This window comes from Nocardia anaemiae NBRC 100462 (assembly GCF_001612725.1).
GTDB classification, from domain to species: Bacteria; Actinomycetota; Actinomycetes; order Mycobacteriales; family Mycobacteriaceae; genus Nocardia; species Nocardia anaemiae.
The window spans coordinates 57,672-115,342 of the sequence record NZ_BDAZ01000034.1; the positions used below are offsets into that span (position 1 = coordinate 57,672).

General features: G+C 66.5%; 47 protein-coding genes (1 of these 47 only partly in view). 16 read left to right on the top strand and 31 right to left on the bottom strand.

Annotation, left to right across the window (positions count from 1 at the left end):
• Nucleotides 1-446 carry the 3' portion of a TetR/AcrR family transcriptional regulator gene (locus NA5_RS21030; RefSeq protein WP_062988639.1) on the top strand. Its footprint begins 127 nt before the window's first position, so 446 of the gene's 573 nt are visible here — the last part of the coding sequence; the start codon falls outside the window, past its left edge; its stop codon occupies nucleotides 444-446.
• Nucleotides 447-635: 189 nt separating this feature from the next.
• Complete coding sequence (locus tag NA5_RS21035; RefSeq protein WP_062988641.1) at nucleotides 636-1,844, top strand: Cmx/CmrA family chloramphenicol efflux MFS transporter; 1,209 nt, start codon at nucleotides 636-638, stop codon at nucleotides 1,842-1,844.
• Here NA5_RS21035 and dnaE read toward each other — a convergent pair.
• Nucleotides 1,841-5,392, bottom strand: coding sequence for a DNA polymerase III subunit alpha (gene dnaE / locus NA5_RS21040; protein WP_084484301.1), 3,552 nt, complete (start codon nucleotides 5,390-5,392; stop codon nucleotides 1,841-1,843). The two genes, NA5_RS21035 and dnaE, sit on opposite strands and share 4 nt — an antisense overlap.
• A 309-nt stretch (nucleotides 5,393-5,701) precedes the next feature.
• On the opposite strand from dnaE, the gene NA5_RS21045 reads away from it, so the two are divergent.
• The 8 genes from NA5_RS21045 to NA5_RS21080 all read left to right on the top strand — a co-directional run bounded on the left by NA5_RS21045 (nucleotide 5,702) and on the right by NA5_RS21080 (nucleotide 14,736).
• Entirely contained in the window at nucleotides 5,702-6,901 is a 1,200-nt protein-coding gene (locus NA5_RS21045) for a sensor histidine kinase (RefSeq protein ID WP_062988643.1), read from the top strand.
• 118 nt (nucleotides 6,902-7,019) lie between these two features.
• A complete protein-coding gene (locus NA5_RS21050; RefSeq protein ID WP_062988645.1) occupies nucleotides 7,020-7,817 on the top strand; it encodes a LytR/AlgR family response regulator transcription factor in 798 nt (265 codons plus the stop codon).
• The gene (locus NA5_RS21055) at nucleotides 7,814-8,179 is read left to right on the top strand and encodes a hypothetical protein (RefSeq protein ID WP_157110548.1); all 366 of its coding nucleotides are present in this window, start codon (nucleotides 7,814-7,816) and stop codon (nucleotides 8,177-8,179) included. The genes NA5_RS21050 and NA5_RS21055 overlap by 4 nt, the downstream gene beginning before the upstream one ends.
• 47 nt (nucleotides 8,180-8,226) lie before the next feature.
• Nucleotides 8,227-9,984, top strand: coding sequence for a sodium/solute symporter (locus NA5_RS21060; protein WP_062988649.1), 1,758 nt, complete (start codon nucleotides 8,227-8,229; stop codon nucleotides 9,982-9,984).
• A 138-nt stretch (nucleotides 9,985-10,122) separates the two neighbouring features.
• The gene (locus NA5_RS21065) at nucleotides 10,123-10,485 is read left to right on the top strand and encodes a DUF485 domain-containing protein (RefSeq protein WP_062988651.1); all 363 of its coding nucleotides are present in this window, start codon (nucleotides 10,123-10,125) and stop codon (nucleotides 10,483-10,485) included.
• Nucleotides 10,482-12,119, top strand: coding sequence for a monocarboxylic acid transporter (locus NA5_RS21070; protein WP_062988653.1), 1,638 nt, complete (start codon nucleotides 10,482-10,484; stop codon nucleotides 12,117-12,119). The genes NA5_RS21065 and NA5_RS21070 overlap by 4 nt, the downstream gene beginning before the upstream one ends.
• Before the next feature lie 47 nt (nucleotides 12,120-12,166).
• Nucleotides 12,167-14,095, top strand: a complete 1,929-nt coding sequence (acs, locus tag NA5_RS21075; protein ID WP_062988655.1) for an acetate--CoA ligase — start codon at nucleotides 12,167-12,169, stop codon at nucleotides 14,093-14,095.
• A 209-nt stretch (nucleotides 14,096-14,304) separates the two neighbouring features.
• Complete coding sequence (locus NA5_RS21080; RefSeq protein ID WP_062988657.1) at nucleotides 14,305-14,736, top strand: Rieske (2Fe-2S) protein; 432 nt, start codon at nucleotides 14,305-14,307, stop codon at nucleotides 14,734-14,736.
• Nucleotides 14,737-14,791: 55 nt separating this feature from the next.
• Here the strand turns inward: NA5_RS21080 and NA5_RS21085 are convergent, their stop codons facing one another.
• Nucleotides 14,792-15,259 (bottom strand): VOC family protein, encoded by a 468-nt coding sequence (locus NA5_RS21085; RefSeq protein WP_062988659.1) that lies wholly within the window; start codon nucleotides 15,257-15,259, stop codon nucleotides 14,792-14,794.
• Between the two features lie 92 nt (nucleotides 15,260-15,351).
• Nucleotides 15,352-16,305 carry a hypothetical protein gene (locus tag NA5_RS21090; RefSeq protein WP_084484302.1) on the bottom strand — a complete coding sequence of 318 codons (954 nt, stop codon included), beginning with the start codon at nucleotides 16,303-16,305 and terminating at the stop codon, nucleotides 15,352-15,354.
• 88 nt (nucleotides 16,306-16,393) lie between these two features.
• Between NA5_RS21090 and lspA the strand changes: the two genes are divergently transcribed.
• The 3 genes from lspA (at nucleotide 16,394) to NA5_RS21105 (ending at nucleotide 18,735) form a co-directional block, all read left to right on the top strand.
• On the top strand, nucleotides 16,394-17,083 hold the full coding sequence (lspA, locus tag NA5_RS21095; protein ID WP_062988661.1) for a signal peptidase II: 690 nt from the start codon (nucleotides 16,394-16,396) through the stop codon (nucleotides 17,081-17,083).
• A 73-nt stretch (nucleotides 17,084-17,156) separates the two neighbouring features.
• On the top strand, nucleotides 17,157-18,083 hold the full coding sequence (locus NA5_RS21100; RefSeq protein ID WP_062988663.1) for an RluA family pseudouridine synthase: 927 nt from the start codon (nucleotides 17,157-17,159) through the stop codon (nucleotides 18,081-18,083).
• A complete protein-coding gene (locus tag NA5_RS21105; protein ID WP_062988665.1) occupies nucleotides 18,076-18,735 on the top strand; it encodes a hypothetical protein in 660 nt (219 codons plus the stop codon). Before NA5_RS21100 ends, NA5_RS21105 begins: the two co-directional genes overlap by 8 nt.
• Here the strand turns inward: NA5_RS21105 and NA5_RS21110 are convergent.
• Both NA5_RS21110 and NA5_RS21115 read right to left on the bottom strand, forming a co-directional pair.
• On the bottom strand, nucleotides 18,729-19,562 hold the full coding sequence (locus NA5_RS21110) for a PhzF family phenazine biosynthesis protein (protein WP_062988667.1): 834 nt from the start codon (nucleotides 19,560-19,562) through the stop codon (nucleotides 18,729-18,731). The genes NA5_RS21105 and NA5_RS21110 overlap by 7 nt on opposite strands.
• 79 nt (nucleotides 19,563-19,641) lie before the next feature.
• On the bottom strand, nucleotides 19,642-22,065 hold the full coding sequence (locus NA5_RS21115) for an HAD-IC family P-type ATPase (RefSeq protein WP_062988669.1): 2,424 nt from the start codon (nucleotides 22,063-22,065) through the stop codon (nucleotides 19,642-19,644).
• On the opposite strand from NA5_RS21115, the gene rarD reads away from it, so the two are divergent.
• Both rarD and NA5_RS21125 read left to right on the top strand, forming a co-directional pair.
• Nucleotides 22,064-23,020 carry an EamA family transporter RarD gene (gene rarD, locus NA5_RS21120; protein ID WP_062988671.1) on the top strand — a complete coding sequence of 319 codons (957 nt, stop codon included), beginning with the start codon at nucleotides 22,064-22,066 and terminating at the stop codon, nucleotides 23,018-23,020. The genes NA5_RS21115 and rarD overlap by 2 nt on opposite strands.
• Before the next feature lie 133 nt (nucleotides 23,021-23,153).
• The gene (locus NA5_RS21125) at nucleotides 23,154-24,074 is read left to right on the top strand and encodes an ADP-ribosylglycohydrolase family protein (protein WP_062988673.1); all 921 of its coding nucleotides are present in this window, start codon (nucleotides 23,154-23,156) and stop codon (nucleotides 24,072-24,074) included.
• A 164-nt stretch (nucleotides 24,075-24,238) separates the two neighbouring features.
• On the opposite strand, the gene NA5_RS21130 is transcribed toward NA5_RS21125, so the two are convergent.
• From NA5_RS21130 to NA5_RS21140, 3 genes are all read right to left on the bottom strand, one after another.
• Nucleotides 24,239-27,481, bottom strand: coding sequence for an arabinosyltransferase domain-containing protein (locus NA5_RS21130; RefSeq protein ID WP_084484322.1), 3,243 nt, complete (start codon nucleotides 27,479-27,481; stop codon nucleotides 24,239-24,241).
• A gap of 167 nt (nucleotides 27,482-27,648) precedes the next feature.
• Nucleotides 27,649-28,146 (bottom strand): WKL family lipoprotein, encoded by a 498-nt coding sequence (locus NA5_RS21135; RefSeq protein ID WP_062988677.1) that lies wholly within the window; start codon nucleotides 28,144-28,146, stop codon nucleotides 27,649-27,651.
• A gap of 96 nt (nucleotides 28,147-28,242) precedes the next feature.
• On the bottom strand, nucleotides 28,243-29,697 hold the full coding sequence (locus tag NA5_RS21140; RefSeq protein ID WP_062988803.1) for a DNA polymerase IV: 1,455 nt from the start codon (nucleotides 29,695-29,697) through the stop codon (nucleotides 28,243-28,245).
• Nucleotides 29,698-30,061: 364 nt separating this feature from the next.
• On the opposite strand from NA5_RS21140, the gene NA5_RS21145 reads away from it, so the two are divergent.
• Entirely contained in the window at nucleotides 30,062-30,937 is an 876-nt protein-coding gene (locus tag NA5_RS21145; protein WP_062988804.1) for a UTP--glucose-1-phosphate uridylyltransferase, read from the top strand.
• Between the two features lie 113 nt (nucleotides 30,938-31,050).
• Here NA5_RS21145 and NA5_RS21150 read toward each other — a convergent pair whose 3' ends face one another.
• The 23 genes from NA5_RS21150 to NA5_RS21260 form a co-directional block, all read right to left on the bottom strand.
• A complete protein-coding gene (locus NA5_RS21150) occupies nucleotides 31,051-31,584 on the bottom strand; it encodes an NlpC/P60 family protein (RefSeq protein WP_062988679.1) in 534 nt (177 codons plus the stop codon).
• Between the two features lie 330 nt (nucleotides 31,585-31,914).
• Nucleotides 31,915-35,046, bottom strand: a complete 3,132-nt coding sequence (gene ileS, locus NA5_RS21155) for an isoleucine--tRNA ligase (RefSeq protein ID WP_062988682.1) — start codon at nucleotides 35,044-35,046, stop codon at nucleotides 31,915-31,917.
• Nucleotides 35,047-35,339: 293 nt separating this feature from the next.
• Nucleotides 35,340-35,540, bottom strand: coding sequence for a hypothetical protein (locus tag NA5_RS21160; RefSeq protein ID WP_062988683.1), 201 nt, complete (start codon nucleotides 35,538-35,540; stop codon nucleotides 35,340-35,342).
• A gap of 87 nt (nucleotides 35,541-35,627) precedes the next feature.
• On the bottom strand, nucleotides 35,628-36,491 hold the full coding sequence (gene wag31 / locus NA5_RS21165; RefSeq protein ID WP_062988685.1) for a DivIVA-like cell division protein Wag31: 864 nt from the start codon (nucleotides 36,489-36,491) through the stop codon (nucleotides 35,628-35,630).
• Between the two features lie 80 nt (nucleotides 36,492-36,571).
• On the bottom strand, nucleotides 36,572-36,862 hold the full coding sequence (locus NA5_RS21170) for a YggT family protein (RefSeq protein WP_040688811.1): 291 nt from the start codon (nucleotides 36,860-36,862) through the stop codon (nucleotides 36,572-36,574).
• A gap of 89 nt (nucleotides 36,863-36,951) precedes the next feature.
• Nucleotides 36,952-37,728 (bottom strand): cell division protein SepF, encoded by a 777-nt coding sequence (locus NA5_RS21175; protein ID WP_062988687.1) that lies wholly within the window; start codon nucleotides 37,726-37,728, stop codon nucleotides 36,952-36,954.
• Nucleotides 37,729-37,833: 105 nt separating this feature from the next.
• Entirely contained in the window at nucleotides 37,834-38,583 is a 750-nt protein-coding gene (locus NA5_RS21180) for a YggS family pyridoxal phosphate-dependent enzyme (RefSeq protein WP_245672322.1), read from the bottom strand.
• On the bottom strand, nucleotides 38,580-39,290 hold the full coding sequence (gene pgeF, locus NA5_RS21185; RefSeq protein WP_062988806.1) for a peptidoglycan editing factor PgeF: 711 nt from the start codon (nucleotides 39,288-39,290) through the stop codon (nucleotides 38,580-38,582). The genes NA5_RS21180 and pgeF overlap by 4 nt, the downstream gene beginning before the upstream one ends.
• A gap of 315 nt (nucleotides 39,291-39,605) precedes the next feature.
• Nucleotides 39,606-40,844 (bottom strand): cell division protein FtsZ, encoded by a 1,239-nt coding sequence (gene ftsZ, locus NA5_RS21190; protein ID WP_062988689.1) that lies wholly within the window; start codon nucleotides 40,842-40,844, stop codon nucleotides 39,606-39,608.
• A 323-nt stretch (nucleotides 40,845-41,167) separates the two neighbouring features.
• The gene (locus NA5_RS21195) at nucleotides 41,168-41,860 is read right to left on the bottom strand and encodes a cell division protein FtsQ/DivIB (protein WP_084484304.1); all 693 of its coding nucleotides are present in this window, start codon (nucleotides 41,858-41,860) and stop codon (nucleotides 41,168-41,170) included.
• 6 nt (nucleotides 41,861-41,866) lie between these two features.
• Nucleotides 41,867-43,306, bottom strand: coding sequence for a UDP-N-acetylmuramate--L-alanine ligase (gene murC / locus NA5_RS21200; RefSeq protein ID WP_062988811.1), 1,440 nt, complete (start codon nucleotides 43,304-43,306; stop codon nucleotides 41,867-41,869).
• 77 nt (nucleotides 43,307-43,383) lie between these two features.
• The gene (gene murG / locus NA5_RS21205; protein WP_062988691.1) at nucleotides 43,384-44,511 is read right to left on the bottom strand and encodes an undecaprenyldiphospho-muramoylpentapeptide beta-N-acetylglucosaminyltransferase; all 1,128 of its coding nucleotides are present in this window, start codon (nucleotides 44,509-44,511) and stop codon (nucleotides 43,384-43,386) included.
• Entirely contained in the window at nucleotides 44,508-45,986 is a 1,479-nt protein-coding gene (gene ftsW, locus NA5_RS21210) for a putative lipid II flippase FtsW (protein ID WP_062988693.1), read from the bottom strand. The genes murG and ftsW overlap by 4 nt, the downstream gene beginning before the upstream one ends.
• A complete protein-coding gene (murD, locus tag NA5_RS21215; protein WP_062988695.1) occupies nucleotides 45,983-47,422 on the bottom strand; it encodes a UDP-N-acetylmuramoyl-L-alanine--D-glutamate ligase in 1,440 nt (479 codons plus the stop codon). Before murD ends, ftsW begins: the two co-directional genes overlap by 4 nt.
• A gap of 49 nt (nucleotides 47,423-47,471) precedes the next feature.
• Nucleotides 47,472-48,548, bottom strand: coding sequence for a phospho-N-acetylmuramoyl-pentapeptide-transferase (gene mraY / locus NA5_RS21220; protein WP_062988697.1), 1,077 nt, complete (start codon nucleotides 48,546-48,548; stop codon nucleotides 47,472-47,474).
• Nucleotides 48,545-50,059, bottom strand: coding sequence for a UDP-N-acetylmuramoyl-tripeptide--D-alanyl-D-alanine ligase (locus NA5_RS21225; RefSeq protein WP_062988699.1), 1,515 nt, complete (start codon nucleotides 50,057-50,059; stop codon nucleotides 48,545-48,547). The genes mraY and NA5_RS21225 overlap by 4 nt, the downstream gene beginning before the upstream one ends.
• Nucleotides 50,056-51,696 carry a UDP-N-acetylmuramoyl-L-alanyl-D-glutamate--2,6-diaminopimelate ligase gene (locus NA5_RS21230; RefSeq protein ID WP_084484306.1) on the bottom strand — a complete coding sequence of 547 codons (1,641 nt, stop codon included), beginning with the start codon at nucleotides 51,694-51,696 and terminating at the stop codon, nucleotides 50,056-50,058. The genes NA5_RS21225 and NA5_RS21230 overlap by 4 nt, the downstream gene beginning before the upstream one ends.
• 66 nt (nucleotides 51,697-51,762) lie before the next feature.
• On the bottom strand, nucleotides 51,763-53,688 hold the full coding sequence (locus tag NA5_RS21235; protein ID WP_084484307.1) for a peptidoglycan D,D-transpeptidase FtsI family protein: 1,926 nt from the start codon (nucleotides 53,686-53,688) through the stop codon (nucleotides 51,763-51,765).
• Nucleotides 53,689-53,690: 2 nt separating this feature from the next.
• Nucleotides 53,691-54,488 carry a cell division protein FtsL gene (gene ftsL / locus NA5_RS21240; protein ID WP_062988703.1) on the bottom strand — a complete coding sequence of 266 codons (798 nt, stop codon included), beginning with the start codon at nucleotides 54,486-54,488 and terminating at the stop codon, nucleotides 53,691-53,693.
• Nucleotides 54,485-55,462 carry a 16S rRNA (cytosine(1402)-N(4))-methyltransferase RsmH gene (gene rsmH, locus NA5_RS21245; protein WP_062988813.1) on the bottom strand — a complete coding sequence of 326 codons (978 nt, stop codon included), beginning with the start codon at nucleotides 55,460-55,462 and terminating at the stop codon, nucleotides 54,485-54,487. Before rsmH ends, ftsL begins: the two co-directional genes overlap by 4 nt.
• 208 nt (nucleotides 55,463-55,670) lie before the next feature.
• Nucleotides 55,671-56,102, bottom strand: coding sequence for a division/cell wall cluster transcriptional repressor MraZ (gene mraZ / locus NA5_RS21250; RefSeq protein ID WP_036535307.1), 432 nt, complete (start codon nucleotides 56,100-56,102; stop codon nucleotides 55,671-55,673).
• Nucleotides 56,103-56,550: 448 nt separating this feature from the next.
• Nucleotides 56,551-56,973 (bottom strand): SCO2097 family morphological protein, encoded by a 423-nt coding sequence (locus NA5_RS21255; RefSeq protein WP_062988705.1) that lies wholly within the window; start codon nucleotides 56,971-56,973, stop codon nucleotides 56,551-56,553.
• 122 nt (nucleotides 56,974-57,095) lie between these two features.
• Nucleotides 57,096-57,536, bottom strand: a complete 441-nt coding sequence (locus NA5_RS21260; RefSeq protein WP_062988817.1) for an SAV_6107 family HEPN domain-containing protein — start codon at nucleotides 57,534-57,536, stop codon at nucleotides 57,096-57,098.
• Between the last annotated feature and the right edge of the window lie 135 nt (nucleotides 57,537-57,671).

Genomic DNA, 57,671 nt, shown 5'->3' on the forward strand with positions numbered 1-57,671 from the left:
GTATCTACAACACCTTCACGAGTAAGCACGAGCTGTTCGATCGGGCACTGCGGCGATACATGAGCAGCAAGAACGCCTCGATCTTCGAAGTGCTCGACAGCGACCTCCCCGCGCGAGCGAAAATCCGCACGCTATTGCGCCAGACCATCGACGCACCGGCCGACGATCCCATCGGCTGCCTGGTCGTCAACTCGACAGTCGAGTTGGCACCGCGTGATCCGGATGTGGCGGCGACATTGCGCACCGATCTGGAGCGCAGGCTCGACGCATTGACCGCGGTTATCCGGGCGGGTCAGCGGTCCGGCGAGATCGATGCGAGCAAAGAGGCCCGCACGCTGGCGCAGTTCGTGGTCACCATGATCAGCGGTATGCGCGTCGCGGCGCGCGGTGGAGCCGATAAGGGCACGCTGGAGGCGATCGCGACGACAGCATTGAGCGTGCTCTGACGCCGACCTCGGCTACCACGAAGGCCGAATCAGCGGCGCAATAGCCGGAACCAGATCACCGGCGCGTCATCGACTCATCCAGCACAGCATTCGACACGTGCCGCGCTGCCCGACTGCTCGGGCTGCTGCGGGTAAAGCGGTTTTGCCTTAGTTTTGAACTGATCAATCTAAAATCAGAAGGGGCTCCCAATGCCATTCGCCGTCTACATACTCGGGCTATCCATCTTCGCCCAGGGCACCTCGGAGCTCATGCTCTCCGGCTTGCTCACCCAGATGGCCACAGACCTGGGCGTCTCCATCCCCCAAGCGGGCCTGCTGATTTCGGCATTCGCACTGGGCATGCTGGTAGGCGCGCCCGCATTGGCCGTGCTCACCCTGCGCTGGCCGCACCGCACCGCACTGCTGGCTTTCCTCGGGGTGTTCATCGCCGCGCATGTGGTAGCCGCGTTGACACCGGGCTACTGGGTACTGTTCGGGACCAGGGTGGTCGGCGCATTCGTCTACGCCGGATTCTGGGCGGTCGCGGCGACCACGGCGCTGAGTCTGGTGCCCGAGAACGCGCGCGGTCGGGCGATGAGCATTGTCGCGGGCGGGATTACTGTGGCCAGCATCGTCGGGCTCCCGGCGGGTACGGTGATCGGCCAGCATCTGGGCTGGCAGGCCGCGTTCTGGGCGGTCGCCATCCTGTCCGCGCTGGCCATGGCCGGGGTGGCGGCCAAGATTCCGGGCGGACGCCCCGCCGAGGTGCCGAACCTGCGCAGCGAACTACGCACCATGGCCAACCCGCGCCTCTGGCTGTCCTACAGCACAACCGCGCTCTCCATCGGCGCGCTAATGGTCATCTTCGCCTACCTCGGCGCACTCCTGGCCCGCACCACCGGAATCGCCGAGAGCTGGATTCCCTTGGTGCTCACGCTGTACGGCATCGGCGCACTGATCGGCATCACGCTCGGCGGTCGCGCTGCCGATGCCCATCCCTTCCGCGTACTGACGATCGGCATGATCGGGGTTATCATCAGCTCGGCAGTGCTGGCGCTGACCGCGACCATGCCCGCACCGGTTGTAGTCCTCGTATTCCTCTTGGGCGCCTTCGGATTCGCCACGAATCCGGCACTGAACACTCGGGTATTCGCACTGGCCGGGGCCGCACCAACCCTCGCGACCGCAGTGAACTTCTCCGCATTCAATGTCGGCATCACCGTCGGCCCGTGGCTCGGCGGCCTGGCCATCGACGGCGGTCTCGGCTACCCGTCGATCGCCTGGATCGGCGTGATCCTCGGCTTCGCGGCACTCACCACCGTCGCCTGGGCAGCCGCACTACACCGTCGGGCACAGCAAGTCGATGCGGTCAGCCCAGCGGATCGGGCACGGGCAGTTGGCACTTCGCCCCGTCCCTAATTCGCGAGGCAACCTGGACCGAGCAGAGCCTTCAGGTCTCCCATCAGGGCCGAGGACGGTGAAACCCGCAGGCTGTCATCCAATTTCCACAGTGACGTATTGTCGCGTGCGCCCACATGGCGGACGTGCACGTCCGCGGTGCCCGGATGTCTGGACAGGATGCGCTTGAGTTCGCCGATCTTGTCCGGCGTGCACAGCCGCGTCGGCATGACGACCGCCAGCGGCTTGGCCACACCGATGGAGGAGAGATCGGGGACGGCGAGATCATTGGCGATCAAGGAGATCCGGTCATCACGCACCGACACCCTTGCCTTCACCAGCACGACCGCGTCCTCCACCACATCCGCGCCGTACACCGAATACGCCTGCGGGAAGAACAAGACCTCGATACCACCGGTCAGATCCTCGATCTGCGCCGAGGCCCAGGCCAGTCCGTTCTTATTGATGCGGCGGTTGACCGAGGCGAGGATGCCGCCGATGGTCACCTGGGTGCCGTCCTTGATATCGCCCTCGAGAATGGCCGGAATCGCCGTATCCGCCTGTGCCGCAAGCACATGCTCTACGCCGTTGAGCGGATGGCCGGACACGTACAGGCCGAGCATTTCCCGCTCGAGCGCCAGCTTGTGCTTGGTCTCCCACTCTTCGTCGGGCACCTTCACATTGAAGACCGAGGCCACCGATTCGTCACCGTCGTCCAGCCCGCCGAACAGATCGAACTGGCCGATCGCCTCGGCCTTCTTGGTGGACATCACCGCATCGATGGCATCGGAGTGCACCAGCAGCAGACCCTTGCGCGGATGTCCGAGGGAATCGAATCCGCCTGCCTTGATAAGGGATTCGGTGACCTTCTTGGTGCAGGCGATGGCGTCGATCTTGTTCAGATAGTCCGAGAAATCGGTGAACTTCGACTTCTCCTTGCGCGCCTGGATGATCGAGGAGACGACATTGGCGCCGACATTGCGCACCGCGCCGAGGCCGAAGCGGATGTCCTTGCCCACCGAGGCGAAGTTCATCTCGGATTCGTTGACATCCGGCGGCAGCACGGTGATGCCGAGGCGGCGGCAATCGGACAGGTAGACCGCTGCCTTGTCCTTATCGTCGCCGACGGAGGTGAGCAGAGCCGCCATATATTCGGCGGGATAGTTCGCCTTGAGATATGCGGTCCAATAGGAGATCAGGCCGTAGGCGGCGGCGTGTGATTTGTTGAACGCGTAACCGGCGAACGGAAGGATGGTGTCCCACAGCGCCTTGATGGCCGCCTTGGAATATCCATTGGCCTGCATGCCCGCCTCGAAGCCCTCGAACTCCGCGGCAAGCACCTCGGCCTTCTTCTTACCCATCGCGCGGCGCAGAATATCTGCTCGACCGAGCGAGTACCCGGCCACTTTCTGCGCGACGTGCATGATCTGCTCTTGGTAGACGATCAGGCCGTAGGTCTCGCCGAGAATCTCCTTGAGCGGTTCCTCCAGCTCCGGGTGGATCGGCTTGACTTCCTGCCGGTCGTTCTTGCGGTCGGCGTAGTCGTTGTGCGCGTTCATGCCCATCGGGCCTGGGCGGTACAGCGCGCCGACGGCCACGATGTCCTCGAACGCGGTCGGCTGCATGCGGCGCAGCAGATCGCGCATGGGCCCACCATCGAGCTGGAATACGCCGAGAGTGTCACCGCGGGAAAGCAATTCGTAGGTGCGCGAATCGTCGAGCGGCAACCGATCCATATCCAGGTCGATGCCGCGGTTGGCCTGGATATTCTCCAGCGCGTCGCCGATCACGGTCAGGTTGCGCAGACCGAGGAAGTCCATCTTCAGCAGGCCGATGGCCTCACACGACGGATAGTCCCAGCCGGTGATGAGCGCACCGTCCTGTGGTCGCTTCCAGACCGGGATCGCATCGGTGAGCGGATCACAGGACATGATGACCGCGCAGGCGTGTACACCCGCGTTGCGGATCAGCCCCTCGAGACCGCGCGCCGTTTCGTAGATCTTGGCGACATCCGGATTGCTCGCGATGAGTTCGCGAACCTCGGCGGCCTCCTTGTACCGCTCGTGCTCCGGATCGGTGATACCGGATACCGAGATGTCCTTGGCCATGATCGGCGGCGGCAGCGCCTTGGTGATCTGGTCGGCGATGGCGAAACCGGGCTGACCGAACAGCACGCGCGCCGAGTCCTTGATGGCCGCCTTGGTCTTGATGGTGCCGAAGGTGATGACCTGGGCGACCCGGTCGGCGCCCCACTTCTCACTCGCGTAGCGGACCATCTCACCGCGACGGCGATCGTCGAAGTCGATATCGATATCGGGCATCGATACGCGCTCGGGATTGAGGAACCGTTCGAAGAGCAGACCGTGCGGAATCGGGTCGATATTGGTGATGCCGAGCGCGTAGGCGACCAGCGAACCGGCCGCCGAACCACGGCCGGGACCGACTCGGATGCCGACCTCGCGAGCATGGTTGATCAGGTCGCCGACGACGAGGAAGTAGGCCGGGAAGCCCATCTCCAGGATGACGCCGATCTCGTACTGGGCGCGGTCCAGATATTCCTGCGGCGCGCCGTCCGGGAAGCGGCGGCGCAGTCCGAGGTCGACCTCATGGCGCAGCCAGCTGGCCTGGTCGTGGCCATCGGGCACCGGGAAGATCGGCATCCGGTCGCGGTGCTGCCACACCTCGTCGTAGGACTGCACCCGCTCGGCGATCAACAGGGTGGAATCGCAGGCGCCGGGCACTTCCATATCCCAGATCGCCCGCATCTCCTCCGCGGACTTCAGGTAGTAGCCATCGCCGTCGAACTTGAAACGCGTTGGGTCGCTGAGGGTTTTACCGGTCTGGATGCACAGCAGCGCCTCGTGATTGGTCGAGGCGTCCTTGGTGACGTAATGGCAGTCGTTGGTGGCCAGCGGCCGGATTCCGAGCTTCTTGCCGATCTCGAGCAGGCCCTCGCGGACCCGGCGCTCGATGGACAGGCCGTGGTCCATGATCTCGAGGAAGAAATTGTCCGGTCCGAAGATCTCCTGCCATTTGGCCGCGGCCTCCAGGGCCTCGCGGTCGTGGCCGAGACGCAGCCGGGTCTGCACCTCACCCGACGGGCAGCCGGTGGTGGCGATGATGCCCGCGGCGTGCTCGGCGATGATCTCCTCGTCCATGCGCGCCCACTTGCCGAGCTGACCTTCCAGCGAGGCGAGCGAGGACAGCTTGAACAGGTTGTGCAGACCGGTCGCGTTCTCCGCGACCATGGTCATATGCGTGTAGGCGCCGGAACCGGAGACGTCGTCGCCCTTCTGGCTGGGATCACCCCACTGCACGCGCTTGGTGTCGAACCGGGAACCCGGTGCGATGTAGGCCTCGATGCCGATGATCGGCTTGATATCGGCCTTCTTGGCGGAGTTGTAGAACTCCGAGGCCCCGTACATATTGCCGTGGTCGGTCATCCCGACCGCGTTCATGCCCAGCCGCTTTGCCTCGGCGAAGAGCGGAGAGATTTTGGCCGCACCATCGAGCATGGAGTACTCGGTGTGGTTGTGCAGGTGAACGAACGATCCGGACGAGGCGGCCAAGACGGTCCTTCCTCCCAAGGTCTCGACGGGGGTTGGTGTAGCGATTCTAGGGGCCCCCACCGACTAGTTCGGCCTGCCACACCGGGCTCACGCAGGTGCTCGGCGTGTCGGTGGTGAAGATCACCGGCGCGTCTCGCGAACCACTATTGCGGCTGTCCGATTTCCGCGACAGTGGGGTGTTCCGCGGATCGCTCGACACTACGCGAGCCCGCGCTCGAGCGCGGTTGCATCGGTGCTGTCGGGCGCGGATTCGGTCGGCCGCCGCGATAATCGGGCGATGAGGTGGCTGAGACGTTCGGAGGGTGGGCGATGACGACCGCCGGTGTCGCGGTCGTCGCGGGGGCGGTATTGATCGTCGGTGCGCTGCTGGTCTGGTCGCGGACGCGGCGGGTGGTGACCACTCCGGCCGAGCGGGCGGTGTACAGCGCACTGCATACGGCGTCGCTGGCCGCGCGACCGTTGCGGCAGGGGTTGAACGATCGATCCGCCCAAGAGGCCGCGCCGCATCTGCGCACACTCACCGGAGCCGACGCGTTGGGCGTCGCCGATCCCGATGGCACATTGCTGGCTTGGGACGGGCCGCATTCGGATCTGGCCGAACCCTTCGCCGATGCGGCCAGGCGGGCGGTGGCGACCGAGCGGCCGGTGCTGGTGTCGGGGCCGGGTCGCAGTGAACATGCCGGGCGGACGCTGATCGCACAGCCACTGCTCATCGAAAATGCCGGGGTGGCAGGGGCTTTGGGCGTGGTGACCACTGGGAAGCCGGAGCCTGGGCGGCTGGGTGCGGTCGCCGAGGTGGCCCGATATGCCTGTGGGCAGCTGGAATTGGCGGAATTGGACGCCTCGCGGGCCAGGCTCGATCGCGCCGAGGTGCGCGCGCTGCGGGCCCAGATCAGCCCACATTTCATCTACAACGCGCTCAATACCGTCGCGTCCTTTGTGCGTACCGACCCGGATCGGGCGCGCGAGCTGATCCTGGAATTCGCGGACTTCACCCGATATTCCTTCCGTGCCGCGGGCGAATTCACACTGCTGTCCGACGAACTGCGCAATATCGAGCGATATCTGGCGCTGGAGCGCGCCCGATTCGGTGATGCGTTGCAGGTACGGTTGCAGATCGCACCGGAGGTACTCGGCGTCGTACTGCCGTTCCTGGCGCTGCAACCGTTGGTGGAGAACGCGGTTCGGCACGGTTTGGCCGGGGCGACGCGCGGCGGCACGGTCACGATTGTCGCGACGGATGCGGGCACCGACTGCGTGATCAGCGTCGAGGACGACGGCATCGGGATGGATCCGGATCTGCTGCGCTCCGGCGCCCTCGATGCCATCGAAACCGGAACCGGGCCAGCGGGTTCCGGCGAATCGGCCCATGTGGGTCTGGCCAATGTCGATGACCGGCTGCGGGCGGCCTTCGGCAATGACTACGGCCTGATCGTGGAGACGGCCCCCGGCGCGGGCACGAAGGTGAGTCTGCGCGTCCCGAAGTTCCGCGCTGGCATCCAGGCTTGACCCACCCGCATGCACGGTGCGGTTGCCCGGGTCGAAGCGGGCGAAGCCAGCCCCGATTCGCACCCGGTGTCGACATCGGACTCAGCGGTGAACAGGGTCCGCTTACGATGGAACGACTGTGACCCGGACCACCGACCAGTCCGCCGCCGCACTGCGTGTGCTCGCCGTGGACGACGAGAAGCCCGCTCTGGACGAGCTGGTGTATTTGCTGCGCACGCAGCCGGGGGTCGGTGACATCCACAGCGCGAACGATGCGACCAGCGCATTGCGGCTGATGCGGGCACATCCGATCGACGCGGTATTCCTCGATATCAATATGCCCGGGCTGGACGGTATGGAACTGGCTGGCATCCTGTCCGAGTTCGCGAACCCGCCCGCCGTGGTTTTCGTGACCGCCCACGACGATCAGGCGATCGCGGCCTTCGATCTGGGGGCGGTGGACTATCTGCTCAAACCGCTGCGCGAGGCGCGGTTGGCGGAGGCGGTGCGCCGGATCGTCACGGCACGCGCGACACCGGCCCCGGCCGTCGCGGCACCGCGCGGCGATCCCAATGAGGTGATCCCGGTCGAGTTGGGTGGGGTCACCACCTTGGTGCACCGGTCGAGCGTGAGCTGGGTGGAAGCGGAGGGGGACTACGCGCGATTGCACACCAGCGGCGGCTCGCATCTGGTGCGAATCCCGTTGTCGGCGTTGGAATCCCGCTGGGAGAACGCCGGATTCCTGCGGGTGCATCGGTCCTATCTGGTGGCGCTTCGGCTGGTGACCGGGCTGCGCACGGTCGGCACCGGAACCGTGGTCCGGCTGCGGGCCGACGGGAATGCCGCGGCGGTGGAGTTGCCGGTCAGCCGTCGACAGGTGCGGGAGCTGAAGCAGCGGCTGGTGCACGGGCCGCGACAGCAGTGGACGAACCCGTGACCACACCGCAGCGTCCGACCAGACAGCGCGTCGTGCTCGCCGAACGCCGTGGCGCGCGACGCGTGCGGACCCGCACGGAGGTGGTCGAACAGACCGAGATCGGCGAAGCACTGATCGGCGGGCTGATTCGGGCGCAGTTGGGGTTGGCGGTGCGGGTCGGATTGGTCATGGTGCTCGTATTGTGTTCGCTCCCGGTGCTTTTCCGACTCGGGTCGGCGGGATCGTTTGTTCTGCTCGGCGTGCGGCTACCGTGGTTGCTGCTCGGTATTGCGGTGTATCCGGTGCTCTACGGCGTCGGGCGGCTGTATGTCCGACTCGCCGAACGCAATGAGCAGGACTTCCTGGATTTGGCCGAGGACTGACAGATGCGACTGAGCCGACCGGATCCCGGAACGGATCGAAGCGTGCCATGAACACGGCGACGGCCCCCGCGCTGACGGTTTTCGCATTGCTGTTCGCCGCCCTCGCCACGATCGCGATCGGCGTCTACGGTGTTCGGTTGGCGCGCACCACCTCCGACTTCCTGGTCGCCTCACGCAGCGTCGGGCCGCGCTGGAATGCCGCGGCGATCTCCGGCGAATACCTCTCGGCCGCTTCATTTCTCGGTGTCGCGGGACTGATCGCGAAATACGGCGCGGACGCGCTCTGGTATCCGGTCGGGTTCACCGCGGGATATCTCGGACTACTGCTGTTCGTGGCCGCGCCGCTGCGGCGGTCCGGCGCGTATACGGTGCCCGATTTCGCGGAATTCCGGCTCGGCTCGCTGCGGCTGCGCAGGCTGGCCGCGGTCGTTGTGGTGCTGGTCTGCGGGGTGTATCTCATTCCGCAGTTCCAGGGCGCGGGGCTCACGCTGCATATCCTGCTGAATGTGCCGAAATGGGTCGGCGCGGTGGCGGTTGGCGCGATCATCATCGCGAATGTGGCCGGTGGCGGTATGCGGTCGATCACGCTGGTGCAGGCCTTCCAGTACTGGCTGAAGCTGACCGCCGTGGCGATTCCCGCACTGGTGCTGCTCGGACATTTCCTGGCCGAGGATCGGGAACTCGGCACACCGGCTCCCCCGGTGGTCACCGAGCGCACCACGGTTGATGTCAGCACCGGCGTGCTGGTGCGGATCGGTGCGCCGCAACAGGTTTCGATCACCGGCACGCTCGACGGGCGCGCGGTGGACGGTCCGGTCCTGCTCACACCCGGCGCACACGAACTGGCGGCGGGCACCGAGCTGACCCTGGAGGCGGGCTCGGCCGTGCCGGTGGTGGCCGGAGCGCCGACCGACGGTGCCGCCTGGCTGGCACCCGGCGGCGGATTCGGCGGCACCCATCCCACCTACCAGGTGTATTCGCTGATCATCGCCACTTTCCTGGGCACGATGGGACTTCCGCACGTGCTGGTGCGGTTCTATACGAATCCCGATGGACGCGCGGCGCGTACGACCGCGCTAGCGGTGATCGGTCTGGTCGGAGTGTTCTACCTCTTCCCCATTCTGCTGGGGGTTTTCGCGCGGCTGTACGTGCCACAGTTGCTGATCACCGGCACCTCCGATGCCGCCGTGGTGCTGCTGCCCGGGTCGGTGCTGGCGGGCCTGCCGGGACAACTCCTTGCGGCACTGGCCGCGGCGGGTGCCATCGCGGCGTTCCTTTCGACTTCGTCCGGTCTGCTGGTCAGCATCGCGGGAGTGCTCAGTACGGATATGCTGCGCGGACGGATTCGCGATTTCCGGGCCGCGGCGGTATTCGCCGGTGCTGTGCCGCTCGCGGTTTCGGTCATGGTGGTCTCGCTGGATCTGTCCCGCACTGTCGCCCTTGCCTTTTCGGTCGCCGCCTCGACACTGTGTCCACTGCTGGTGCTCGGCATCTGGTGGCGTGGTCTGACGGCCAAGGGCGCGGCCACCGGACTGATCGCGGGCGGTCTGGCGGCGGGCGGCGCGACGGCGGTTTCGGTGACCGGCGGCATCTCCGACGAGCTGGCGAACGGCTGGCTCGCGGCCGTTCTCGGCTATCCGGCCGCGCTCAGCGTACCGCTGGCATTCGCGGCGATGATCCTGGTCAGCGTGCTGACGCGGGGTCAGGGTCCGCGCACGGTTGGGCGCATCTTCGTCCGGATGCACGCGCCCGAGCGGCTCGGTATGGGCGCGGACCGCGAGCGCGCCATCGGGCTGAGCCGCTGACCGTTCGTCGCGGCCAGTCGACCGTTCACCGCACAAACCGGCGCCTTCACAGAGTGATCCACGCCACATCATGAATCCTTCACGGGCGTCCCCTTATGGTCGGCGGACAGTAAGTCACGTCACACGCTAGGACCCGCGATGACCAGTATCGACCTCGACAAAGACGGCACGCCACCGCGGCGCACGCCGACGGCGCAGGATTTCGCCGCCGTCCAGTCGAGTCCCCAGTTCCAGGAATTGCGAAGCCGGTTGCGCCGCTTCATCTTTCCGATGACCGCGCTGTTCCTGGTCTGGTACCTGAGCTATGTGCTGCTCGGCGCCTACGCGCACGACTTCATGGCCACCCAGGTCATCGGCGATATCAACCTCGGTCTACTGCTCGGCCTCGGGCAATTCGTCTCGACGTTCGTGATCACCTGGCTGTATGTCCGGTTCGCCAATAAGGAACTCGATCCGCGCGCCGCGTCGATCCGCAACTACCTCGAGGGAGACCAGGCGTGAGGACCCAATACCTGTCGGCCGCGGAGACGGTCGGCAATCCCGCCGCGAATATCGGCATTTTCGGCCTGTTCGTGGCGATCACGATGGTCGTGGTGATCCGGGCCAGCCGCAATAACCGCACCGCCGCCGACTACTTCACCGGCGGCCGCGGCTTCTCCGGCCCGCAGAACGGCATCGCCATCGCGGGCGATTACCTTTCCGCCGCAAGCTTTCTCGGCATCGCGGGTGCCATCGCAGTCTACGGCTACGACGGGTTCCTGTACTCGATCGGGTTCCTGGTGGCCTGGTTGGTCGCACTGCTGCTGGTCGCCGAAATGCTCAGGAACACCGGCAAATTCACCATGGCGGATGTGCTGAGCTTCCGGCTGAAGGAAGGTCCGGTCCGCACCGCGGCCGCACTGACCACGCTCGCGGTTTCACTGTTCTATCTGCTTGCGCAGATGGCGGGCGCCGGCGGTCTGGTCGCGCTGCTGCTCGACATCTCGGATAAGACCGGACAGAGCATCGTCATTGCCGTCGTCGGCGTGCTGATGATCGTGTACGTGCTGGTCGGCGGCATGAAGGGCACCACATGGGTGCAGATCATCAAGGCGGTGCTGCTCATTACCGGCGCGGCGCTGATGACGATGATGGTGTTCGCCAAGTTCGGCTTCAACTTCTCCGACATCCTCGGCTCGGCCCAGGATGCGGTGCACGGCTCGAAGTCCAAGGGCGTGGCCGCCCGTGACGTGCTCGCTCCCGGCGCGCAGTACGGCGGCAGCGCGACCTCCAAGCTGAACTTCGTCTCGCTCGGTCTGGCGCTGGTGCTCGGCACCGCGGGTCTGCCGCATGTGCTGATGCGCTTCTACACCGTGCCGACCGCGAAAGAGGCGCGGCGCTCGGTGGTTTGGGCGATCGGCCTGATCGGCGCGTTCTACCTGTTCACCCTGGTGCTCGGTTACGGTGCGGCCGCCATTGTCGGACCGGATCGCATTCTCGCCGCGGCGGGCGGGCAGAATTCGGCGGCGCCGCTGCTGGCGTTCGAACTCGGCGGCGTAATCCTGCTCGGCGTTATTTCCGCCGTCGCCTTCGCCACCATCCTCGCGGTCGTCGCTGGCCTGACCATCACCGCGTCGGCGTCGTTCGCACACGATATCTACGCGAGTGTGATCAAGAAGGGGCAGGTCGACGAGAACAAGCAGGTCCGGGTTTCCCGGATCACCGCGGTAGTGATCGGTGCGCTGGCCATCGGCCTCGGCATCCTGGCCAACGGTCAGAACATCGCCTTCCTGGTGGCGCTGGCCTTCGCGGTCGCGGCGGCGGCGAATTTGCCGACCATTGTGTTCTCGCTGTTCTGGAAGCGGTTCAATACCACCGGCGCGCTGTTCAGCATGTACGGCGGCCTGATCTCGACCATTGTGCTGATCGTGTTCTCCCCCGCGGTATCCGGGACGAAGACCTCGATGATTCCGGGTTCGGATTTCGATTGGTTCCCGCTGTCGAACCCGGGGATCGTCTCCATCCCACTGGCTTTCGTACTCGGTGTGGTCGGCACGTTCCTCGGCGGGCGCAAGTCGGAGGATCCGGCGAAGCAGGCCGAGATGGAGGTTCGCTCGCTCACCGGTGTCGGCGCGGAAAAGGCGGTCGTGCACTGACCGAATCCGCCTGCTGCCCTTAGTTGTTTCGAGAGGATTGATCGACGTTGACCAGTGCAACCACCGACCCGACCACCTACCCGCCGGATGCGGCATTCGCAGCGAGCGCCAATGCCGATGCGGCACTGTACGATCGAGCCGCCGCCGACCGGCTGGAGTTCTGGGCCGAACAGGCTCGGCGGTTGCACTGGCATCAACCGTGGACGCAGGTCCTCGACTGGAGCGACGCGCCCGTCGCGAAATGGTTCGTCGACGGCAGACTCAACGTCGCCTACAACTGCGTGGACCGGCACGTACTCGACGGATACGGCGAGCAGGTGGCCATCCATTGGGAGGGCGAGCCGGGCGACTCTCGCGATATCACCTATGCCGAGTTGCTCGCCGAAGTATCAAGGGCGGCAAACTATTTCACCGCGCTCGGGCTGCGGACCGGCGATCGGGTCGCCATCTATATGCCGATGGTGCCGGAGGCGATCGTCGCCATGCTGGCCTGCGCCCGGCTCGGGTTAACCCATTCGGTGGTATTCGCCGGATTCTCGCCGACCGCGCTGCGCCAGCGGGTCGACGATGCCGGGGCGCGATTGGTGATCACCACCGACGGACAGTGGCGGCGCGGTACCGCCGCACCGCTGAAGGCCGCCGTCGACGAGGCACTGGCCGATGGCACGCACACCGTCGAGCACGTACTCGTGGTGCGCCGCACCAATATCGAGGTGCCGTGGACCGAGGGCCGCGATCTGTGGTGGCACGACACCGTCACCGACGCGTCACCCGATCACCAGGCGCAAGCCTTCGACGCCGAACATCCGCTGTTCATCCTCTACACCTCCGGCACCACCGGAAAGCCGAAGGGCATCCTGCACACCACCGGAGGCTATCTGACCCAGGCCGCCTACACCCACCACAACGTCTTCGATCACCGAGCGGGACAGGACGTCTACTGGTGCACCGCCGATATCGGCTGGGTGACCGGACACAGCTATATCGTCTACGGTCCGCTCGCCAACCGCGCGACCCAGGTCGTCTACGAGGGCACCCCCAACTCCCCCGATGAGCACCGGCATTTCGACATCATCGAAAAGTACGGCGTCACCATCTATTACACCGCCCCCACGCTGGTGCGGACCTTCATGAAGTGGGGCCGCGAGATCCCCGACGCGCACGACCTGACCTCACTGCGACTGCTCGGCAGCGTCGGCGAGCCGATCAATCCGGAAGCCTGGCGCTGGTACCGAGAGGTGTTGGGCGGCAATCGGACTCCCATTGTGGACACCTGGTGGCAGACCGAGACCGGTGCCATCATGATCTCCCCGCTACCCGGTGTGACGGCTACCAAACCGGGTGCGGCCATGGCCCCGCTGCCCGGCATCTCCGCCGAGATCGTCGACGACGACGGCGCCGAACTCGCCCGCGGCCGCTCCGGGCTGCTGGTGCTCGATCAGCCGTGGCCATCGATGCTGCGCGGTATCTGGGGTGATATGGACCGGTTCCGCGAGACGTACTGGGACCGATTCGCCGACCGCGGTTGGTATTTCGCTGGTGACGGCGCCAAGCTCGACGACGACGGCGACCTCTGGGTGCTCGGCCGGGTCGACGATGTCATGAACGTCTCCGGCCACCGCATCTCCACCGCCGAGGTCGAATCCGCCCTCGTCGGACATGCCGCGGTCGCGGAGGCGGCCGTGGTCGGCGCGAATGATGCGACCACCGGACAGGCCATCGTCGCCTTCATCATTCTCACCGCGGGCGCACACAATTCCGGCGACGAGCTGATCGGTGCGCTGAAAGCCGCTGTCGCCCAGGAGATCAGCCCCATTGCCCGACCGAGGGAGATCCATATCGTCCCGGAACTCCCGAAAACCCGCAGCGGCAAGATCATGCGCCGCCTACTCCGCGATGTCGCAGAGGGTCGAGAACTCGGCGATACGTCGACCCTCGTCGATCCGTTGGTCTTCGAGGCCATCGCCCGCGGATAGGCGCCGCCCCCAGCGGCGGACCCGGCCACCACGACGATGAGGGGGACCGGGTCCGCCGCTTCACGTCACGGACCGACACGCTGCTGCGGAGGTCGCGTTGAACCGCTCGCCTGGTCTGCCACGTAGACAGAGCGAACAGCGGTGCTGGCGGCCGCGCGCCGAATGCGACGGCGATCGTCAACGGCATCACCTTTTGATCGGAGTCCGTTATGACCAATGATGATCTCGTCCTCGACCGCCGCCGCGTGGTAATCGCGGGCGCCGGTGCGGCGGCCGCCCTGGCCGCGCTGACCGCGTGCAGCACGGCAGAACCCCCCAAGGCCGCCGCCGGATCGACCGGTCCGAATATGGCCGCCGGACAGCCGAATGCCATTGCCTCGACCGCCGAGGTGCCGGTCGGCGGCGGTGTGATCAAGGGCGATGTGGTGGTGACCCAACCGAAGGCCGGATCCTTCGTCGGCTTGTCCTCGACCTGCACACATGCGGGCTGCAAGGTCGCGACGGTTTCCGGCGGCACCATCAACTGCGCCTGCCACGGCAGCAAATTCGGTCTCGACGGGTCGGTGGTCAACGGCCCGGCCACCCAGCCGCTCGCCCCGAAATCCGTTCACGTCGAGGGTGACTCGATCGTCGCGGGGTAACCAGCACGCTATCCGCCGCGCGGCACACCCACCGCGCGGCGGATCGCACGAACGCTCATCCCTCGCCGAACAATTCGGCCATCCGCCGGTCCATCTCATCCGGCGGCACATCCTCGACGTGCGTTGCCACCGTCCACCGGTGGCCCCACGGATCCTCGAACGCACCACTGCGATCGCCGTAGAACTGGGTGGTCATGGGGGTGAGTTCCTTGGCGCCCGCGGCGAGGGCGGCGCTGAAGGCGGCATCGGCGTCCTCGACATAGACGTAGAGATTGACCGGCGTCCCGCCGACCGTCTTCGGGTCGAGGAAATCCATATCCGGGGCCGGATCGCCGACCATGATGAGTGAATTGCCGAAGGTGAGTTCGCAGTGCGCGATCTTGCCGTTCGGTCCAGGCATGCGCATCCGCTCCGATGCGCCGAAAATATTCTTGTAGAAGTCGATGGCGGCAGCGGCCCCATCGATCGCCAATCCCGGCGAGACCACCGGATAGCCCTCGGGGATCGGTTTCACATCGGACATGAGTTACCTCCGATCGAGGCGTTTGTCGGACAGGTGCGAGCCTATTCCTCACCCGCGCACGACATGCCTGATCGGCGCAAACAGCTACGGACTCATTCGTTCCAGGTGACCTGCGTATTGATCGTCTGCTGGAGCATGCTGGCGCTGCGCGGATCGCGGTAGGCCTGATGTCCGCCGACGGTGATCGAGCCCGCGACCGGCAGCGGCAGCCCCAGGTCGACGGTGATCGTGCCCGAGCCCTGCATGACGTAGTCCTTGATGTCGAGGGTGCCCGCGTTGTTCGGCAGCGACCACACCGGCGACTTCGGTTTCTGGGTCACCTCGAGTTCGATGGTCAGCCGGTCGCCATCCCGCTTGGTCAGCGTCGCGGTGGTCACCTGATCGAGTGCGACACCGCCGTCGACCTCCTGACGCACCGTCCACACCGCACCCTCGCCGACCGGTTGGTCCGGAAAGGTGATCGAACGGTAAACCGCCTGGTAGAAAGCCTGTTCCAAGGCGGCGCGGGCGTTATTCGAGGTATCCGGCGCCGGGGCCAGCCGCAGCGCGGTGATCGCGCCGAGTTCGCTCATATCTAATCCGGCGTGCGAACCATCGGCGGCCGTGAGCGCCTTGGCCAGCGACGGATCCGGGGAGGAAATGGTGCCGAGCGTCAGCTCGACACCGTCGCTATCTGTCTGCGCCGTCATCGGAATGGTCAGCGCGGGCGAGGAGAAATCACTCGGCGGCTGATCATTGATCTGCTGCTCGATATGGTGATCGGTGCGCAGTGTCACCTGCTGCACCGTGCCCGCCGGATAGTCGGGACGCAGCAGCGATCGCGGCTCCTCGCCCGCGGACACAACGGTGGCGACCGCCGCCGAAATCGGCACGGTCACTTCCTTGCCGATGCCGACCGGCTCGGTGCTGTCGGACTCGACGCGCGACTCGGCACCGTCACTACAGCCGACACCGAACGCGGACAATCCGACCGCGAGCACCATCAGCAGCACACCCGAGCGCGCGATTCGGGGTACGTGGGGGGAAGACAACACCGTCACGAGCATCAGAGTACGACCGCTTCCTGAGTGTCAGCTGGGACATGCAGGTGACCGCGTGCGTAGGGCAAATCGTTACTCGAGAGATGATGGTCGCGTGAGTGACGACCGGCCGCCCGAGGACAACTCCGCCGATAAGGCGGTACCACCCGGCGACGACACAGAAATTCCGACCCCGACCGCCGATCCTGCCAAGCCCGCCGCACCGCTGCGGCTACGCACGCTGCTGATCATCGCCGCGGTATTGCTCGGCTTGGACCTGCTCACCAAGACCATTGTCGTGGCCGAGCTGACCCCGGGCGATCCGGTGCCGATCATCGGCGATTTCGCGCGGTTGTCGCTGGTACGCAATCCGGGCGCGGCGTTCTCGATGGCCACCGGCATGACCTGGCTGCTGACCCTGGTCGCCGCGGCCGTGGTGATCGGGGTGATCCGGATCGGGCGCACGCTGCGCTCGCTGTGGTGGGCGATCGGGCTCGGCATGGTGCTCGGCGGCGCGCTCGGCAATCTGGTCGACCGGTTGTTCCGTGCGCCCGGACCGCTGCAGGGACATGTGGTGGACTTCATCGCCGTCGGCTGGTGGCCGGTATTCAATCTGGCCGATTCCTCGATCGTGTGCGGTGCGATCCTGCTGGTGGTGCTGACCGTCTTCGGCTTCGAACCCGATGGCACCCGCGCCGGACACGATCACACCGCAGAGACCGCCGCGGAAACGGCCGCGGAGCCGGACGAGCCTTCGGACAACGGCGCCAATGGTGCGGCCAGCAGCAAGGGGAATGCGGCGTGAGCGAGCGCAGCGAGCGAACCATGTCACAGCGGGCTTCGCTCATGCCGGAACCGAGCGCCAGCGAGGTGGAGGCATGAGGGAAACGCGAACCATGCCGGTACCCGACGGACTCGACGGCATGCGCGTCGACGCCGGGCTGTCCCGTCTGCTCGGGCTGTCCCGCACCGCCGTGGCCGCGCTGGCCGAGGAGGGTTCGGTGCATCTCGACGGCGTCGCCGCGGGCAAATCGGATCGGCTGATGGCCGGAGCATGGCTGGAGGTCGAGTTCCCGGAACCGAAACGGGAACTCACCATCGAGCCGGAGCCGGTCGAGGGCATGAAGATCCTCTACGCCGACGATGACATCGTCGCGGTCGACAAGCCGGTCGGCGTCGCGGCGCACACCGGCGTCGGTTGGACCGGGCCGACGGTGGTCGGCGGACTCGCCGCGGCGGGCTATCGCATCTCGACCTCGGGCGCGCACGAGCGGCAGGGAATCGTGCACCGGCTCGATGTCGGCACCTCCGGCGTGATGGTCGTCGCGCAGTCCGAACACGCGTACACGGCGCTCAAGCGGGCATTCAAACAGCGCACCGTCGATAAGCGCTATCACGCGCTGGTACAGGGACATCCGGATCCGAGCAGCGGCACCATCGATGCGCCGATCGGCCGGGCCCGCGGCGATGCCTGGAAGTTCGCGGTCACCGCGGACGGGCGACCGAGCATTACCCACTACGACACCGTCGAGGCGTTCCAGGCGGCCAGCCTGCTCGATATTCATCTGGAAACCGGGCGCACCCACCAGATCCGGGTGCATTTCTCCGCGATCCGCCACCCCTGCTGCGGTGATCTCACCTATGGTGCGGATCCCCGCCTGGCCGAGCGGCTGGGGCTGGAACGGCAGTGGCTGCATGCGCGTTCGCTGGGATTCAACCACCCGGCCGACGGCCGGTATCTGGAGATCACCAGCGAATATCCGGACGATCTGAAGAACGCCCTCGACGTGTTGCGCAATGCCTGAAACCTTGCGCCGCATTGCCATTGCCGTCGGCGCCGTCGGTTTCGTAGTGCTGATCGTGGTGCTCGGTTCGCTCAATCCCCCACGGCCGTCCGGCATCTCGACCGATCGGCTCGGGCCGGAACGAGGTGAGCGCGTCGCGGACTATCTCGCGCGGGCACGGGATTCGCTGTCGGGTTCGGATACCGAGGAACACTGGGCGCTGGTCTCGTTCACCGAACCCCTTACCCCGGACCAGATTCCGGCACACAGTGGCGGCCTGCGCATCGCCGCGGCCAGCCACCATGTGTGGATACCGCGGGTGAACACCCCGATCGTCACGGTGCAACTGCCTGCCGGAAATGCGGTAGCCGTGGCGTCCGCCGACAATGCCGCCTGGCAACTGGTGGCACAGCGCGCGGCCGACGAACGTACCGATCGCATCAATGCGGTGTCGGCGGGTCGGCTGCGCGCCGGGTGCGCGTGCACGGTCGGTCTGGTGGTCCGCGGATCGCTGCCCGAGCTCCGGAATCTGGCGACCCAGAATGACATCCGCGCCGTACAGGCCCTGCCCGCCGACGCGGTCGCCACCAGTTTCGCCATCGTTGCGTTGCTGCCGGAGTCCGAGGAGATCGCGCTGCCCGGTACCGATGACGGACCCGTCCCGGATCAGTAGCCCCGGGGTCGATCCGGCAGTGACACAACACCATCCAGGTATCGGCGGCAGCGACCGATGAGCAGTACCCGGTCGCCCGCGAGTTCACAGCGCAGGCTGCCGCCGCGCCTGGATAGTTGACGGGCGCTGAGTTCGGTCCGGCCGAATTCACGGCTCCACAGCGGAACCAGCTGTGCGTGCGCCGATCCGGTGACCGGATCCTCGACCACGCCGAGATCCGGACCGAAGACCCGGGAGACGAAGTCCACGGTATCGCCGGGCGCGGTGAGCACCGCATCGAAGGCCAGCGGTGGAAAGGCCGCGAAATTCGGCCGCGCCTCACGCACCTCGCGTTCGGAACCCACCACGATCACCTCGTCGAATCCGGTGTAGGCACGCACCGCGCGGACGCCGAGCGCATCCACCAGCGCGGGATCAGGCGTGACCTCCTCGGATTCCAGCGCGGGTAGGTCGAGTACGTATTCGTCGTCATCGGTGCGGTCGACGTGTAGCCAGCCGCTGCGGGTGAAGAAGCTCACCCGGTCCTCGCCGGGATGGATGTCCTCGAGCAGCTGCGCGGCCGTCGCCATCGTGGCATGGCCGCACATGTCGACCTCCCTGGTCGGGGTGAACCAACGCAGGTGCACGGCGGGCCACTCACCGGGTGGACCGCCCGCCTCGACGGGTAATTGCGAGGTGTAGAAGGCGGTCTCGGCGAGGTTGTTCTCCTCGGCCAGATGTTGCAACAGCTCGTCCGGCAACCATGCCGCCAGCGGCATGACCGCGGCCGGGTTGCCCGAGAACGGTGCGTCGGCGAACGCGTCGATCTGATGCAGCAATACCTCCATAGTCGAGAAGGTACTCCAACCCTGAATGATCGCTTCGCACAAGGTATCTCGTGGCGCGGCGGGTCGGGTGTCCAGTTGTTCAGGCACTCCCGCCCGGTGAGCTCGGAAGTAGCGTGTGCTTGTCGCCCTGAACTGCGCCCGCGATCCACCAGGCGGCCTCGACCAGCACGATGCCGACGGCGCCGCAGATGAACGCCGCGGTGGTGAGCTCGATATTCGAGGGGTCGAGTTTGAAGAAATGCCTGGTGAACGGGATTGTGAACAACAGCACATAGGCGAGGATCGAGGCGCCGATGAGCACCACCTTCCACCACACGTACGGCCGGGCCACGATGGCCAGCACCCACACCGCGATCATGATCAGGGTGATGAGCGCGGTGGTGCCCGCCTGCTCCTTCTGCTCGAAGGTGGCGTGCGGTCCCGCGTAGGCGATCAGATACGCGACGAAGGTGGCGATGCCGATCACCACACCGGAGGGAATCGCCAAACGCATGACGCGCGAGACGAATCCGGAGCGGGCGCGTTCATTGTTCGGAGCCAGCGACAGGATGAAGGCCGGAATGCCGATAGTGAACCAGGCCGCGATCGTGACATGCCTTGGCAGGAACGGATATCCGATCGGTTCGTAGTCGAAGATCTGTGAGCCCACACCGGCGATGCCGATCAGGAAGGCGAGCAGCACCGAATACACGGTCTTGGTGAGGAACAGATTCGAGACCCGCTCGATATTGCCGATCACCCGGCGGCCCTCGCCGACCACATACGGCAGGGTGGCGAATTTGTTGTCCAACAACACGATCTGGGCGACCGCGCGCGTTGCCGGACTGCCCGAGCCCATGGCGACACCGATATCGGAATCCTTCAGTGCCAGTACATCGTTCACGCCGTCACCGGTCATGGCGACGGTGTGGCCGCGAGATTGCAAGGCGCCCACCATGGCTCGCTTCTGATCCGGGCGCACCCGGCCGAAGGTGGTCTCGCGCTCGAGCACATCGGCGAGTGCGGGACGGTCCTCGGGCAGTTCGCGGGCATCGACCGCGTGATCACCGCCGCGCAGATCCAGTGACGATGCCACCGCGCCGACCGAGACGGCATTGTCGCCGGAGATCACCTTGATCGAAACCTGCTGGCTGGCAAAGTAATCGAGGGTCTCGCGGGCATCGGGACGCACCTTCTGTTCGAGCACGACCAGGGCGGCGGGGTCGACGACGCCCGGTGCGTCGGCGGCATCGACCGGACGGTCGCTGCGCGCGAGCAGCAGAATGCGCAGGCCCGATGAGCCGAGTTCCTCTGCGACACGGGCATCTTCCGAACTCGGATCCAGCAGCACATCGGGTGCGCCGAGCAGCCAGTCGCCGTGCTCGCCGTAGGAGAACCCGCTCCACTTCTTCGCCGAGGAGAACGGCGCGACCGCGGTGTGCCGCCAATTCGGCTTATCGGTCAGCTCCTCGCCGATGGCCTGCACGCTCGCATTCGGGCGCGGATCGTCGGCGGCCATGGCGGCCAAGGCCTGTCGCACCTCGGCGTCGTCGAACCTGCCGAGCGTCTTGATATCCGACAGGCGCATCCCGTTCTCGGTGAGCGTGCCGGTCTTATCCGCGCAGACCACATCGACGCGGGCCAGCCCCTCGATAGCGGGCAATTCCTGCACCAGACATTGGCGTCTACCCAGACGCACCACGCCGACCGCGAAGGCGACCGAGGTCATCAGCACCAAGCCCTCGGGCACCATCGGTACCAGTGCCGCGACCATGCCGGTGACGGCGGGCCGCCAGGACTCCTTACTGGAGAACAACTGGTTGTAGATGCTCAGCAGACCCGCCGGGATCAACAGATAGGTAATGACCTTGAGGATGGTGTCGATACCGCTGCGCAATTCGGACTTGACCAGCGTGAACTTGCTCGCCTCTTCGGCCAGCTTCGCGGCGTAGGCATCTTTACCGACTTTCGTCGCACGGTAGGCGCCGGAGCCGGAAACGACGTAGCTGCCCGACATCACCGCCGCGCCGATGGGCTTGTCCACCGGGTCGGCCTCCCCGGTGAGCAGCGATTCGTCGACCTCGAGCAGCGCGGACTCCTCGACCGTGCCGTCGACGACGATCTGGTCGCCGGGGCCGAGCTCGATCAGATCGTCGAGGACGACCTCCTTCGGCGCCACCTCGAGCGCCTGTCCGTCGCGGCGCACGGTCGGCTTGGCCTGGCTGACAATGGCCAATTGGTCCAGGGTGCGCTTGGCGCGGATCTCCTGGATGATGCCGACCGCGCTATTGGCGATGATCAGCAGACCGAACATGCCGTCGATAATCGAGCCGGTCGCCAGCACCAGGATGAACAGCACACCGAGGATGGCATTGATCCGGGTGAAGACATTGGCACGGACGATGTCGCGTACGGATCGGCTCGCCCGGTCCGGCACGTCATTGGTCAGCCCGTCGCGGCGACGTTGCTCGACCTCCGCCGCGGTCAGCCCGATGACGGCCGAATGGGGCACGGTAATCGACATGACCGCAAGGCTACCGAGAACTACGGTCGGTAGGGTGCAGCGAAGCAGGGCGGTCCCGGGTGTGGTGTTCGGTACAGGCGCATTTCTGATCTGGGGGCTGTTTCCGGCGTACTTCGGGTTGCTGGCCTTCGCCAATCCGGCCGAGGTGGTGGCGCAGCGAATTCTGTGGACGTTGGTGCTGGTGCTGGTGGTACTGGCGATTACCGGGCAGCTCGGTGGGCTGCGCGGAATCGCCCCGCGCACCTGGCGGATGGCGGCGGTGGCCATCGCGGCGCTATCGATCAACTGGGGCGTGTACGTCTACGGCGTCACCTCCGGGCATGTGGTGGAGTGTGCGCTGGGCTATTTCATCAATCCGCTGGTGACCGTGGCATTCGGCGTGCTGATATTCCGTGAGCGATTGGCCAGGGCGCAGTGGGCCGCGCTGGGTCTTGGTGCGGTTGCGGTCGCCGTGCTCACCGTCGACTACGGCAGACCGCCGCTCATCGCGCTGGCGCTGGCCTGTTCATTCGCCACCTACGGGCTGGTGAAGAAGGTGATCGCGCTGGACGCACTGCACGGAATCGCGGCCGAGGGTCTGGTCGCCGCACCGTTCGCGCTGGCCTTCGTGATCGTCTTCGCGGTGACCGGGCGCAGCGAATTCGCCAGTGGCATCGCGCATTCCGGACTGATGATCTCGACCGGTCCGGTCACCCTGCTGCCGCTACTGCTGTTCGCCGTTGCCGCGCAACGGGTTCCGCTCTCGACCATGGGACTGCTGCAGTACCTCACGCCCGCGCTGCAGATGGCCTGGGGCGTGGCCGTCGCGCATGAGCCGATGCCCGCGTCGCGGTGGGCCGGTTTCGCACTCATCTGGGCGGCACTGGCGATTTTCACCGGCGACGCGCTGATCCGCGGTCGGCGGCGGATCAGGACCGCGCAGCCCGAACCGGCCAGTTCAGCAGACCACCGCTGACCTGCCCTTCCCAGCCATGGGGTCGTAGTGAGGGCACAGTTTTCCACGCGATCGCTTGTCGATTCCGACAGCACGGAACCGGCCTTGTCCTCGGGTACATTGGCCGCGAAAACCGCAGGCGGCGGAAGGTTTCTTGATGCTGGACGATGCGCAGCTGGATCGAGCGACGGGTGTGCTGCTCGGCACCGCGGCAGGCGACGCGCTCGGGGCAGGATACGAATTCACCTGGCCCGGACCGCATGTCGCGATCGAGATGATCGGCGGCGGGCCCTGCCGATGGGCGCCGGGACAGTGGACCGATGACACATCGATGGCGATTGCCATCGCGCTGGCCGCCGATAAGCGGACGGGCATCGATCTCGACGAGGTGGCGGCCGGATTCGTCCGGTGGTTCGATTCCGATCCGCCGGATATCGGCATCCAGACCCGCGCCGTGCTCTCGGTGCGCCCGCGCTCGGCCCGGGAGATGCAGATGCAGGCAATGTCCTTGCACGGCAAGACCGGCGGCAACGGTTCGCTGATGCGCACCGCGCCCGTCGCCCTCGCATACCTCGGCGATGCCGACGAATGCGTCCGCATGGCCGGTGCGATCGGCGCGCTCACCCATCACGACCAGCAGGCCATCGAGGCGTGCAAGATCTGGACCTACGCCATCCGGCACGCCGTACTCACCGGCACCTTCGACGGTGTCCGCGACTTCGTGGACGCCTCGCCGAGCGCCGCCTACTGGACCCATCTGCTCGACCAGGCCGAAGCCGGTGGCCCGCAAGACTTTTCGAATAACGGCTGGGTCGTCCACGCGCTGCAGACCGCCTGGTGGGCCATCACCACCGCCGATGCCTCCGGCCCGGACCACCTCCCCCGCGCACTCGAACTCTGCGTCCGCGCGGGTGGCGACACCGACACCACCGCCGCCATCGCGGGCGGCCTGCTCGGCGCCCGCTGGGGCGCCACCGCCATCCCGCATCACTGGCGTCAACTCTTGCACGGCTACCCGGGTTACACCGCCGCGGACCTCGTCAACCTGGCCATCCGCATCGCGACCAAGATCTAGGCGCCTCGCGCCGACTATCAGGCAGCGGTGGTAAACGTCGTCGCCGCCACAGTGCTCGGATGCGGAATCGGCTTCCCGTCAGCGGCATCGCAATACCCCCCGGTTGTGACCTCTCCGTCGAGCGGCACGTTACGCGCGGGCACCGACAGGTTCGTCCACGCCGGTCAGTAGGCGGTGTTGATGTGGCCGGGGCTCCACAAGCCGGAGTGGTCCTGCTGGGTGATTTCCGGTTCGGCGGGATCGGCCTTGGGGTCGATACGGACCAGTTGTTGGAGTTCGCCCCAGTCACGACGCCAGTCCTGATCGAGGTAAGTGGCCAGAGTGCGCGGACGCAGGAGCATATTGGACCAGCCGAGCGGGCCGCCACCGTCGTGGCTCTGCCAAAGGGTGGTGATTTCGGCGCCCGGACGGTCCGGGAGAATGCGATAGGCCGGGACCTCGGCGATATTGTCGCGGTGGTCGTAGGGGCGCTGGTTGGGGAATTGCAGGCCGACCATCCAGTCGGTGAGGACCGGGACCTGGGAGCCGACAACATCGTCCAGCGTTCTGGTCTGCGGCACCCGCGGCGGGGTGACGGCCAGCCACTGCTTCGGATTGCGGTCGCGGTCGACGGCGACGATCCGGATAACGTCCGCGCCGGTGGGGATTTCGCTGAACGGTACGCGCAGGTTGCGCCAGGACGGCTCCGGTCCGATGTCGATCGGGGTGACCTTGCCCATGGGCTGCGCGGTAGTCGTGGAATCAGTTGCGCCGTATTCGATTTCGAGGGTCTGCCCTGGGGTGACAATGCCGTCGGCGTCGACCGAGCGGATCCGGCCCGCCGCGGTCAGCGCGATAATGCCATGGCGGTCAACGGGTTCCGGGAGCCGGTACCACCCGGTGGTCAGGTCGGCGGGTCCCGCGTCACCGGAGCCGTAGCTGCCGAGCACCGGCGTGGTCGACGCATTCAGTCCGAAAGGCAGTGCGGCGGTGGCGGTTCCAGCGGTGTTCTCCGAGGCCGACTTGCTGCTCAGCGCGTCGGCGATACTGCCGGTCGGACTCGAATCGTCGTCGGGTCGCAGGTCGGCGGCCACCCCCGAACCGGTGAATCCGGTACCGGTGCCCGACAGCGTGCTCACCGCATCGCCGGTCAGCGGCCGCAGCATGCCCGCATTCGGATCGGTCTCCACCAGCACATGACCGGCCAGACCCGCCGTCTTCCCGGTCAGCGCCTCGATATTCGAGCGCGCCAGCGAGAATGCCGGGCCCTGGGCCACAGCCGCCTTGGCGAAGGAGCCGACATCCCAGACCACGAGCAGTGCCAGCGCGATGGTCAGCGGCGGCAGCACCGAGACCCGCCACGCGAGACGCGAAACCCGATGCGGGGTACCGGGTTCCGGTGCCCGCACATGCCACCACGCGGCCACGGCGAGCAATGCGGCGGCAGCGAGCAGGAAGAGCTTGTTGAGCTCGACACCGGCGATCACCGGCGGCTTATCCCACCACGGAATGCCGTAAGACGAGACGTACCACCACTTATTGGGGCCGGAGAACACCAGCGCGAGCAGAAACGCGACCACCGCGGCGAACAGCGCGCGATAGCGCGGCGCCCGCAAAACCCTTGGGGCGACCGCCATCGCGGTCACCATGGCGACGGCACCGGCGACGCCCGCGTACACGCCGAAGTGATGGGTCCACTTGGTCGGCGTGACCATGATCAGCAACAGCGCGCCGACGGTGACGCCGAGGATGCGCCGGGTCGGCCCGGCCGCCAGCAATGGAATCCGACCGCCCTTGCGCAGCAGGACAATGACGCACACGATGAGCCCCGCCAACATCGCGAGCACACCGATTCGGCGGCCGACCGATCCGTCCGTCTCGCCCTGGAAGAGATACTGATAGCGCAGATAGTCGTTGAACCACTCGACATCCGGGCCGACGATGTGGTGGATCCGCTTCATCTCGAACATCGCCGCCAAAGGCTGATCGGCGAACATGATCGCCAGCGCCACGATACCGGCGGCCAGCAGCGGGGCGAGCAGCATCGCATACCCGACCACCCCGGACCGCAACGATCCCCGAGTCCCGGTGCGGTCCATGATGATTCGCGCGACCGGTCGCAAGCCCGCCAGCAGCGCCGCGATACAGATCACACCCGACGGCCCGGCGGTACAGGCGAAGGCGGCGACCAGGATCGCGAATCCGGCTGGCAGCAGCCGCCGGGTGGCAATGGCGCGCTCGACCAGACACCAGGTGAGCAGCAGTCCCAGCGCGACCGGCGGTTCCGGACGCAGCCCGTTGTCATAGGCCAGCCAGATGGTCAGGAAACCGAGTGCGCCGGTCCACATCGCGACGCGGTCGCGCCGCACCGCGACCCCGAGCCGGGGCGCCACCTCACGGCTGAGCAGCAGCCACATCAACACACCGCAGCACAGCGCGGGCAGCCGCACCCATGGACTGGCGGTACTGACCTGCGTCATGATCCGGATCAGGTCGTAATACGGTGTGCCGACCGGATTCTCGGGCACGCCGAAGTAGGCGAAATAGTTGGCCATATAGCCCGCGACACCCGACGCACGGGCCATGCCGAACTGATAGCCGTCATCGGAGGTGGTCGACCCGATGAAGTACCAGACCACCATCGTGCCGAGCACCACCGCATCGACCAGTGTGAACGTCCACCAGCGCTGCGGCAGGAACCGGCGCACCCGCCGTCCGTCCACTCGGTCGAGCCGATACAGCGCGACGAGCGCGACAATCGTGCACAAGACCGCGAGCCAGATCGCCACGCGCTTCAGCGGAGTCGGCGTCGAGGAGAACCGGGTGTCGAGTTCAGCAGTGACGCGCGCACCGTCGGCCGCGGCCAGATCGCTGAAGATGCCCACCATCTGTGGCCGATAGTCGCCATTGAGCACCAACGGGAATCCGGACGCCTCGAATCCGACCAGCGTGGCGGTCGCGCTGGTGTTATCGGCGTGCACGGTGAGTTCACAGCCCGGAACCAGTTCGGCCACCGGCACGCTGAGCAATGCCTGATTGCGCAGTACGACATCCAGCCGCGCCGGAGTGTCGGCTCCGGCCCGCACGCGGGCGACGAATCCGTAACGCTCGAGATCCGGTGCGCCATCGGGTCCGGTCGCCGCGAGCGTGCCGCCCTTCGCGCTGAGCTGGTCGATCGCTGTGCACGGCAGGGTGGCGTCGAAAGTCAATGGCGCATAGGAGATCAGCGGCGCCTCGATACTGCGCGCCGAACCCGCCTGCGGCCAGGTCAGCGTCGCCGCGTCCACCCGCACCGGCAGCAGCGGCACGGCGACGGCGAACAATGCGCCCAACAGCCCCGCGACCGGACCGGCCCAACCCCTCCGCGTCTTCGATTGTGCCGTCCCGAGTTCGGATTCCTCGACGGACGGCTGCCCCGCCCACACCATCGTGTCAGCCACGGGGCCTGATCCTAACGGTAACTATTTCGAACGAAAGTTCTTGCCAGCGTGCGGCATTGATTCTCAGCAAGCGCACAGCTGTCGCGGCCGACACCGGGTCGGCCGCGCCAGCTGGCCCTTTCGAGCGACCTGCAAGCAGTCGCTACCGAGCGAACTCAGCCGCAGGCCGAGGACTGCTGGCCGAGGTTGGTCAGCATGGTGCAGGCCCAGGCCTTCTGGATCTTCCACTTGCCGTTCTCGGCGACGAACGGCACGTCGATAATGTTCTCCTGACCGTTCAGCACGACCTTGGCCTTGGCATTGACGCTGTCGCCGAAGCTGGTCACATCGGTGACCGTCACACTGATGTTGGCGTTCTTGGCGGCCTCGGCGAGGCGGTTCGGCAGTTCCGGATCGGCCTCGGCGCCCTGCACGCCGTCGAGCTTCTCCGAATTGGGTATCGACGGATCGAGGGCACGCTGCAGCTGGGTGTTCAGGTCCGCGACGGAGGGGACCGGCGGCAGATTGGTGGTCGCGTTGGCCGAGGCCTTGGCGCTGGTACTGGTCTTCGCGGCCGGCTTGCTGTCTTTGTCATCGCTGCAGGCGGTCATGCCGAGTGCGGCGACGACGGCCAGGGCGGCGATGGCGATGCGTCCAGTCTTACGAAGCTTCAACTGCTCGTCCTTTACGTTCGAGTAGGTACATGTCGTTCCACCAACGGCAGCCGTCACCCGAACCGGCGACGCTGCACGAATGACCCAGGCTACCTGTCAGCGGAGACTGCCGAGCGGATCCGCCCGGGACAGACTGATGTCGTCGGCGGCAAAGGTACGCGCCGGACCGGGCCCTGTCGAGCTGGTCTCGAACCGAACAGTAACCACACCGAGTCCGGCGCCCTGCACCCACCCGTGCCCGAATTCGGGGTGGGTGACATCCAGTCCTGGATACCACAGCGTCGCGTTCCGCACCGGCGAATCGTCCTGAGCTGCACCGACGCTCGGCCGCGTGGTCGTGGGGACCGGGGATGTCGCGGTGTCCATCACCTCGACGCCGGGCGGCCCGACCGACGCCCCCGCGCCGAGCTCGATGCCGCCGTCCTCAGCCCCGGGCGGCCCCACCGGTCGGCCCCAGTCATCGGAGTGCGGCGCGTCGCCCTCCCAGACACCCGCATCCTCGACCGGCGCCTGATCCAACTCCGGAAACAACGACTCCTGCCGGACCGTCGACAACCCGCCGTAGCCCACCCCGACCAGCCGAATCGGCCCGAGCTCGGCCGGATCAATGGCCGAGCGCTGCGCCGCCGTCGTCAGCGTGGCCAGCTCGGTCGTCGCATACGGCAAGGTGAACGACCTGGTCACAATGCTCATATCGGATTTCTTCAGCTTCAGCACCACCGTGCGCGCGGCCCGGCCGTCCTTTTCCAGACGCCGGTGCGCGGCTGCGGCCATGGTGTCGATCGCCGGACGTAGCTGGGCCATCGTGACGATATCGGTCTCATAGGTGTTCTCTGCGCTGATCTGTTTGGCCTCGGCCCGCTCGGCGACCGGCCGGTCGTCGATGCCGCGGGCCAGCCGGTGCAGTGCCGCACCGACGCTGCCGCCGAGTATGGACACCGCCTCCGATTCCGGCAGCGCCGCGAAGGCGCCGACGGTCTCGATACCCAGCGAACGCAACCGGCCCTCGGCCACCGGACCGATCCCCCACAGCTTGCGCACCGGCAGCCCGGCCAGCAGTCGCTGCTGCTCATCCGGCGAAACCACCCGTACCCCATCGGGTTTGGCCATTCCGGAGGCGATCTTGGCCAGCTGCTTACCAGTGCCCGCACCGACCGAGGCGACCAGCCCGGTCCGCTTCCGCACCAGCGCGCGCAAGTCCTCGCAGAATTCGAGCACCTGCTCGACGGTCGCGCCCGCCAACTCGGCGGGCTCACCGAACGCCTCGTCGAACGACAATGTCTCCAGCACCGGAATGCGGCTGCGCAGTGCATCGAACACCCGCGCACTGACCACGCTGTAGACCGCACCGCGCGGCGGCACCACCACCGCGGTCACCCCTACCAACCGCCGGGCCTGATGCATCGGCATGGCCGAGCGCGCACCGAATACCCGCGCCTCATAGCTCGCCCCCGCGACCACACCGCGTCCACCGGTGCCGCCGACCAACACCGGACGCCCGCGCAGTGTGGGCCGGGTCAACTGTTCGACCGAAGCGAAGAAGGCATCCATATCGATGTGCAGCACCCACCGCCGAGCCGTTCGCACGGACGCGCCTTCCCCGGCGGCCACAGCGGTGTTGTCGGTGCTCACGCACCGGAATCTACGCTGTGGCACCGACAGGTCGGCCCACCGCGCAACTGGCACAACCCTGTGAATCCGGCAGGAAACCTGGGTGTCGGATGTAGCCCAGCCGAGTAATTCCTGCGAAATTGCTACCCGATCCGAACGGCGCGACGACCGGGAGCCCGCGGCGCTCTGCCCTGCTCAACCGCCCGTGACCAGGACCGATACCGATGTGTTGCCGCCCCGACATGCCCTGACCAAGCCGCGGGATCACCGGTTCGGACCCGGCCGGATATGTGATGATCGGACCATGAAGATCCGTAAGGCCGTGATACCGGCCGCCGGAATCGGCTCCCGGCTGCTCCCGCTGACCAAGGCCATCCCCAAGGAGATGCTGCCGGTCGGCGACAAGCCGGTCATCGAGCACACCGTCCGGGAGCTGGTCGCATCCGGAATCACCGATATCACCATCGTGGTCAGCGGCGGAAAGTCATTGATCCAGGACCATTTCCGTCCCAACCCGGCCCTGGTGGCCCAACTTCGCGCCGACGGCAAGGACGCGTTCGCCGATGCGGTGGAGGAGGTCGGCGAGCTGTCCCGGCTCGGGCATATCACCTACCTCGATCAGCACGGGCCCTACGGCAATGGCACCCCGGTGCTCAATGCCGCCCGTAATCTCGGCGACGAGCCGATGCTGGTGCTGTGGCCCGACGACGTCTTCGTCGCCGGGGTGCCGCGGGCCCAGCAGCTGATCGATGCCTACGAGGCGACCGGCGCGCCGGTGCTCGCGCTGATGCCGATGGACCCGTCCGAATCCAAGCGTTACGGCGTCCCGGTCGTCGCGGACGATCAGGGCAACGGTCTGCTGCGCATCACCGGGTTGCGGGAAAAGCCCAAGCCCGAGGACGCCCCGTCGAACTATGCCGCGATCGGCGGCTATGTCGTCACCCCCGGCATCATCTGCGAACTGCGCCGACAGACCGAGCAGTGGTACGAACATCGCACCGGCGAGGTGTACCTCACCGATGCGATCAATGTGCACGCCGCCGACAATCCGGTCTTCGGCCAGGTCATCCAGGGCCGCTGGTACGACACTGGCAATCCGGCCGATTACCTGGTCGCCCAATTCGCCTCGGCGCTGACGCATCCGCAGTACGGGCCGCTGCTGCGTCAACTCGTCGACTGATATCGGGTTCGCCTAGGACAGGGCGTGATGACGAACCTTGTCGTCGGTCAGTGCTGGCGACCTTTCCCATCTACGCGCAACTGAGCTGATCGGGGAAACGTCGCCGGTCCAGATCAGAAACGACGGATCGTGTAGATGTCGAAGTCGCGAAGAGGATGCAGACCGACCGGAACGCCCCAGTCGTGCGCATCCAGGATCTGCCCGGAGCCCGCGTAGATGCCGACATGTGAGGCGTCCTCATTGAGGATTACGACATCACCCAGCGACAGGGCCGGGAACGGAACCGCGGCGCCGACCTTGGCCTGCTCCCAGGTGGTGCGCGGCAGTTTCACCCCGACCTGCCGGAATGCCCACTGGACCAGAGCCGAGCAATCCCAGGCGAACGGGCCGGTGGCACCCCATTCGTAGGGTTTGCCGATCTGGGTGTAGGCCGCGGTCAGTGCGCCGAGTCCGGCGACACTCGGCAGCGGCAGGGCAGCCGAACCGCTGGAACTGCCGGAACTACCGGATGCCGAGCCGGAGCTGCCCGACCCGGAGCCGCTTCCGGTATCACCGCGCGCCGTTCCGGCCAGGACGAGCATCATCACGGCCGATACCAGAAACCCGATAGCTATCCGCCGCAACGCCATTTTGCGCTCGGTGATCATATGCTCGCCCCTTCCATCGACCCGGTCGACGTGCAGTACCGGCCTCGATACCGGGGAAGGAACCGCACGTCACTGCACCTGCGCTGCGGCACGTATCCACGTGCGGCGCAAGGTATTTCAGGTAGAGCAGTTCAAGCACCAACAATCACTGCCGTCACAGAAGTAGATCTGCGCACCAACAGCAACATGCCGATTGTGCCGGGCATTGTGCGAGCACGACAACGAAATCAGCTATTTTCCAGCATGTGATCTACATCACATCTAAGGGGGCACGATGCAACTCGGGGCGGGATCTCCAGATCCCGCCCCGAGCACCGCGTTCCGGCCGTATCAGACCTTCGCGATCGAGACCCGCACGCCACCGACGATGTCGGTGGCATCCGCGCCCGGCTCACCGAAAGTCAGCTCGGTGGCCAGGATTTCGCCCGCGATGAGATCGCGGTGGGTCTGCGCCCAGACCTGCTTATCGGCGGGCACCGCGAGCACCACGGTGATGCGATCGGATACCTCCAGCCCCAGGGACTTTCGCGTCTCCTGCAGATCGCGGATCACATCGCGGGCCCAGCCCTCGGCCTCGAGCTCCTCGGTCACCACCGAATCGAGCACCACCAGACCGGCATTGCCGGGCAGGGCCGCGGTGGACTCCGGCTCGGCCGCGACCAGGCGCTGGGTGTACTCCTCCGGCAGCAGTTCGATGCCCGCCGCGGTGACCACACCGGAGACGTTCTCGGACCATTCGCCCGCCTTCACCGCCTTGATCACCGTCTGCACATCCTTGCCGAGGCGCGGTCCCGCGGCACGGGCGTTCACCACCAACTCGAAACGGCCGTGCACGGCGACATCGGTGGTCAGGTCGACCTTCTTGACGTTCACCTCATCGGCGATGATGTCGGCGAACGGCCGCAGCCGCTCGGCATCGGGCGCGGCGATGGTGACCTCGGCCAACGGCAGCCGCACCCGCAGGTTCTTCGCCTTGCGCAGGCTCAGCACCGTCGAGCAGACCACCCGGACCTCGTCCATGGCGGCGACCAGATCCGGATCCTCCGGCAGCTCACCCTCCTTGGGCCAATCGGCCAGGTGCACCGACTGCTCGCCGGTCAGCCCGCGCCAGATCACCTCGGAGATCAGCGGCAGCAGCGGCGCGGCCAGCCGCGTGACGACCTCGAGCACCGTATGCAGTGTGTCGACGGCATCCCGATCCTCTTCCCAGAAGCGCGAACGCGACCGCCGCACATACCAATTGGTGAGCGCATCGGCGAAGGAACGCAACTCCTCACAGGCGCCCGCGATGTCGTAGACCTCGAGCGCATCGGTCATCACGGCCTGGGTCGCGGCCAACTTGGCCAGGATGTAGCGGTCCAGCACATGCGGCGAATCCGTACGCCACACACCGGTTTTCGAGGCGTAGAGCTGCAGGAAGGTCCATGCGTTCCAGAGCGGGCGCAGCGCATGGCTGACCCCCTCGCGGATGCCGCGCTCGGTGACGATGAGATTGCCGCCGCGCAGGATCGGCGAACTCATCAGGAACCAGCGCATCGCATCGGAGCCGTCCCGGTCGAACACCTCGTTCACATCCGGGTAATTGCCCTTGGACTTGCTCATCTTCAGTCCGTCGTCACCGAGCACAATGCCGTGCGCGGCAACGGTTTTGAAGGCCGGACTGTCGAACAGCGCGGTCGAGAGCACGTGCAGGTTGTAAAACCAGCCGCGAGTCTGCCCGTTGTACTCGACGATGAAATCGCCCGGGAAGTGGCTGTCGAACCACTCCTTGTTCTCGAACGGGTAGTGCACCTGGGCATAGGGCATCGAACCCGATTCGAACCAGCAGTCCAGCACCTCAGGCACCCGGCGCATGGTCGACCTACCGGTCGGATCATCGGGATTCGGCCGGGTCAGCTCATCGATGTTCGGCCGGTGCAGATCGGTCGGGCGCACGCCGAAGTCGCGCTCCAACTCCTCCAGCGAGCCATAGACATCGGTGCGCGGGTAGTCCGGATCGTCGGAGACCCAAACCGGGATCGGGCTGCCCCAGTACCGGTTGCGGCTGATATTCCAGTCCCGCGCACCCTCGAGCCACTTGCCGAACTGTCCGTCGCGGATGTGTTCGGGCACCCAGGTGATCTGCTGATTCAGCTCGACCATCCGGTCGCGGAATTTGGTCACCGCGACAAACCAGGACGGCACCGCCATGTAGATCAGCGGCTGGCCCGAGCGCCAGCTGTGCGGGTAGGAGTGCTCGATCGTCTCGTGCCGCAGCAGCTTTCCGGCCGCCTTGAGATCCTTGATGATCACCGGATTGGCGTCGAAGACCATCAGGCCCTCGTACGGCGGCACCATCGAGGTGAACTTGCCGCCCGGATCCAGCGGCTGCACGAGTTCGATGCCGTTGGCGGCGGCGACATCCATATCCTCCTCACCGAAGGCCGGTGCGAGGTGCACGATTCCGGTACCGGAGTCGGTGGTCACATAGTCGGCGGTCAGCACGCGGTGCGCGTTGGGATGACCGACGAAGAAGTCGAACGGCGGTGCGTAGGCCAGGTCCGCGAGAGCGGCGCCGTCGAACTCGCCGAGCACCTCGGGCTCATCGCCGAATTCGCGAGCGTAGTGCGAGACCCGCTCGGCGGCCAGCAGATAGCGCTTGCCGTCGGCGCCTCGCACATGCACGTAGCGCACATCCGGGTGCACCGCGATCGCGAGGTTCGACGGCAGCGTCCACGGCGTGGTGGTCCAGATGAGCGCGTTCGCGCCGTCGAGTTCGTGCAACGGATGCTCACCCGGCACGCGCAGCACCATATCCACGGTGACGGCCGGGTCCTGGCGCATCTTGTAGGCGTCGTCGAGTCGGCTTTCCTGATTCGACAGCGGGGTCTGCTCGTACCAGCTGTAGGGCAGCACCCGGAAGCCCTGGTAGATCAGGCCCTTGTCGTACAGCGACTTGAACGCCCACATCACCGACTCCATGAAGTCGAGATCCAACGTCTTGTAGTCGTTGTCGAAGTCCACCCAACGGGCCTGACGCGTCACATAATTACGCCATTCCCCGGTGTAGCGCAGTACCGATGATTTACAGGCCGCATTGAATTCCGCGAGCCCCATGGCATCGATCTGTGATTTGTCCGTGATACCGAGCTGCTTTTCCGCTTCGATTTCCGCGGGCAGTCCGTGACAGTCCCAGCCGAAACGTCGATCGACCTGCTTGCCGCGCATCGTCTGGAAACGTGGCACGAGATCCTTGACGTAACCCGTGAGCAGATGTCCATAATGTGGCAAACCATTGGCAAACGGTGGCCCGTCGTAGAAGACGAACTCCGGCGCACCCGAACGGTTCTCGATGCTGGCACGGAAGGTGTCGTCGGCGGCCCAGGCGTCGAGTACCCGACGCTCCAGGTCAGGGAAGGATGCGCCGGTGCCCGCACCCAGATCGACGCGTGGGTATGCGCTGCTGGAAGGTTCGTCCGCCATCGCGGATCCCGTCTCCTCGTGCCGCCGCGCCGTAGCGCGTATGTGTCAGCACGGGGACGATGACGACGCCGGTTGCGTCGAAACCGCGGTACCACCCCGCTTGTCCGGGCGCCGCGCCGATCCGCGACCAACCAGGACCTCTCATTGCGAGCTGTGACGGGCTCACCCGTTCGGTTCTACTGAGTGCGGCGTGCGCACCGTTCTTCCGAAGACTCCCCGGTGATGGCCGGATCTACGCCGATTACATGTTTGATTCTAACCAGGACGGTCAAACCAGTTTGTCGGGCCCACAATTACCGTTTCGCATGCCGACCAGGCGGCGGCGCGGAATCGCCCTCGGAGCTGCGCATGGAAAGCGCGCTCACCAGCAATAGCACAGCACCCACGATGCAGATGAGGATGCACCCCCAGGCCCACAGCACCGACCCGGTGGTCAGCGCGGCCACTAGCAGGGCGAACCCGATCGCAGCAAGGACCAGCGTCAAGACGAGCATATTGACCCCCTAGGCATGCCAGGCGGCTCGGCGTACCTCTAGCTACTCGAACAGCAACTACAGCGGAGATATCTCTCTACCACGAGATTACTTGGCGCCCTTGGCGAATGAGGCGGGAGCGAGATTGTTCGCGGTATTGGTATCGACGAACGCCTCGCCGCCGTCCACCGGCACCGCCGAGCCACGGTTCTCCAGCTCCTCGAGCTGGGACTCCAGGTACGACTTCAGTCGCACGCGGTACTCCCGCTCGAAGGTCTTGAGCTGCTCGATCCGGCTCTCCAGCACGCTGCGCTGCTGGGTGATGGTGGCCATGATCTCGGTGTGCTTGCGCTCGGCATCGGCCTGCAGCGCGTCGGCCTTCTCCTTGGCCTGCCGTAGCTGGTTGTCCGAACGGGTCTGGGCATCCGAGAGCATCGCATCCGACTTCTGCCGCGCATCGGCGATCATCGCCTCCGAGCGGGTTCGCGCATCGCCGACCAGTCGTTCGGAATTCGCCCTGGCATTCGAAAGCAGGTTCTCCGCTTCGAGCTTCGCATCGCTGGTCAGCCGGTCCGCCATCTCCTGGGCGAGACTGAGCACCTTGGCCGCCTGCAGATTCGCATCCGCGCTCGGCGCATCCTTGGCTACCGGGGCCGCGACCGGCATCGGGGGCGGCGGCGGGGCCTGTTGCACCGGCGGCTTGATGGGTTCGGGCGGGGGCGGCGGAGCTTGCTGGACGGGTGCTTTCACCGCGGCGGCATTGGCCGGGCCGCGATTTTTCTTGGCGTCGGCCAGTTCCGCATCGAGCTCGGCAACCCGCTGGCGCAGGTCAGCGTTCTCCTCGATCAGACGCGAGAGCTCCTGCTCCACGAGATCCAGGAAGGCGTCTACCTCATCCTCGTTGTAGCCGCGCTTCCCGATCGGCGGTTTGCTGAACGCGACGTTGTGCACATCGGCTGGGGTCAGCGGCATGGAAGGATCCCTTCACGCGTCTTTTGGAGATCTAGCAGATCTAGCAAGCTATCTTCTCGGTTCATTCTGTCACACCGGGGCTACCCGTCGGCGTGGCCGCCCACAAACGTCATCGAGATGAAGACGACGAAAAGCAGGACCATAATCGACAGATCGAGCCGAATTCCTCCCAATGACACCGGTGGTATCAACCGCCTCAGGAGTTTCACCGGAGGATCGGTGATCGTGAAGATCACCTCGAGGATGACGACGACGAAGCCGCTCGGGCGCCAGTCGCGGGCAAAGCTGCGGATGAACTCCACGATCACTCGGCTGATCAACAACAGCCAGAAGATGAACAGTACGAAGTAGAGCACCGCAAACAAGGCCACGATCTCACTCTGCCCCAAAATCCGCGTCGCGCAAAATGACCACACCGCCCCATACGCAACGGGTCTAACAGAACCCCCGGATCACAGCGCTATTTCTGGTTGTAGAAGCCGGTTTCGGCGATCCTGCGACGTTCTTCGGCCGAGACATCGACATCGGCGGGTGAGAGCAGGAACACTTTGGTCGCCACTTTGTCGAATGAGCCACGCAGCGCGAAAGCCAGGCCAGCGGCGAAGTCGACCAGCCGCTTTGCGTCGGCATTGCTCAGATCGACCAGGTCCATGATCACCGGGTTGCCCTCGCGGAAGCGCTCACCGATGATGCGGGCCTCGCTGTAATCGCGCGGGCGCAGCGTCGTGATCTTGGACAAGGGACCTCCGTCCTCGAAGATCCCCGGCCGACGTGCCGGCGCGGGCTCGGGGCGCACACGCTCCTCCAGTCGCCGCTCTTCGGCCTCGGGATCGACGGCGAGCGCACCCCTGGTGGCTCCCCGCAGCATCGGCGCATTGCCGCCCGCACGGAATCGGGACGCGCCCGGCGCGGCATCGATCCTGGTGGGACGGGGTCGCGCATCGTAGCGGTCGTCCACATAGGGCTCGTCGACGTAATCGTCGCGCCGAGACACCGGATATCCCGCCTTGTACGGCGACTTGTACGCGGGCTCAGGGTAATCCGGCTCATCGTCGTAGCGGTCATCGGCATAGCGGTCCGCGCCGTAACCGGCGCGCTCGGAATATTCACGGGGCCGGGGACGACGTGAGCCGCGCTCGTCCATACCGCGGGGGGCGGGTTCGGCGACATAGTCGTCTTCGTAATCCTCGAGCGGAACCATGCCGAAGTACGCCTTGAACTTGTGCAGCGTGCTCATTTCATAGACCTTCCTTCGGCCCCGGTGGCGGCCGGGTGTTGAAGTCTTGCTCAGTCCTCTCCAGTCCCAGCATATGTGTCGAATGTGACTGATGAGGTTTCTTTGCTACGCCGAGGTTATCGGTCGAGCGCCCATCAAGGCGGTACCGACACGCACACAGGTAGAACCGTGTTCGATCGCCGATTCCAGATCGTTCGACATGCCCGCGGAGAGTTCGGTCGCTTCGGGATGGTCCGCGCGTATCAGGGCATGCAAATGCGCAAGGCGTGCAAAAGCAGCGTCGGGCACGGCGTCGAGCGGGGGAATCGCCATCAGGCCCGCGAGCTGCAGTCCCGGCGCGATGGCCACCCGATCGGCCAGTGCCGCAAGGTTTTCGGGGGCCACACCACCGCGACCCGGATCCTCGTCCAGGCTCACCTGGACCAATACTCGAACCGGTTCGCCGCGCTCGCCCGCGTCCAGGGCAGCTCGCCCAGCGGTGTCAAGGGCCGTTGCCAGGCGTTCGCTGTCGACGGAGTGCACGGCATGTGCCCAGCGCGCGACGACCCTCGCCTTGTTGCGCTGCAGCCGACCGATCATGTGCCAGCGCACATCCGCGAGGTCGGTCAGTTTTGCGACCTTCGCGGTGGCCTCCTGCTCCCTCGACTCACCGAATTCCCTGCAGCCCAAGCGATGCAGGATGGCGATATCGGTGGCCGGGAAGAACTTCGTCACCGGGAGTAGCCGCACCGATTCCGGAGCACGCCCGGCCGCATGACACGCCGCGCCGATTCGCTTGTTCAGATCGGCGAGATTCGCCGCGAGTTCGGCGGTCCGACCGTCCATGGCTTCGGCCGCAATGGATTCGGTACTCATGCTTCCGCCTGCATCCAGATGACACCGGCCATGCGCCCGGTCGGTGCGCCGCGACGATGACTGAACAGCGTCTTGTCCTCGATCGTGCAGCGCGGATCGATCGCGACCCCGCCCACTCCGGCTTCGGTGAGCTGCCTGTGGATTCCAGCGCGCAGATCGAGTGCGGGCGTGCCGCGCACGGTGGTTGTCGCACTACCGGGCAGATGCGCCTCCACATCGGCGCGCATCGCGGCGGGCACCTCGTATTGCCGACCCGATGCGGCCGGACCGAGGAAGGCGCCGATCCGCTCGATGCGGGCACCGGCCGAAACCATTGCGTCCAGTACGCGCGGCACGATGCCGATGCGCGCACCGATTCGTCCGGCATGCACGGCCGCGATCACACCCGCCTCGTCATCGGATAGCAGGATCGGCACGCAGTCCGCGGTGAGCACCACCAGTGCCAGACCCGGCACGGTCGTCACCAATGCGTCGGTCGCGGGCACCGGGCCATCCCATGGCCCATCGATGATTTCGACATTGCGCCCGTGGATCTGTTCCATCCACACGAGCCGATCCGGTGTCAGGCCGATACCCTCGGCCAGCCGGTCCCGGTTCCGCTGGACGGTCGCCGGGTCGTCCCCCACATGATCCCCGAGATTGAACGAATCGTATGGCGGCGCCGAGAAACCGCCCGCCCGCGTGGTCGTCACTCGTCGAACGGTCAGTGTCGGCGCCGCTCCCCCGCCGCCCCGGAACTTTTGCCGGTCGTCGCGGGTATCAACAGCGCCGTCGCGGGCCGACGGTCGTGTGCCTGGCTGAGTGCTGGGCGTCCCCGACGAGTTACCCATGTGCTCCCCCGCCTCCCCGAGTCTTTTGCCGGTAGTTATGTGCCTCGGCAGTACTCGACCGGTCCGGCGGTCGGCGAAGTGGCTGAGCTTTGGGCGTCCCCGATGAGTTACCCATGTACGAACGAGATCTGTCGTTGCTTTGGCATATCGCCAGTCTGCCAGCCCAGGCGACCGAATCGTGCGATCGGCGACCTACCGACGCATGAACGACGGCACGTCAACGTCGTCGTCGTCATCGGAATCCGGCGGCTCGATATGCGAGCGCGTATTGTGCGTGACTGTCGGCTCGGCCAGTGTGCGGGCCCGTTCGGAATCCCGGTAGCTGGGCACCGCACCCCGGGTGGAGCTGGTTTGACCTGCGGCGGAAGCGGTTTCGGTGCGTGCGGCGGCGGCGATCTCACTGGTCCGGCTGGTCTGGCCGAGCTCACCGGCCCGAGCCGAACCGATCGCGCCGCGACCCGCTTCGAAGGTGCGCCGGGCCGGGCCGCCGCCGTCGAAACCGGCCGCGATCACCGTGACGCGAACCTCATCGCCGAGCGAATCGTCGATGACGGTGCCGAAGATGATATTCGCCTCGATATGCGCGGCCTCCTGCACCAGCGAGGCCGCCTCGTTGATTTCGAACAGACCCAGGTCGGAACCGCCCGCGATCGAGAGCAGTACGCCGTGCGCACCGTCCATCGACGCCTCGAGCAGTGGCGAATTGATCGCCGATTCGGCGGCCTTGACCGAGCGGCCCTCGCCGCGCGCCGAGCCGATGCCCATCAACGCGCTTCCCGCACCGGACATCACGCTCTTCACGTCGGCGAAGTCGACGTTGATCAGACCCGGGGTGGTGATCAGGTCGGTGATGCCCTGCACACCGTTGAGCAGCACCTCATCGGCGGAGCGGAAGGCGTCCATCAGGCTGACCGCCGCATCGCCGAGCTGCAGCAGCCGATCGTTCGGGATGACGATGAGCGTGTCGCAGGATTCGCGCAGCAGGTTGATGCCCACCTCGGCCTGATTGCCACGGCGCTTGCCCTCGAAGGAGAACGGCCTGGTGACCACACCGATGGTGAGCGCGCCGAGTTTGCGCGCGATGCTCGCGACGACGGGTGCGCCACCGGTACCGGTGCCGCCGCCCTCGCCCGCGGTGACGAAAACCATGTCGGCGCCCTTGAGCACCTCTTCGATCTCGTCCTTGTGATCTTCGGCGGCCTTGCGCCCGACCTCCGGATCGGCACCGGCGCCGAGACCGCGGGTGAGCTCACGACCGACGTCGAGTTTGACGTCGGCATCGCTCATCAGCAGCGCCTGCGCGTCGGTGTTGACCGCGATGAACTCGACTCCCTTGAGTCCCTGTTCGATCATCCGGTTGACGGCATTCACGCCGCCGCCGCCGATACCGACGACCTTGATCACAGCAAGGTAGTTGTGCGGGGGCGTCATGGGCCTTCGCCTTCCTTCGATCTAAAGTCTGTCGTTTTCGAATTCTCGACATTCGGTCTGTGGCAAGACCGGGCAAACCCTAAAGCTCAACCATAGGGTTAGCGTTATGTCAAGTATCCGACTGCTGCGGAACGCTATTCGCAGCCGCCGCGATAGGCGCGCAGGCGCGCCGAAACGACTGACAGAATCTTGTGTGATCCCTCTCGTCTCGCCGCGCAACACGTCGTATCGTGAACGGTTGCCCCCGAACCCACGGTCTCGCTGGGCTGTTCCCACTGCGGTCACAGTTCCATCGAAAAACCCCTGGGCACAATGGGTATCGATCACTTTACCGTGACCAGATTCGGACTCGAAACATCGAACACCGTTCCATCGCGGGTCAACAGCGGTATCACCACGGCCGCCTTGCGTTCCGCGTCATTAGTTCCTCCCCACAGTACCGTGCGACCGTCGCGCAGGTTCAGGAAAATATCCGAAATCGACCGCGCGACAACCTCGTCCACCTGCACGACCAGCGCCGCAGGCAGAACCGACAGAACCGAGGCCGCGGCCCGGGTGACCGGATCGTCGCCGCCGGGATGTTCGGTGATGAGCTTCGCGACGCCGATGGGTGCGTCCTCGATCGCGAACTCCACACCCTCCGCATCCAGCAGATGCGCGCCTTGCGGGCTGTCCCAGAACAAGACCGGCGTGCGCTCGACCACCGTCACCTTGACGGTGGACGGAAATACTCGCTGCACCCGTGCGGTGCGGACTTTCGGAATGCTCGCCACCCGCCGGGCCATCGCATCGGTGTCGATGCGCAACATCGAGCGGCCGGACGGGATCTCGAGTTTGTCGCGCACCTGTTCCTCGGGAACCGCGACCAAACCGTCGATCTCGACCGTGCTCGCCGAAAACACCGGGGTGAACCAGGCCAGTACGAGGACAAGTGTAAGAACGCACACGCCGAGCAAACTCCACCGACGCAGGCGAACCCGCTGTGCCCGGTCGAACCAGTCACCCGCGGTTCGCATCGCGGGTCACCGCCCGTATTGCGGACGCGCGCGCAGCCCATCGAGAATCTGGCTGCCGAGCATCGTCACATCGCCCGCGCCCATGGTGATCACCACATCGCCGGGCAGGGTCAGGCCCGCGACCTGGCGGCCGACCCGCGACATATCCGGCTGGTAGTGCACGGGTTTGGTGACGGCTTGGGCGACGAGCGCGCCGTTGACACCGGGCAGCGGCTTCTCCCGCGCACCGTAGACATCGAGCACGACGACCTCGTCGGCGAGGCTGAGCGCCGCGCCGAAATCCTTGGCGAAGGTGGCGGTGCGGCTGTAAAGATGCGGCTGGAACACCACGATGACCCGGCCCTGTCGGGACCGCGCACCGTCACGCGCCTCCTGCTGCACCAGCTCCGCGGCCGCGCCGAGGACCGCGCGCACCTCGGTCGGGTGGTGGGCGTAATCGTCGAAGACGCGCACGCCGTTCTCCCGACCCACGAACTGGAACCGGCGATGTACACCGCCGAAACCCTCCAGCCCCTGGATGATCTCGTCCACATCCGCACCGGCGGCGCGCGCGGCGAGCAGCGCGGCCAGCGCGTTGAGCGCCATATGCCGACCGGGCACGGCCAGTCGCAGGGTGCGCGGCGCGGCCTCATCGGCGAGCTGGAACTGGGCCAGGCCGCCGACATCGCGCGGCTCCCAACTGTGCAGCCGCACGCCGACCGGCACCGGCGCGTCGGACAGTTCACCCGATCCGTAGCCGAGCACCCGAACGTTCTGCTCCGCCAACCGCGCACCCACCCGCTCGGCCAGCGCCCGCGACCCGGGATCGTCCAGACACACCACCAGCAGGCCGCCGGGGCCGAGACGGTCGGCGAAGTCGTCGAAGACCTGGACATAGGCCTCATCGGAGCCGAAGAAGTCCAGGTGATCGGATTCGATATTGGTGACCACGGCGACGTCCGGGTCGTATTGCAGCAGTGAACCGTCGCTCTCGTCGGCCTCGGCGACGAAGATTTCGCCGGTGCCGTGGTGGGCATTGGTGCCCGCCTCGTTGAGTTCACCGCCGACCGCGAAGGACGGGTCGAATCCGCAGTGCTGTAACGAGACGATCAGCATCGAGGTGGTCGAGGTCTTGCCGTGCGTGCCCGAGACCAGCAGCGTGCGATGACCCTGCATCAGTGAGGCGAGTACGGCGGGGCGCAACAGCACCGGAATATCGCGCCGGTTCGCCTCGACCAGTTCGGGATTGGTCTTCGGGATGGCGGCGTAGGTGGTGACCACCGCGGTCGGGCCGCCGGGCAGCAGGTCGAGGGCGCTGGCGTCGTGACCGATGCGCACCTGGGCACCGCGGGCCCGCAGCGCGAGCACACCGCGACTCTCCTTGGCATCCGAACCGGAGACCGAGCCACCGCGCGAGAGCAGAATGCGCGCGATGCCGGACATGCCCGCCCCGCCGATTCCGACCATGTGCACGCGCGCCAATTCGGGCGGCAGCGCCGAGCGCGCCTCGTCGGCCCCGGAATCGGTGGCATCGGCTCCCGTGGTCACCGGCCGCTCACCTCGACGACAATGCGCGCGAGCTCGTCGGCGGCATCGCGGTGTCCGGCACCTGCGGCGGACAGGCTCATCTCGATCAGCCGTGCGCGGTCGGTCAGCAGCGGTATCACCTCGTCGATCACGTATTTCGGGGTCAGCTCGGCATCGGGGACGATTCTGCCACCCCCCTGGCGCACGATCGGCCTGGCATTGAGTTCCTGTTCACCGTTGCCGTGCGGCAGCGGCACATAGAACGCGGGCAGGCCGACCGCCGAGACCTCGGCGACGGTCATCGCGCCGGAGCGGCAGACGACCGCGTCGGCGGCGGCATAGGCCAGGTCCATCCGGGAAAGATACGGCACGGCGATATACCGCGCCCCACCCTCATCCGATTCCGGGACTTCGAGGGTGTTCTTGGGTCCGTGCGCGTGCAGCACCGAGACGCCCGCCGCCGCCAGCTGTGGCGCCGCGCCGGAGATCGCCTTGTTCAACGAGACTGCCCCCTGCGAGCCGCCGAAGACCAGCAGAACCGGTCCCTCGGCGGGCAGGCCGAAATGGGCACGGGCCTCGGCCTGCAGCGCGGCCCGATCCAGCGAGGTAATGGACCCGCGCACCGGAATGCCGATGACCTCGGCCTTGGCCAGACCCGAATCGGGTACGGCGGCAAGCACTCTGGCCGCGCGCCTGGCACCGACCTTATTGGCGATGCCCGCCTTGGCATTCGCCTCGTGCACCACCACCGGCACCGCGCGCCTGCGGCCGAGCACGCCACGCCCCGCCGCGAGGTAGGCGGGCAGCGCGACGTAGCCGCCGAAGCCGACGATCACATCCGCCTCTACCGCATCGATGACAGATCTGGTCTTGGCCACCGAAGCGCGGACACGGCCGGGCAGCCGCAGCAGATCGGCGCTCGGCTTGCGCGGCAGCGGAACTGGTGGGATCAATTCCAGCGGATAGCCGCGCTCGGGCACCAATTTGGTCTCGAGTCCGCGTTCGGTACCGAGTGCGGTGACCCGGATCGAATCGTCGAGTCGCCGCAGCGCGTCGGCGACGGCCAGCGCGGGCTCGATATGTCCGGCGGTACCACCGCCTGCGACGATCACCGACAGTGGTTTGCGGGGTCGCTCCGCACTCACCTGGATCTTCCCCGATCTCTCGCATGGTTTATCGGATAGCTCGGCTCCCAAGCCCTGGTCGCCCGCAGCGAACTCGTCCCCCGGCTCTCGGGCACGCGCCGCCGAGCGGATTCGGACTGGGTCCGCCGCCCCGGTGGCAGTGCGGCCCGCGCCCGGTCGGCCTTGGCCCGTTCGGCCCTAGCCCGCTGCTCGGCCGCCTTCGCCTTGGCCGCGGCCGAGCGAGCCCGCGCCGCATCCGCCCGCGCCGGTGAGTACACCTCCGGCTTGGGCAGTCGCAACAGTCGGCTGAATCTGCCGTCCTGTCCGGCCTGCAGCGCCGAAATGGCCTCGGGCTCGTGCCTGGCCGCATTGGCGATGATGCCGAACATGAACAGGGTGATCGCCAGCGACGAACCGCCCGCCGAAACCAGCGGCAGCTGCAGACCGGTCACTGGGAGCAGGTTGACCACATAGCCGATATTGATCAGCGCCTGCCCGGTGATCCAGGTCGTCGCGGTCGCGGTGAGCAGCCGCAGGAACGGATCGACCGAACGGCTCGCGATGCGCAGGCCGGTGTAGACGAACAGTGCGAACAGGCCCAAAACCAGTGCGCAGCCGAGGAATCCGAGTTCCTCGCCGATGATGGCGAAGATGAAGTCGTTGTGCGCATTGGGCAGGTACTGCCATTTGGCCCGGCTCTGGCCGAGGCCGCGACCCCAGATGCCGCCGTCGGCCAGCGAGTACAGCGCTTGGCGCGCTTGATAATTGATGCCCTGCGGATCGTCGCCCGGATTGAAGAAGGCGCGCATTCGGTCCGAGCGATACCCCGCGGACAGTGCGAGGACGCCCGCGGCGATCACGCCGGAAATCGCGATGGTGACGAACAACCGCACCGGCAGCCCGCCGAACCACAGCAGTGCGGCCAGGACGATGCCGAGCGCGATGGTGGTCGACAGATTCGGCTCCAGCACGACGAGCAGGCACACCAGCAGACCGGCGGGCACCAGCGGCACCAGAATGTCCTTCAGGCCGGCCTGTTCCGAGCGCCGCGAGGCGAGCAGATGCGCACCCCACACCACCAGCGTCACCTTCACGATCTCCGATGGCTGCACCGAGACCGGCCCGATGAAGAACCAGCGCCGCGCACCCTGCACTTCTGAGCCGATGCCGGGAATCAGCACCAGCAAAAGCGCCAGCACCGAGATCGCGAACAGCGGAAACGACCATTGCCGCAGTCGCCGCAACGAAATCCGCAGTGCCAGAAAGAACAGCACCGCGCCGATCGCGGCGAACATGGCCTGCTGGATGAACAGCGAATACGCCGACCCGCCATCGACATACGCCTCGACGCTCGATGCCGACAACACCATGACCAGACCGAGCACCGTCAGCAGTGTCGCGATCGTGACGACGAGATGGAACGACGCGAGCGGGCGGGCCAGCCAGGCGCCGAATTTGGTGGCCGCCAGCCGATTCCGCCGTGTCGTCTCGGTCATAGCTGCCGCCCGATGTCACCGTCTTCCAGCGCGGCCACCGCGGCGGCGAAGCTGCGCCCGCGGTGGGTGTAATCGGCGAACATATCCAAGGAGGCCGCGGCCGGAGCCAGCAGTACGGCGTCCCCGGGACGGGCCAACCCGGCCGCGGCGCGCACGGCCCGCGCCATCACGGCGTCGGCTGTCTCATCGGTACCGGCCTCACCCATGCCTGCATGGTCTCCCGCGCGGACCTCGACAACCGGGACCTCGGGCGCGTGTCGCGCCAATGCGGCCGCAAGCACCGGCGCGTCGGCCCCGATCAGCACGGCGGCGACAAGACGATCGGCGATCTCCTCGACTAGATCCTCGACCGAGGCACCCTTCAGCTGCCCACCGGCGATCCAAACCACCTGTGAGTGACCGAGTATCGATGAACGGGCGGCATGCGGGTTGGTGGCCTTGGAGTCATCGATGAATTCGACACCGGCCACCTCACGCACGAACGCGGCCCGATGCGGACCGACCTTGTGCTCGATGAGGCCTTCACGCACGAATTGCGGTGCCACATCGATGGCCCTGGTCAGCGCGGCGGCGGCGAGTGCGTCGGCGACACCGGCGGGCCCCTTGGGACTGATATCGCCGACCTCGGCCAGGATGGCCGCCTTGGTGAAGGCACGGTCGAGCAGTTTGCCGTCGACAACACCGAGTTCGCCGTCGGCGGGTACGCCGATCCGGAAGCCGAGCGTCCGGCGCGCCTTACTGCGCCGGGCCAGCGAGGCGGCCACCGGATCGTCGAGTCCGACGACACCGACGCGGCCATACAGCGCCCTGGACTTTGCGGCGGCGTAGGCGTCGAGACCACCGTGCCAATCCAGGTGATCCTCCGCCACATTCAGCACGACACCGGCCTCGGGCCGCACCGAAGGCGCCCAATGCAATTGGAACGAGGACAGTTCGACGGCGAGCACCTGCGGACCCGGGTTGCGGCGCAGCGCATCCAGGATCGGCAGCCCGATATTGCCACAGGCGACACTGGCGATACCGGCCGCGCGCAGGATGGAATGCACCATCGAGGTGGTGGTGGTCTTGCCGTTGGTTCCGGTCACCACCAGCCACTTGCGGACCGGACCGTAGATCCTGGCCTGATCGACCCACCAGGCGAATTCGACATCGCCCCAGACCGGGGTGCCCTCGGTCACCGCGGCGGCGAGCACCGGTGAATCCGGCCGCCAGCCCGGACTGGTGATGACCAGCGCGAAGCGGCTCCAGTCCGCGGTTTCCAGTTCGGTACAGGTGGCGATGTCCAGACCGAGTTCGGCCGCCTCGGCCAATGCGGCGGCACCACCGTCGGTGACGACCGGACGCGCGCCGATATCGCGCAGCGGTTCGATCAACGAGCGACCCGAGACACCCCATCCGGCCACCAGAACGTCACGGCCACGCAGGAATTCGAGCATGGGCCCCGGTGTTCGCAGGGCCCGCGGAGAATGTTCGACCATCGCTACTTCACCCGACCGCTGAGAGATATTCGCTGTAGAACAGGCCGAGTCCGACCGCCGACGCCATGGCCGCCAACAGCCAGAACCGAATAATCACCGTAGTCTCGGCCCACTTGCTGAGTTCGAAGTGATGATGGAACGGCGCCATCTTGAATAGCCGGTTGCGGGTTGTGCGATACACCGCGACCTGCAGCACCACCGAGGCGGTTTCGGCGACGAACAGCGCACCGATCACGACCATCAGCAACTCGGTGCGGGTCGTGATGGACAGACCCGCGAGCATGCCGCCCAGGGCCAGCGAACCGGTATCGCCCATGAAGATCTTGGCGGGCGCGGCATTCCACCACAGGAAGCCGACGCAGGCGGCGGCGGCCGAGGCGCAGACCAGTGCCAGATCCAGCGGATCGCGCACGTTGTAGCAGCCCGCCTCCGGGATCGTCGCGCAGGCATTGCGGTACTGCCAGAACGTGATGATCACGTAGGCGCCGAGCACCAGGCTCATCGAACCCGCGGCGAGACCGTCAAGGCCGTCGGTCAGATTCACCGCATTCGACCAGGCCACGACCAGCAGACAGGCCCAGCACAGGAAGATGATCACGCCCATCGACACCGTGGTGATATCGCGGACATAGGACAGATGCTTACTCGCCGGGGTCAACCCGTTGCCACCGCGGAACTGCAAGGCGAGGATGCCGAAAAGGACCGCTGCGCTGATCTGACCGACGTACTTGCCCGCGGCCGACAACCCCAGATTGCGCTGCTTGCGCAGCTTGATGAAGTCGTCGAGAAAGCCGACCACACCCAGTGCGGTGGTCAGTCCGAGCACCAGAATGCCCGAGGCGGATGGCCCGTCGGCGTCGTAGCCGATGCCGATCAGATGCGAACCGAGGTAACCGGCCCACATGCCGACCAGAATGGCAACACCACCCATGGTCGGGGTGCCGCGTTTGGCCTGATGACTGGCCGGACCATCGACCCGGATCTCCTGCCCGAAGCCCTGCCTGGCGAAGATCCGTATGAGCAGCGGCGTCAACAGAATGGAGACCGCGAGCGCGATCCCCGCCGCGAACAGAATCTGTCTCATCCAAGCGCCTCCGTGCTACCCCGACTGATTCCCGCACGTTCCGCGCTGGTCAAATGTTCGGCGACCGCCCACAGACCGACCGCCTTGGACGCCTTGACCAGCACCACATCGCCCGGCTCGACCTCGTTGTCGAGCAGCGCGATCGCCGCGCCGATATCGGGCACGAGGATCGACTCCTCGCCCCACGAGCCTTCCATTACCGCGCCCTGGTGCATCGCGTGGGATGGCCTTCCGGTGCCGACCACGATCAGCCGGGAGACATCGAGGCGCACCGCGAGGCGGCCGATCCGGTCGTGTTCGATGACGGATTCCTCGCCCAGTTCACCCATTTCGCCGAGTACCGCCCAGCTGCGGCGCGGCGAGTCACCCGCGCGTGCCATGGTCACCAGCGCCTTGAGCGCGGCGCGCACCGAATCCGGATTGGCGTTGTAGGAGTCGTTGACGACGGTGATGCCGTCGGCGGTGGTGCGCACATCCATCCGGCGCGCCGATGCGGCATGCGCGCCGCCGAGTGCCTGCGCGACGGTGTCGAGGTCGGCACCGCATTCGAGTGCGACGGCGGCGGCGGACAGCGCATTGCCGACCTGGTGTTCGCCGTGCACGGCGAGCCGCACCGGGATGCTGCCCTTACTGGTGTGCAGGGTGAAGCCCGCGCGCGCCTCGGCATCGAGATGTACGTCGGTGGCGCGTATTTCGGCATTGCCCGCTTGGCCGACCGTCACCACGCGGGCCCGCGTACGTGCGGCCATGGCAGCGACCTGCGGATCATCGGCATTGAGTACCGCCAGACCCGTCGGCGGCAGTGCCTCGACGAGTTCGCCCTTGGTCTGCGCGATCGCCTCGCGACTGCCGAACTCACCGAGATGGGCGGTGCCGACATTGAGCACGACACCGATCTTCGGCGGCGCGACCTGTGCGAGCGCGGCGATATGGCCCGGTCCGCGCGCCGACATTTCCAGTACCAGGAAGCGGGTGTCGGCGTCGGCGCGCAGCGCGGTCCACGGATGGCCGAGTTCGTTGTTGAACGATCCGGGCGGCGCGACGACCGGCCCAAGCGGCGTGAGCACGGCCGCGAGCAGATCCTTGGTCGAGGTCTTGCCCGATGAGCCGGTCACCCCGATCACGGTGAGTCCGCCTGCCGCGGAAAGACGTTCGACGCTCACCCGGGCGAGCGTAGCGAGCGCGGCCAGTACCGCGGCTCCCGACCCGTCCGAATCACCGGCCAGCGCAACGGATTTCGCGGGCACGGTACCCGGACTGGGTGCCACCACGATCGCTGGCACGCCAACCGGGCGGGCCGCGAGCACCGCGACCGCACCGGCGTCGACGGCGGCCTTCGCATAGTCGTGGCCGTCGGCCTGCTCGCCGGGCAGGGCCAGGAAAAGATCTCCGGAACCGATTCGGCGCGAATCGAATTCGACCGAGCCGGTAACCGTCACCTCCGGGTCGGGGGCGTCGTGCAGCGTGCCGCCGACGACCTCCGCGATCTCCCGCAGTGTCATCTCGATCATGAAACCGTCAAGTCCTCCGTGTCCGACCCCTGCGGACTCTGCTCAGTATCGGATCGGCCCCGCTCCAGTCGCTCCAACGCCGCCGCGAGCACCTCGCGGTCGTCGAACGGATGCTTCACACCCTGGATCTCCTGCCCTGCCTCATGTCCCTTACCGGCGACCAGGACCACGTCACCGGGACGGGCCCAGTCGACGGCGGCGGCGATGGCCGCCGCCCGGTCTCCGATTTCGCGCACCTCACCGCGTTCGGCCTCCGGGACCGCCAGCGCGCCGCGGCGCAGCTCGGCGCGAATCGCGGCCGGATCCTCGCTGCGCGGATTGTCGTCGGTGATGATCAGCAGATCGGCGCCGCGCGCACCTGCCGCACCCATCAGCGGTCGCTTACCCGCATCCCGGTCGCCGCCCGCGCCGACCACCACGGCCAGCCGACCACCGGCGGACGCTCCCGCCGCCAGATGACCGCGCAGCGTGGCGATCACCGACTCCACCGCCGCGGGCTTGTGGGCGTAGTCGACGATGGCCAAGAAGTCCTGTCCGCGCTCGACCCGCTGCATCCGGCCCGGCACATCGACGGTGGCCAGGGCGGGTGCGGCGACCGCGGGATCGACTCCGGCGGCGGTGCACACCGCCACCGCGAGCAGTCCGTTGGCGATGTTGTAGCGCCCTGGAAGCCGCAGGCGCACATCGACATTCGCCTTCGGTCCAGCGGCGGTGAATTCCTGCTCAGCGCCGTGCGCGGTTACCGCGCCGGTCAGCTGCCACGTGCCGGAACCGGTGGTGGAGACGGTGATCGGGTCCGCGAGACCGGCGGCGAGGCGCTGTCCCCATTCGTCATCGATGCAGATGACCGAAGTGCGTGCGGCGATCGGCGACTCCGGTTCGAAAAGCCTGCGCTTGGCGGCGAAGTAATCCTCGAAGTCGGCGTGGAAGTCCAGGTGGTCCTGGGAAAGATTGGTGAACGCGCCAACGGCGAAGCGCACACCGTCCACCCGGCCCAGTGCCAACGCGTGGCTGGACACCTCCATCACGACCGCGTCCACCCCCTGCTCGACCATCAGCGCGAACATGGCGTGCAGCTGCGGCGCCTCGGGCGTGGTCAACGCGCTCGGCACCCGGCGACCACCGATCCTGGTCTCTATCGTGCCGATCAGCGCCGTGGAAAGGCCACCAGCGGCCAGCCCGGCCTCCACCAGATAGGCGGTGGTCGTCTTGCCGGAAGTGCCGGTGATGCCGACGATGCGCAGCCGCTCGGACGGATTGCCGTAGATCGCGCCGGAAAGCTCGCCGAGCACCGACCTCGGCTGCTCGCGCACCAATACCGGCACATCTAGCTCACCCGCCAGTTCGGCGCCCGCGGGATCGGTGAAGACCGCGACCGCGCCCCGTTCGACGGCATCGCGGGCGAACCGGGCGCCGTGCGCCTGCGCGCCCGGCAGTGCGGCGAACAGATCACCCGGTCGCACCGCATGCGAGCGCTGCTCGATGCCGGTGACCTGGATCTGCGCGAGGTCGGCTCGCGACGAGCCGGCACCGGTCAGCGCCAGCACGGTGGACAGCGACGTCGACCGCGGGTGGGTCGGCCGGAGCACGTGCTGGCTGGACTGCGCGGGCACAGGGCTCCTCTCGGGAATCGGCATGGATGGGATCGGGTGTCGAGTCAGGTTACCGACGTCGGCTCACGGCCGGGCAACGCGGCTCCAATCTTATGAAGCCTGCAGAACGAACCGTCGCGACGGCTCGGGTGACGGCGGGATCCGGTCGCGCTGCAGCGCCCAAGAGGCGATGTTGTGGAACAGCGGTGCGGCCGAGCCGCCGCCGCTGCCGTCGGAGCTGCGGATCGGCGCGTCGAGCATCAGGCCGATGACGTAGCGCGGGTTGTCCGCGGGGGCCATACCGGCGAAGGTGATGTAGAACGAGGAGGTGGAATAGCAGCGGCAACTCGGGTCGACCTTCTGCGCGGTGCCGGTCTTGCCCGCCACCTGATAGCCATCGATCGCCGCGGACGCACCGGTGCCCATCTGCACGCCCATCGGATCGCGCTGCACGACCGCCTGGAACATGGTGCGCAGCGTGGCGGCGGTCCGTTCGCTCACCACGCGTACGCCGTCGGGCTGCGGCTCCTCGGTGCGGGCGCCGTCCGGTGCGGTCTCGGCCTTGACAATGCGCGGCGGAATCCGCACGCCACCATTGGCGATGGCCTGGTACATCCCGGTCATCTGCAGGGTCGTCATCGAAAGTCCCTGTCCGATGGGCAGATTCGCGAAGGTACCGCCGGACCACTGGTCGCGGGCGGGAACCTGGCCCGGGCTCTCGCCCGGCAGCCCGACTCCGGTGCGCTGGCCGAGGCCGAAGCGGTTGACCATATCCGCGAACCGGTCCTCACCGACCCGCTGCGCCAGCATCAGCGTGCCCACATTGGACGACTTACCGAAGATGCCGGTGGTGGTGTACGGCACGGTGCCGTGCTCCCAGGCGTCGTGCACGGTGACGCCCGACATCCGGATCTCGCCGGGCACCTGCAACACCTCCTCGGGATTGGTCAAGCCGTATTCGATGGCCGCGGCGGCGGTCACGATCTTGTTGACCGAACCGGGTTCGAACGGATCCTGCACCGAGGGGTTCTGCATTTCGGCATTGCCCCAATGCTGCGGTCCCAGTGCGGGATTGAAGGTGTTGTCATTCGACATCGCCAGCACCTGGCCGGTCTTCGCGTCCAGCACCACGGCCGAGGCCGCGTTCGCGCCGGACATCTCCTTGGCCTGCTGCACCTGCTGCTGCACGTAGTACTGCAGATCCGAATCGAGGGTCAGTTCGACGGAGTAGCCGTTCACCGCGGGCTGCTTATCGCGCCAGCTGCCCGGAATGACCGCACCGTCGGAGCCGCGGTCATAGGTGTGCGAACCGTCGGTGCCCGCCAGCAGCGAGTCGAGCGACGATTCGAGCCCCATCTGGCCGTGTCCGTCCCAGCCGGTGGTGCCGAGCACATTGGCCGCCAGCGAGCCGCCCGGATATTCCCGCACATCCTGGCGTTCGGCGCCGACCTCGGGGAATTGCACGGTGATATCGGAGGCGATGCGCGGATCCACATTGCGGGCGAGGTAGACGAACGGCGTGTCGCTCTTCAGCTTGTCCATCAGCGCCGATTCGGCGGGCGCGTCCTTGCCGATCTTGTCGTGGATGGTCTTGGCGATGGCTTTGAGCCGCTCATCGGGATCCGGGGCCTTGGCCGACTTCTCCTTCGCATCGGCGAGTTGTTTGCGCACGACCACCGGCTGGAAGGTCAGCGCCTGCGCGCTCAAGGTGTAGGCCAGGGACTTGCCGTAGCGGTCGTTGATCGGGCCGCGGGTCGCGGTATCGATCTTGCGGGTGGTGCGCTGGCTGGCCGCCTGCGCGGACAGGCTGGGCGCGGAAATGCTCTGCACCCAGAGCAATTGGAGCGCGACGACGGCCAGTGCGACAAGCATGATCACCCGGCCGACACCGAGACGCAGGCGCAGCGGCCGATCCGGGGCAGCCGTCCGCGTTCTGGATGCGGTTGTCGTCCTCGGTGTTCCGGTGGCTCTGGTCGAGCCCGCCTTGGCTGCCGACGGCCCGCGGCGCTGACGCGACGCGGGCCTGGTCTGCCGCATGCTCATCGGGCGCCCTCGTCGGGGTTGGGCCCTGGTTGGGTGGACTCGGTCTGCGGCTGTGACGCTTGGGCTGGGACGGGCTGCGGAGTTTCCGGTTGCGGTGTCTCAACCGGAGCCTGCGCGACAGCACTCGGCGTCGGTGTCGGGCTCGGCGTCGGACTCGCCTGTCCCGCAACCGCATTCGCGGGCTGACCGGTATTCGGCTGGGTGGGCGGCGCGATCGGTGTGGTCGTCACCGGAACCAATCGTTCACCGCGAGCCTGAGCATTGCCCGTCGGCGGGGCGGTGGGTGTGGCGGGCGAGCTGTTGAGCGGCGGCACCGGTGCGCCCTGTGCGGGCGTCGGCTTGCCGATCACCGTGACCCCGCCATCGGGTCCGATCACCAGTCGGGCCGGATCCTTGGCCGGGATCATCCCGAGCTCGCGGGCCCGAGCGGCGAGTTCGGGCGCGGAATCGGCGGCCTCCACCTCACGCTGCAGTGCCGCGCGTTCATCGGCCAGCTTGCGGTTGGTCGCCCTGGCATCGCCGAGCTGGTAGCTGTCCTCGGCCGAACGGGTGGTGAGCAGCAGGGTGAGCGCGAGACCGCAACCGAGCAGCGCGATGATGGCCGCCACGAACGGAATTCGCCCGGCCATCGCCGACGTGCGCCGCTTGGGCAGATCGTGATGGTCCGACTGCTCTGCCCGCATCCGGCGCTTGGCGTAGGCCCGTTGTGCGGCACCCGATTTCACCCGCTCGGCGGCCTGAACCCGACGGGCGATCCGGCCCGGCGCCTCGACGGTACGCGTGCGCACACTCATGCTGTCCCCTCCTGGATTCTCTCCGCCGCGCGCATCCGCACGGGCGCCGCCCTCGGGTTCTCTTCGATCTCTTGTTCGGTCGCCTTCTCGGCGCCCCGGGTCAGCAACCTGAATTCCGGTCCCATACCGGGTAATTCGACCGGCAGGTCGACCGGCGTCCGCGATGTGGTGCGCGGCGCCAACTCCTGTTTGACCACCCGATCCTCGAGCGACTGATATGACATGATCACGATCCGGCCGCCGACCCGCAGCGAATCGAGGGCGGCGGGCAGGGCGGCACGCAGCGAGTCGAGCTCGCCGTTCACCTCCACGCGCAACGCCTGAAAGGTCCGCTTGGCCGGATGTCCGCCCGTCCGTCTGGCAGCGGCCGGAATTGTGGCATAAAGCAATTCGACCAATTCGCCACTCGTGCGAAACGGCTTCTGCTGGCGACGGCGCAGCACCGCGGACGCGATCTTGCCCGCGAAGCGTTCCTCGCCGTAGGTCTTCAGCACCCGCGCCAGATCACCGTGGCTGTAGGTATTGAGCACGTCCGCGGCGGTGATGCCCGTGGTCGGATCCATCCGCATATCCAGCGGCGCGTCGACGGAGTAGGCGAAGCCGCGCTCGGCCTCGTCGAGCTGCATCGAGGACACGCCGAGATCCATCAGGATGGCGCTCACCGAACCGGTGGTCGGCAGACCGGCCTGCTTCAGCGCGGCCGCGATCCCGTCATATCGGATGTGTACCAAGGTGATTCGGTCGGCGAACGGAGCCAATCGGGCACCGGCCAATGCCAGCGCATGGGTATCGCGATCGAGTCCGACGAGGCGGATATTCGGGTAGGTCCGCAGGAAGTGTTCGGCGTGTCCACCCAAACCCAATGTGGCGTCGACATATACCGCGCCGGGTTCGGCGAGCGCCGGGCCGAGAAGCGCGTCGGCTCGCTGGAGCAGAACCGGAACATGGCGAGGACCGTCCTGTTCACGGTTCACCTCGACCTCCCGGAATCCTGCCTCGCGTCGTCGCGCATCGAGCCGTGTCAGTGGGATCACTCGCTGCGGGGTCGCCTTGTTACACAGCTACTTTCGAAAATACGAATGCCGCGGGGTCTCTGACCGGAGCCTCGGCACCTGGCGTCGGGGAAGTACGTCAGGGTCCGCGCGTCCGGGCAGAGGCCGCGTGGCACTCGTTCGCTCAGGGCTAGAAGATTCCGCCCAGCGACTCGTCTCTCGCTTGTGCGTAGTCCTCCTCGTGCTCGGCGAGGTAGGACTCCCACGCCTGCTTATCCCATATCTCGAGGAAGTCGACCGATCCGATCACCACGCAATCCCGCGAAAGGTTCGCGTAGCGACGATGATCGGCCGACAACACGATCCGGCCCTGGGCGTCCGGACGCTGTTCATCCGTACCGGCCGCGAGTGCCCGGACGAACGCGCGCGCCTGCGGATTGCTTCGAGATGCCGCCGCGGCTCGCCGTGCGAGGGCGGTGAACTCTTCCTTGGGATATACGGCAAGGCTGTGGTCCTGACCCTTCGTGACCATCAACCCTCCCGCCAGATCGTCTCGAAATTTCGCAGGCAACGTCAGTCGCCCCTTGTCATCCAACCGAGGTGTATAGGTACCGAGAAACAACCCGCTACCTCCCGGATCAACCCCGTCTTTCGGGGAGCACGATCACCTCGGATGTATGCCCTTCCTCTTGTGCGCGCTCCACATTACCCCACTTTCCCCCACTTTCAATCGAAACTCAGGGTGATCTGGCTCCCCGCGTCGTCGATTGCGCAGGTCATCCCAGCTATCACGGTGGTGGAGAACTTTTTCCGTGTTCTGGCGACACGCGCCACACGGCGAGACAAGCGCCCGACAACTATCAGCAAACGCCCTGGTTCCCCGAGTTTCGGCCGGTAACGGGGCGGCGCGGAGGTGGGTGGTGGGAGGTTGTGGGGGAAGATCGTGGGGCATTGTGGGGAACCGCGCGCGGCGCGCACGCAGCATCCCTGTAGTTGACGCATGAGAACGCGCCGCCGCACCTGTTCGGTGCGGCGGCGCGTTCGATATGTCGATGTCGGCTACGGGCGCGCTACTCCTGATCGAAGCGGCGGCGGAACCGATCCTCCATGCGCTCGGAGAAACCACCGGACTTGCGCCCTCGCCCACGTCCGCCGGATCCGCCACTCGCGCCACCGGATTGGGCATTGCCCGACCGGTCACCCTTGGCGATGCCCTTGGAACTGCCGAGCAGCAGCAGCACGCCTGCGGCGAACATCACGATGAATCCGATCAGGCTGATGATCGGAAAGTCGCCGAGCTTCACCGGAGCGGCGATCCCAGCGACAAGTAGAAACAGGCCGAGGACGAACAAAGCCGCGGCCTGGAGTCTGCGACGACTCGAGGTCGAGCGAAGGCGTCCGCCGCGGACGGACGACGCGAACTTCGGATCCTCAGCATAGAGCGCGCTCTCGATCTGTTCGAGCATGCGCTGCTCGTGCTCGGAGAGTGGCACGGTACCTCCCCCGGCACTAGGACGTGGCTGTCGCCTCCGGGTAGGCGACGGATAGCCAAGGTCGGCTATCTGCCACCAATGATACGAGTTCGATCAGTGCCGTACCACCTACTCTCCGATAACTAAGCGGTCATGCCGCCGGACCAGCCCGGCGCTGGGCGCAGCCGAGCCCCGGCATTCAGCAGATCTTCCACGTCGTGCAGGAATGCGCCCACCCGCGAATAGAACTCGTCGGCCTGCTGATCATCCACATCGCGATCCAGCCCCGCCTCCAGCGCCGCCCTGATCTCCGAACGAGCACTGAAGTAGTCGGCCCACATGACGAATTCGGGCGCGGCGCGTTGCATCAGCACCCACGCATTGCGCGAGCGCGCCCTCGGCGCGACGTCCGCACCGGTGAACGCGAGCACGGCACCGGCACCGCGCAGCGCGGCGAGATACGCGGTTCGAAAACGCTCGCGCGGGTCGCGTTCCCCCGCAGCCTGCATCAGCAAGCCGTCCGCCCGCTGCAGCAGCTTGCCCGCCCTGCCGGGTTGCCCCGGGTGTTCGATCCGACCAGACATCAGCCGTCCCTCCGAGTCGCTCACCTGGCCTATCCTGGGCGCGAATGCCGAGTTCCCAGCACCGCGAGGATCGAACAGGTATTCGAACGTTTGAATTGAGATTGAATATAAGGACACCCACCGACAACTTTCCGC

Coding starts and splice junctions, on each gene's coding strand:
- NA5_RS21035 (WP_062988641.1), top strand. CDS start 636: ATGCCATTCGCCGTCTACATACTCGGGCTATCCATCTTCGCCCAGGGC.
- NA5_RS21045 (WP_062988643.1), top strand. CDS start 5,702: ATGACGACCGCCGGTGTCGCGGTCGTCGCGGGGGCGGTATTGATCGTC.
- NA5_RS21060 (WP_062988649.1), top strand. CDS start 8,227: ATGAACACGGCGACGGCCCCCGCGCTGACGGTTTTCGCATTGCTGTTC.
- NA5_RS21065 (WP_062988651.1), top strand. CDS start 10,123: ATGACCAGTATCGACCTCGACAAAGACGGCACGCCACCGCGGCGCACG.
- NA5_RS21080 (WP_062988657.1), top strand. CDS start 14,305: ATGACCAATGATGATCTCGTCCTCGACCGCCGCCGCGTGGTAATCGCG.
- NA5_RS21085 (WP_062988659.1), bottom strand. CDS start 15,259: ATGTCCGATGTGAAACCGATCCCCGAGGGCTATCCGGTGGTCTCGCCG.
- NA5_RS21090 (WP_084484302.1), bottom strand. CDS start 16,305: ATGCTCGTGACGGTGTTGTCTTCCCCCCACGTACCCCGAATCGCGCGC.
- NA5_RS21100 (WP_062988663.1), top strand. CDS start 17,157: ATGAGGGAAACGCGAACCATGCCGGTACCCGACGGACTCGACGGCATG.
- NA5_RS21105 (WP_062988665.1), top strand. CDS start 18,076: ATGCCTGAAACCTTGCGCCGCATTGCCATTGCCGTCGGCGCCGTCGGT.
- NA5_RS21110 (WP_062988667.1), bottom strand. CDS start 19,562: ATGGAGGTATTGCTGCATCAGATCGACGCGTTCGCCGACGCACCGTTC.
- rarD (WP_062988671.1), top strand. CDS start 22,064: ATGACCGCAAGGCTACCGAGAACTACGGTCGGTAGGGTGCAGCGAAGC.
- NA5_RS21115 (WP_062988669.1), bottom strand. CDS start 22,065: ATGTCGATTACCGTGCCCCATTCGGCCGTCATCGGGCTGACCGCGGCG.
- NA5_RS21130 (WP_084484322.1), bottom strand. CDS start 27,481: ATGGTGTGGGCGGGGCAGCCGTCCGTCGAGGAATCCGAACTCGGGACG.
- NA5_RS21140 (WP_062988803.1), bottom strand. CDS start 29,697: ATGGATGCCTTCTTCGCTTCGGTCGAACAGTTGACCCGGCCCACACTG.
- NA5_RS21145 (WP_062988804.1), top strand. CDS start 30,062: ATGAAGATCCGTAAGGCCGTGATACCGGCCGCCGGAATCGGCTCCCGG.
- NA5_RS21150 (WP_062988679.1), bottom strand. CDS start 31,584: ATGATCACCGAGCGCAAAATGGCGTTGCGGCGGATAGCTATCGGGTTT.
- ileS (WP_062988682.1), bottom strand. CDS start 35,046: ATGGCGGACGAACCTTCCAGCAGCGCATACCCACGCGTCGATCTGGGT.
- NA5_RS21160 (WP_062988683.1), bottom strand. CDS start 35,540: ATGCTCGTCTTGACGCTGGTCCTTGCTGCGATCGGGTTCGCCCTGCTA.
- wag31 (WP_062988685.1), bottom strand. CDS start 36,491: ATGCCGCTGACCCCAGCCGATGTGCACAACGTCGCGTTCAGCAAACCG.
- NA5_RS21175 (WP_062988687.1), bottom strand. CDS start 37,728: ATGAGCACGCTGCACAAGTTCAAGGCGTACTTCGGCATGGTTCCGCTC.
- NA5_RS21180 (WP_245672322.1), bottom strand. CDS start 38,583: ATGAGTACCGAATCCATTGCGGCCGAAGCCATGGACGGTCGGACCGCC.
- ftsZ (WP_062988689.1), bottom strand. CDS start 40,844: ATGACGCCCCCGCACAACTACCTTGCTGTGATCAAGGTCGTCGGTATC.
- NA5_RS21195 (WP_084484304.1), bottom strand. CDS start 41,860: ATGCGAACCGCGGGTGACTGGTTCGACCGGGCACAGCGGGTTCGCCTG.
- murC (WP_062988811.1), bottom strand. CDS start 43,306: ATGGTCGGAATCGGCGGGGCGGGCATGTCCGGCATCGCGCGCATTCTG.
- ftsW (WP_062988693.1), bottom strand. CDS start 45,986: ATGACCGAGACGACACGGCGGAATCGGCTGGCGGCCACCAAATTCGGC.
- murD (WP_062988695.1), bottom strand. CDS start 47,422: ATGCTCGAATTCCTGCGTGGCCGTGACGTTCTGGTGGCCGGATGGGGT.
- mraY (WP_062988697.1), bottom strand. CDS start 48,548: ATGAGACAGATTCTGTTCGCGGCGGGGATCGCGCTCGCGGTCTCCATT.
- NA5_RS21225 (WP_062988699.1), bottom strand. CDS start 50,059: ATGATCGAGATGACACTGCGGGAGATCGCGGAGGTCGTCGGCGGCACG.
- NA5_RS21230 (WP_084484306.1), bottom strand. CDS start 51,696: ATGCCGATTCCCGAGAGGAGCCCTGTGCCCGCGCAGTCCAGCCAGCAC.
- NA5_RS21235 (WP_084484307.1), bottom strand. CDS start 53,688: ATGCGGCAGACCAGGCCCGCGTCGCGTCAGCGCCGCGGGCCGTCGGCA.
- ftsL (WP_062988703.1), bottom strand. CDS start 54,488: ATGAGTGTGCGCACGCGTACCGTCGAGGCGCCGGGCCGGATCGCCCGT.
- NA5_RS21260 (WP_062988817.1), bottom strand. CDS start 57,536: ATGTCTGGTCGGATCGAACACCCGGGGCAACCCGGCAGGGCGGGCAAG.